Source organism: Herbiconiux sp. L3-i23, assembly GCF_023734115.1.
Lineage (GTDB): Bacteria > Actinomycetota > Actinomycetes > Actinomycetales > Microbacteriaceae > Naasia.
Genome location: NZ_AP025737.1, coordinates 339,128 through 395,921 on the forward strand (window position 1 = coordinate 339,128; position 56,794 = coordinate 395,921).

Here is a 56,794-nt window from a genome sequence, read left to right on the forward strand (position 1 = left end):
CGGGTCTCGAGCGTTTTCACGATCGCGAACGCGCCGCGGGCGCGCTCGTAGAATTCGAAACGGGGGATGACCTCGAACTCGAGGGATGCGCTGTGCGCCTTCCGCGCCAGTTCGAGCACCTCGGTGTGCGCCTCGAGCACGATGGAAGCGTCGTCCTGCGCCTCCATGCGGCCGAGGGGCTGATCCACGAACGTGTCGAGGGGGAACACCGAGAGGACAGCCTCGACGGCCCGGGTGACCGTGACCTCGCCGAGGTGCACGACGGGATTGCCGCTCTGGTAGGCCGGGAAATTGCGGTCGACGATCAGCAGGTCGTCGCCGTGTCCCATCTCGTCGAGGAGCTTCAGCAGCTCGCCGCTCAGCAGGGGGTCGATTCCGATCAGCACGCACGTCTCCTTCGATGTGGTCGTGCTCTCGATTATGGCGCGAACCGTTGCCGTCGACTGACGGGAGATGACAACGGCCGCCCCGCTCGTCGGAACGAGCTGAGGCGGCCGTCGGTGGCGAGGCCCGGAGCGGTCAGCTCACGTTCGACTCGTAGGCCGTGTCCTTCGTCTCGCGGGTGAGCAGCAGGGCGACGAGAGTGAGCACCGACATCGCGCTCAGGTAGACGCCGACCAGCCAGGTGCTGCCGCCGGCGGCCTGCCAGAGCGCCACCGCGATGAACGGCGCGACCGCGGCGCCGAGGATACTCGACACGTTGTAGCTGATCGCCGAACCGGTGTATCGGACGTTGGTCGGGAACAGCTCGGGAAGGATCGCCGCCATCGGGCCGAAGGTGAGACCCATCAGCGAGAAGCCGACGATCAGCAGCGCAATGACTCCGACGAAGCCGCCGCCGAAGAGGGGCACGAAGAGCAGGCCGAAGACGAAGATGCCGACGGTCGTCCAGATGAGGTGCTTGCGGCGGCCGAACCGCTCGGCCAGCGGACCCGACAGGAGGGTCAGGATGCCGAAGAAGACGACGCCGACGATGAGCATGATCAGGAACGCGTTGCGGGCGTAGCCGAGACCGGGCACGAACGCGTCCGGGTTGAACGCCTTGCCCGCCGCCTCCGCCGCGGCCTGCGCCGTCTCCACCGACGCCGCGGTGGTGCCGTAGGTGAGGGTGAAGGTGGTCATCAGGTAGAACAGCACGTAGGTCGCGAGCATGATGAAGGTGCCCTGGATGAGCGGCTTCCAGCTGGTCTTGAAGACGCGGAAGACGGGGACCTTCGCCACCTCGCCCTTCTCGACGACCTTCTGGAACGCGGGCGTCTCGATGAGCTTGAAGCGCACGTAGATGCCCACGAAGACGAGCACCGCGCTCGCGATGAACGGGATCCGCCACCCCCACGCGGCGAACGCCTCGGCGTCGAGCGTGGTCGAGAGGATCAGGAAGACGCCGTTGGCGAGGATGAAGCCGATCGGGGCGCCGAGCTGCGGGAACGTCCCGTAGACGGCGCGCTTGCCCGCGGGCGCGTTCTCGGTCGCGAGCAGCGCGGCGCCGCTCCACTCGCCGCCGAGGCCGAGGCCCTGGCAGAAGCGCAGCAGCACCAGGAGCGCGGGGGCGAGGAACTCCCAGCCCGGGGTGAGCGCCGTCGGCAGCACGCCGATCAGCACCGTCGCGATGCCCATCGTGAGCAGGGTCGCGACGAGGGCGCCCTTGCGACCGATGCGGTCGCCGAAGTGGCCGAACAGCACCGACCCGACCGGGCGCGCGACGAATGCGGCGCCGAAGGCGGCGAAGGAGCTGAGCAGCGAGGTCGTCGGGTCGGTGCTCGGGAAGAACAGAGCCGGGAAGACGAGGACGGCGGCGGTGGCGTAGACGTAGAAGTCGTAGAACTCGATCGACGTGCCGATGAGACTCGCGAGGATGACGCGCGAACGCGGGTTGGACTGGGTCGCCGCAGAAGCGGGCATGGCTGAGCTGGACATGGTTCCTTCGGTGGAGAGAGAAAGCGGCCGCGAGCCGGATCGGCGTCGAGCGGTCGGCGAGACTCCGCCGACAGCCGCGCTTCGTGGCGGGTTCTCCGCGCACCGAAGGGTCGGGCTACGTCGTGTGAAGGACCGGGAGGCGCCGAGGTGCGGGCGTCAGGCGGTCGTCGGCGAGACCGGTCAATGATACGCCCGGCCGGAGGGCGCCGTGACAGCGCTCTCCGGCCGGGCGGGGCTGATCAGGAACGCAGGGCCCGCAGCGCGAGGGCGGTGCGTACCGCGGCCTCCGCCGCCTCGGCGCCCTTGTCCTCCTTCGAGCCCGGCAGACCGGCGCGGTCGATGCCCTGCTGCTCGTCGTCGAGGGTGAGCACGCCGAAGCCGACGGGCTTCCCGGTGTCGAGAGCGACCCGGGTGAGACCGTCGGTCGCGGCGCTCGAGACGTACTCGAAGTGCGGGGTGCCGCCGCGGATGATGACGCCGAGCGCCACGACGGCGTCGGCTCCCGCCTCGAGCGCGGCCTTCGCGAGCACCGGCAGTTCGAAGCTGCCGGGAGCGTCGACGACGGCGACGGTGGCGCCGGTCTGCTCGAGCACCCGACGTGCGCCCGCGAGCAGGCCGTCGGCGATGGTGTCGTGCCAGCGGCCGGCGACGACAGTCACCTTCAGGCCGGTCGCATCGACCCCCTCGAGATCGGCTGCGGGAGCGCCGTGTCCGCTCATACGTCCTGTCCTTCCCTGATGTCGCCGACGGGACCGCCGACGGCGGCGTGCCGGAGCTCGTCCGCGATGATCTGGTGGCCCATGCGCGCGGCCTTGGTCTCGAGGTAACCCTCGTTGAACGGCGAGACGCCCACAACGAGCGGAACCCGCTCGGTGACCTCGATGCCGCGCTCCTCGAGCTGGCGGACCTTCTCCGGGTTGTTCGTCAGCAGACGCACCGACGTCACCCCCAGGTCGGCGAGGATCGCCGTCGCGGCGCCGTAGTCGCGCGCATCGGCGGGCAGCCCGAGCGCGAGGTTCGCGTCGAGAGTGTCGAGGCCGTCCTCCTGGAGGCGGTAGGCGCGCAGCTTGTTGATGAGCCCGATGCCCCGCCCCTCGTGTCCGCGGAGGTAGACGACCACCCCGCCGTCGCGCTTGATCGTCTCGAGCGCCGCGTCGAGCTGCGGCCCGCATTCGCACTTCAGCGAACCGAACGCTTCGCCGGTCAGGCACTCCGAGTGCACGCGGACGAGGCTTCCCGGCGCGGGGTCACCCGAGATGATGGCGATGTGGTCGGCGCCGGTCTGGCCGTCGCGGTAGGCCCGCATGCGGAACGCTCCGTGCTCGGTCGGCACGGTCGTCTCCACCTCGAAGCGGACGCGCGGCGATTCGCTGATCGTCGTCGTGTCGGTGTCGCACGGCTGCGACTCGGGGTGTTCGTTGATCCAGGCGATGAGCGCCTCGATGGTGGTGACGAGCACACCGGCGCTCGCACCGAGCTCGATGAGGCCGGGCAGACGCATCATCTCGCCGTCCTCGGCGACGACCTCGCCGATCGCGGCTACCGGGGTGAGGCCCGCCAGCCGGAGCAGGTCGACGGCGGCCTCAGTGTGTCCCGCCCGCTCAAGCACGCCGCCGGTCGCGGCGCGCAGCGGCAGGATGTGGCCCGGGCGGATGAGGCTCGACGGCACCGAGCCGGCATCGGCGAGCACGCGCAAGGTATGCGCGCGATCGGCGGCGCTGATGCCGGTCGAGAGTCGGTCCGCGGCGTCCACCGTGACGGTGTAGTTCGTGCCGCGCGCGTCCTGGTTGACCGGCACCATGACCGGCAGTTCGAGGCGGTCCGCGATCTCGTTCGTCATCGGCGCGCAGATGAAGCCCGAGGTGTTGCGGATGGTCCAGGCCATCCACTCCTGGGTCGCGAACTCGGCGGCGAGGATGACGTCGCCCTCGTTCTCGCGCGCCTCATCGTCGGCGACGATCACCGGCTTGCCGGCGCGCAGCTCGGCGAGGACGGCGGGGATGCTGGCGAGACTCATCTCGCACCTCCTTCTGCCGTGGCGGGAGTCGCCGCGGCGCTGTGGTTTTCGGGGGCGGCGGCCAGCGGGCCGCCGCCGAACGCAGCGAGTCGCTGCACGTGACGGGCGAGGACGTCGGTCTCGAGGTTGACGGCGCCGCCGACCTCGAGCGCTCCCAGCGTGGTGGCCGCGAGCGTCTCGGGGATGAGGCTCACCTCGAACCACTGCTCCGGCTCGGTCGGCGCGCTCACGGCCGACACGGTGAGCGAGACGCCGGCCACCGCGATGGAGCCCTTGTCGACGACGAGGGGGGCGAGATCGCGGGGGAGGCTGAAGCGCAGCACGTGCCACGAGCCCTGATCGGAGCGCGACAGCAGCGCTGCGCTGCCGTCGACGTGACCCTGGACGATGTGGCCGCCGAGCCGGGCGCCCGCCTGCATGGCGCGCTCGACGTTGACGCGGTCGCCGACGGCGAGCGAGCCGAGGGAGGAGACCGCCAGCGTCTGGCCCATCACGTCGGCGGCGAACCAGTCGGGTCCCTGGTCGACGACGGTCAGGCAGACGCCGCCGATCGAGATGGAGTCGCCGTGGCCCGCGTCGCTGACGGCGAGCGGGGCCTGCACGACGAGACGGGCGGAGCCGTCAGAGCCGGGAACGAGTTCGGTGACCGTGCCCTGCTCTTCGATGATTCCGGTGAACACTGCTCACTGCTCCGTTTCTGCGGCGATCGGCCGCGCGATGATCCGCAGGTCGGCACCCAGACGGTCGACCGAGAGGAAGTTCAGGCGGCGGGCGTCGCCGATGCTCGCGACGCCGAGGTCGCCGAGGGCGACGGCCGGCCCGCCGAGGACGGCCGGGGCGAGGTAGGCCAGGTACTCGTCGGCGAGCCCCTCGCGCACGATGGCGCTCGCCACGGTCGGGCCGCCTTCGACGAAGACGCTACGGATGCCCCGGGCGTAGAGGTCGTCGAGGTGTCCCGGGAGGTCGCCGCCGTCGAACTGCACGAACCCGCCGGGATGCTCGCGGATCGCGGCGGCCTCGGGGACGGCTCGGCGACCGAGTACGACGGCGAGCGGCTGGGCGTCGGCGAGCGCACCGTCGGGGGCGCGTGCGGTGAGTCGGGGGTCATCGGCGAGGACGGTGCCGGTGCCGGCGATGATCGCGCCGGCCCGAGCGCGCCGGACATGCACGTCGGCGCGGGCCTCGGGCCCGGTGATCCACTGGCTCGAGCCGTCGGCGGCGGCCGCGCGGCCGTCGAGGGTCGACGCCCATTTCACGGTCACGTACGGCCTGCCGCGGCGCACCGCGGTGAGCCAGCCGTGCAGCTCGACCTCGGCCTGGTCTCGGAGCACCCCGGCCACGACCTCAACACCCGCGGCGCGCAGTCGCTCGGCGCCTCCCGAGGCCTGAGGATTCGGGTCGTCGAGCGCGTAGGCGACACGGGCGACGCCCGCCTCGAGCAGCGCGACGCTGCAGGGGCCGGTGCGTCCGGTGTGGTTGCAGGGCTCGAGGGTGACCACCGCGGTGGCGCCGCGCGCCTCACCGGGCGCCAGCTTCGACAGCGCATCCACCTCGGCATGAGCGGTGCCCGCCCCGCGATGCCAGCCCTCGGCGAGCACTGCGCCGTCGGGGGCGAGCAGGACGCAGCCGACCTGCGGGTTCTCCGCCCACGCGGGTCCGCGCAGAGCCAGTTCGAGGGAGCGGCGCATCGCCTGCTCGAGCACGGCGTCGCTCGGCCGCTGCTCGGTAGGTCCGCTCATCGATTCTTCCTCGTGTCCAGACGGACTCCGGGGTCGACGGCGTGGTCGCGACGACGGACTCGTCCGTCGTCGACGTGCTGCCTCTCATCCAGACTGTGACTGTCGGTTCCGGAATTCCACCGGATCGGCCGGCCCGTCACCTCGAGGAGTTCGAGGATCGGATGCCGGTTCGCGGACTTTGACCGCCGGTTCGGACTTACACCGACCCCGGAGCACGTGTTTCTTGGTTCTGTTATAGCCCAACCGTGCTGATGACGGCGATTATTCCCCGGGGCTCAGCGGTCCCGTGCTCAGCGTTCCCGCGTCTCCAGCGTCTCGCCCAGCTGGGTGAGGGAGCCGATCACCCGCACGCGTGCCAGCTCGTCGGGCGCCGCGTGGTCGCGCTCGCCGCGGCGGTCGAGCCACACTCCGGTGAGTCCCGCGGCCGCCGCGCCGAGGGCATCGGTGCGCAGCCGGTCGCCGACGTAGACGCAGTCGTCCGGGTCGGCCGCGAAGAGCGAGCAGGCGTGCAGGAAGATCGCCGGATCCGGCTTCACGGCACCGAACTCGCCCGAGGCCACGACGTGGTCCATGCGGTTCGCGAGGGCGACGGCGTCGACCTTCGCGGTCTGGAACGCGAGCTCGCCGTTCGTGATCAACCCGAACCGCACCGCGGGGAAGCGACGCCCCAGGTCGTCCAGGCAGGGGAGTGCGTCATCGTGCAGGCGCCAGGCGGAGCGATACCGCTCCATGTAGTCCGCCCACCACGTGCTCGCCGAGACATCATCGACGAGGTCGATCCCGTAGGCGGCGGCGAAGTCTCGTGCGCGGGCGCGGCGCTGGTCCTCGAAACCGATCTCACCGCCGAGATAGCGGTGGTAATGATGCTCCTCCAGGTCGCGCCAGCGCACCAGCTCAGCCGCGATGACCTCGTCGGAGGCCGCGTCGTCGAGCAACCGCACCGTTGCCGTCGCCGCATCGTCGACCGCTTCGCGGTGCCGGAACAGGGTGTCGTCGAGGTCGAAGAGGACGACCGCCGGCCTCACCGCTCGACCTCTGCACGCCCGGTCACCGCAGGGCCCGCCACCTCGGCCGGCCAAGGGAGGGTCTCGGCGGCGGGGACGCCGTGCTCGCCGTGCCAGGACAGCGGCCTCGACCCGTCGTGGAAGACGACGGTGCTCGGCGCGGTGCCGGTGAACAGGTAGCCGGCTGCTCGGGCGGCGCGCGCCGACGCCACGTTGCCGACCACGCATTCCCAATGCACCCGAGACGTGCCGTGCGCGCGCAGCCAGGTCGTCACCGTGCGCAGCGCCTCGGTCATGTAGCCACGGCGGCGGAACGGCTCACCCATCCAGTAGCCCACATCCTGCAGGCGGACACGCGAGCCGATCGCACCGATCAGGGGCCCGCCCTCGTGCTCCCGGATGGCCCAACTGAACTCGGAGCCGTTCTCCCAGCCCGTCGGCACACTCGTCGTCACCCAGTGCTCCGCGTCGTCCCGTCGGTACGGGTTCGGCAGGGCCATGAACCGGTCGAACAGCGGATCGCTGCAGTAGAGGGCGATGTCGTCGACGTCCCGGCTCGTCGGCTGGTCGAGGACCAGCCGAGCACTGCGCAGGAGCGTCGGCCGCATCAGCGGCGTCGGCGGGGGAGCAGGCCGATGCGGTCGTAGACGGTCGCGAGCTTGGCCTCGGCGATCTCGTTCGCGCGGTCCGCCGCGCCGGCGAGCACACGGTCGAGCTCGGCGGGGTCGTCGAGCAGCTCGAGAGCGCGGGCGCGGACCGGTTCGAACACGGCGACGACCGCGTCCGCGACGTCCTTCTTCAGGTCGCCGTACCCCTTGCCCTCGTACCGCTCCTGCAGTTCGGGCACCGAGGTGCCGTCGAAGGCGGAGAGGATCGTCAGCAGGTTCGAGACGCCCGGCTTGTTCTCGCGGTCGAAGACGATCTCGCGACCCGTGTCGGTGACGGCCGAGCGGATCTTCTTCGCGGTCTTCGACGGCTCGTCGAGCAGCCAGACGACGCCGGCGTCGGACGCCGCCGACTTGCTCATCTTCGCGGTGGGATTCTGCAGGTCGTAGATGCGCGCCGACTCCGCCTGGATCATCGCGTCCGGGATCTGGAACGTGTGGCCGAACCGGCTGTTGAAGCGGGCGGCGAGGTCACGGGTGAGCTCGATGTGCTGACGCTGGTCGTCGCCGACCGGAACGTCTTTGGTGTCGTAGAGCAGGATGTCGGCCGCCATCAAGATGGGGTAGGCGAAGAGTCCGACCGAGGCGGCGTCGGTGCCCTGCTTGGCCGACTTGTCCTTGAACTGCGTCATCCGGCTCGCCTCGCCGAAACCGGTGACGGTGTTGAGGGTCCAGGCGAGCTCGGTGTGCGCCGGCACGTGCGACTGCACGAACAGCGTCGACTTCTCGGGGTCGATCCCCGCGGCGATGTACTGCGCGGCCGTGCGGCGGATCTGCTCGCGCAGCTCCGCGGGCTCCTGGGCGACGGTGAGGGCGTGCAGGTCGACGACGCAGAAGATCGCGTCGTGGCTCTCCTGCATCTTCTGCCACTGCTGCAGCGCCCCGATGTAGTTGCCGATCTGCAACGAGTCGGCGCTCGGCTGCATGCCGGAGAACAGGCGGGGCTTGGCGGGAGAACTCACCCGTCGATTCTAGGGACCGCCCCTGCGCGATCCTCCGCCGTCGCTCGCCGAGATGCCCAGTTCTGCGGGTGTTCGCGCCTTGCGACCCGCAGAAGTGGGCACCTCGCCGGGCTAGGGGAGCTGGTAGTCCGCGACGACCGGGGTGTGATCCGAGAAGCGGGCGTCGTAGGTGGCCGCGCGATCGACGGCGTAGTCGACGACGGTGTCGGCGAGTGCCTTCGTCGCCAGCTGGTAGTCGATGCGCCATCCGCTGTCGTTGTCGAACGCCTTTCCACGCCACGACCACCACGTGTAGGGGCCGTCGGCCTCGCCCGCCCACTTGCGGCCGACGTCGACCCAACCGAGGCCGCCGCCGGCGTTGTAGTCATCGGCGTCCTCTGCCCCGACGAACCGGTCGAAGTACGCGCGCTCGTCGGGCAGGAAGCCGGCGCGCTTCACGTTGCCCTTCCAGTTCTTGATGTCGAGGGTGCGGTGGCCGACGTTGAGGTCGCCGAGCACGACGGCGAACTCGCTGTGCGCCGCAATCTCGGGGAGTCTGCGCTCCATGGCGTCGAGGAACGCGTACTTCTCGACCTGCTTGGGGGTGTCGGCCTCACCGGAATGAACGTAGGCGCTGACCACGGTGATGACGCGGCCACCGATCTCGTAGTCGGCCTCGAGCCAGCGCCCCGCCGTGTCGAAGTCGTCCTCTCCGATCGCGACGCGGTGGATGTGCGCCTTGTCGCGGCTGGCGATCGCGACCCCGGCGCGCCCCTTGGCGCTCGCCGCGTCGTGGAGGATGTTCCACTCGGGACCGAGCAGCTCTTCGAGGTCTTCCGTCGAGGCGCGCACCTCTTGGATGGCGAGGATGTCGACATCCCGGCTGCCGAGCCAGTCGGCCATGCCGCGTCGGTAGGCCGCGCGGATGCCGTTGGCGTTGATGGTGGCGATGCGGAGTCTCTGAGGTGTCGGCACCCGTCAACCCTACGGAAGGCCTCCGACACTCCCTCGGTCGTTGAGTAAGCGACGAAGGAGCGCACCGAAACGGGTCGAGTAAGCGAAGCGCATCGAGACCATGGCGCGGAAGTCGACGCGTGTGCTCTCGGGGCGCTCCTGCGTCGCTGCTCGACGGCCGGGCGGTCAGCCCTTCGGGGGAGCGATCTTGTCCTTGTCGGCCTTGCTGTACTCGCTCGTCGTCGGGACGGCTTCCCGTCGTTGCGCCTCGATGCGGGCGTCGCGCTTGATCTGACGGGCGAGCCGCCACTTGGCGACGCCGCGCGCCGAACGGTACTGCTCCTTCGCGGTCTCGAGGTTCGTCTTCGCCACGAGCCGGCGGGCCTCCTCGAGCTTCTCCGCGTGCTCGAGCTCGAGTTCCTCGACCGACAGCGACCGGGGGTCGATTCCGGCGTCCTTCATGCCGACCGCGATCCACGCCGCCGCGATGAGCAGCGCCTGACAGACGAAGTTGAGGAAGATCATGAGGCCGAGGATCGCGAACCCGGCCAGCAGCGGATTGCTGCCCGTCCCGCCGATGAGGCCCAGAGTCACGGCCGCCTTGAGCACGCCGAGCGCGGCGGCTCCGATCGCGGCACCGGCGAAGAGGCGTTTCGGCGGGATCTTGATCGCCGAGAGGATCCGGTACGCGGCGGCGAGGGTGGCCAGGTCGATCGCGAAGACGATCGCGTAACCGATCACCCGGGCGACGATGACGGCGAAGAGCGACTCGTCGTCGATGCCGAAGAGCGAGAAGACGGCGCCGAGCGCGGCCGTGCTCACGACCGACATGATCGCGGAGATCAGGATCACCGCCCCGAAGCCGAGTGCGAGCCCGAGGTCTTTCGCCTTCTGGACCGCGAACGGCTGGGTCGAGGGCGGCAGGTCGAAGATGCGTCGGATCGCGTCGCGCATGGAGGCGAGGAAGCCGACGGCGGTGAGGAGCAGACCGATGAGGGCGATCGCGCCGGTCCAGGTGAGGCCGGAGGTCTGGAGCAGGGTTTCGGGATCCACGAGTCCGCCGTCGCCGACGACACCGGGCACCGCGTTGTCGATGGCGCTGAAGATCGCCTGCTGCAGCGTGGGATCGGCGGCGATCACGAAGCCGAGCACTGAGAAGGCCACCCACAGCGCCGCGAAGAGCGCGAACACCGCTTGGTAGGTCATGCCCGCGGCGAGCAGGGCTCCGCCCTCGCTGCCGTAGTGCTGGAACACGCGCACCGGGCGAAGCGCCAGGATCTTCGCGATCAGCGCCGCGAAGCCCGTCTTCGGAGCCTCGGGGGTCGGCTTGGCGCCAACCGCGGTCTCGGTCGCGTCTTCGTCCTTGACCGCCTGGGCGTTCGCGTCCCTCGCCATGTCGAAAGCCTAGCGAGCAGCTTGAACGTCTTCTGGGCGTCGGCTGGGCGCAGGGTGACGGTGGCGGGCTCGGGCGCAATGGAGGGTGTCCCGGTCATTCGTGGACCAACGACGGACTCCGGTTGCGATCGTGTAAATTCCGGCAATCAATCGTCGGAATCGTTTGACCACAAACGGAAACCTCTCTAGCGTCATCCTCACTTTCTGCTCCATCCTTCTCTCACAACGGACGTGATCATGACCTCTCAACAGCGCAAGACGATCGGCGCAGCCGCGCTGATCGGCTCCGTCCTCATCGCCGTCGCCGGCTGTGCGCCGGCCCCCGCCGAGACCGGTGGAACCGGCGACGCCGCATCCGACTTCAAGCCGTGCATCGTGGCACAGGTGGGCGGATTCGACGACCGTGCGTTCAACGAGCTCAACCTCGAGGGCCTCATGGAGGCGGCCGACGAGCTCGGAGTCGAGACCGGCCAGGCCGAGTCCGACGGTTCCGACCAGTACGCCGGCAACATCACCGCGATGCTCGACAACGGCTGCACCCTGATCGAGACCATCGGGTTCGACATGGCCGACGCCACACGCGAGGCGGCCGAAGCGAACCCCGACACCGAGTTCGTCCTCGTCGACTCGACACTGAGCGACGCCGACGGCGAGCCGCTCGAGCTCGACAACGTCAAGCCGGTGCTGTTCAACACGGCCGAGGCGTCGTACCTCGCCGGATACGTCGCCGCCGCCGCCTCGAAGACGGGCACCGTCGGCACCTTCGGCGGCCTGCAGATCCCGCCGGTCACCGCGTTCATGGACGGCTTCGCTCAGGGCGTCGAGAAGTACAACGAGGCGCACGGCACCGACGTCGGCGTCGTCGGCTGGGATTACGCCGCCCAGAACGGCCTCTTCATCGGCGACTTCGTCGACACCACGAAGGCGGCGAACTTCACCCAGTCGCTCATCGACCAGGGCGCCGACGTGATCATGCCGGTCGCCGGCACCCTCGTCGGCTCGGCGGCGTCGGCCGCGCGCGACTCGGGCGCCGCGGTCTTCCTCATCGGCGTCGACTCCGACCAGTACGTGCTCTACCCCGACTACGAGGACCTCTTCCTCACCTCGGTGCTGAAGAACATGCAGATCTCGACGAAGGACGTGGTGCTCGCCGCGGCCGACGACGACTTCGACTCGTCGATCTACACCGGCACGATCGCCAACGGCGGTGTCGGCATCGCCGACCTCTACACGAACGCGGACGCGGTGGCCGCCGAGGTGCTCGACGAGGTCGCGGAGTTGCAGGACCAGATCGCCGACGGCACGCTCGTCATCGCGACCGGCGGACAGTGACGCCGGCGCGCGGCGCAGGAGGATCCGACGCGATGGACGCGAGCGAGTACCGTCTCGACACCAACCTCGGCTTCCTCCTGCGCCGCGCGCAGCAGATCAATTCGGCCCTGTTCACCGGGCTCAACGCCTCGGCGCTCTCGAACGTGCAGTTCGCGGCCCTCGCCCGCCTCGTGGCGGAAGGTCCGACATCGCAGAACGCGCTCGGCCGCCGCATCAACGCCGACGCGGCCACCATCAAGGGCGTCGTCGGACGGTTGGAGCAGCGCGGCGCCGTCACGACGGAACGCGACGGAAGCGACCGGCGACAGCTCCTCGTCCGCGTCACCGATGTCGGCGTCGCGCTCTTCGACGACGCGATCGCCGGCTCCGAGCGCACCACGGAACGGATGCTCGAATGCCTTTCACCCGGTGAGCGTCTGATGCTCGTCGAGCTGCTGTCGAAGATCGCGGCCGACGCCGAGACCGCCCGCGACTGACGCGCGCGACGGCCCCGACGGCCGCTACCTTCTTACGGGCGTCCGCGGAGGACGGCCTGCTTGACCTCGGCGATGGCCTTCGTGACCTCGATGCCGCGGGGGCACGCCTCGGAGCAGTTGAAGGTCGTGCGGCAGCGCCACACGCCCTCCTTGTCGTTGAGGATGTCGAGGCGCACCTGAGCGGCCTCATCGCGGTCGTCGAAGATGAAGCGGTGCGCGTTCACGATCGCGGCCGGGCCGAAGTACTGGCCGTCGGTCCAGAACACCGGGCACGACGAGGTGCAGGCGGCGCAGAGGATGCACTTCGTGGTGTCGTCGAAGCGGGCGCGGGCGGCGACGCTCTGCGTGCGCTCGCGCACCGGGTTGCCGGACGCCTGGAGGAACGGCTGGATCTGGCGGTACGACTCGAAGAACGGCTCCATGTCGACGACGAGGTCCTTCTCGAGCGGCAGGCCCTTGATCGCCTCGACGTAGATGGGCTGCGACGGGTCGAGATCCTTGATCAGGGTCTTGCAGGCGAGGCGGTTGCGGCCGTTGATGCGCATCGCGTCGGAGCCGCAGATGCCGTGCGCACAGGAGCGGCGGAAGGTCAGCGACCCGTCCTGCTCCCACTTGATCTTGTGCAGCGCGTCGAGGATGCGGTCGGTGGGCAGCACGCGGACGTCGAAGTCCTGCCAGCGCGGCTCCTCGTCCATCTCGGGAATGAAGCGGCGGATGATGAGCGTCACCACGAACGATCCGGGAGGAGCGTCCTCGACATCGGCCTCGCGCACCCGGGTGGGGGCCTGGACTTCGTCGGCGATGAGTACCGTCATCAGTACTTCCTCTCCATCGGCTGGTAATTCGTGATCACGACCGGCTTCCAGTCGAGATCGATGTGGTCGTCGGCGTGCGAGGAGTGCGGGTCGCCCGTCAGGTACGCCATGGTGTGCTGCATGTAGCCCTCGTCGTCGCGCTTCGGGTAGTCGTCGCGCATGTGGCCGCCGCGGCTCTCGTGCCGGTTGCGGGCCGAGTAGACGACGACCTCGGCGAGGTCGAGAAGGAAGCCCAGCTCGATGGCCTCGAGCAGGTCGGTGTTGAAACGCTTGCCCTTGTCCTGCACGGCGATGTTCTTGTACCGCTCGCGGAGGCCGACGATGATCTCCATCATCTCGCCGAGCGACTCCTCGGTGCGGAACACCTGGGCCTTCTTGTCCATCTCGTCCTGCAGCTCCTTGCGGATCGCGGCGATCCGCTCGGTGCCGGTGGAGGCCTGCAGCTGCTCGATGAGCTCGCGGATCTCCTTCGCCGGGTCGGCGGGAAGCGGCACGAAGTCGGCGGTGCGGGCGTACTCGACCGCGTTGTTGCCGGCGCGCTTGCCGAACACGTTGATGTCGAGAAGCGAGTTGGTGCCGAGACGGTTCGATCCGTGCACCGAGACGCACGCGCACTCGCCGGCGGCGTAGAGGCCGGGGACGACGGTGTCGTTGTCGGAGAGGACCTCGGCCTTGACGTTGGTCGGGATGCCGCCCATCGCGTAGTGCGCGGTCGGCATGACCGGCACCGGCTCGACGACCGGGTCGACACCGAGGTAGGTGCGCGCGAACTCCGTGATGTCGGGCAGCTTTGTCTCCAGCACCTCGGCACCCAGGTGGGTGCAGTCGAGCAGCACGTAGTCCTTCAACGGACCGGCGCCACGACCCTCTGCGACCTCTTGCACCATGCAGCGCGAAACGATGTCGCGGGGCGCCAGGTCCTTGATGGTCGGCGCGTAACGCTCCATGAACCGCTCGCCGTCGGCGTTGCGCAGGATCGCGCCCTCGCCGCGGGCACCCTCGGTGAGGAGGATGCCGAGCCCCGCGAGGCCGGTCGGGTGGAACTGGAAGAACTCCATGTCCTCGAGCGGCAGACCCTTGCGCCAGATGATGCCGACGCCGTCACCGGTGAGGGTGTGGGCATTGGAGGTGGTCTTGTAGATCTTGCCGAATCCGCCGGTGGCGAAGACGATCGACTTGGCCTGGAAGACGTGCAGCTCACCGGTCGCGAGCTCGTAGGCCACGACACCGGAGGGGCGCTTGACCGTCTTGCCGCCCTCCTTCACCTCGGTCATGACGAGGTCGAGCACGTAGAACTCGTTGAAGAAGTTGATGCCGTGCTTGACGCAGTTCTGATACAGCGTCTGCAGGATCATGTGACCCGTGCGGTCGGCCGCGTAGCAGGCGCGACGCACCGGCGCCTTGCCGTGCTCGGAGGTGTGACCGCCGAAGCGACGCTGGTCGATCTTGCCGTCGGGCGTGCGGTTGAAGGGCAGACCCATGTTCTCGAGGTCGATGACCGCGTCGATCGCCTCTTTGGCGAGGATCTCGGCCGCGTCCTGGTCGACGAGGTAGTCGCCGCCCTTGACGGTGTCGAAGGTGTGCCACTCCCAGCTGTCTTCCTCGACGTTCGCGAGCGCCGCCGCCATGCCGCCCTGCGCCGCACCCGTGTGCGACCGGGTGGGGTAGAGCTTCGAGATGACCGCGGTCTTCGCCTTCGGGCCCGCCTCGATCGCCGCGCGCATCCCAGCCCCGCCGGCGCCCACGATCACGACGTCGAACTGGTGGTGGTGCACGCCGTCGGTCGTCTCACCGGTGCCCTGGGTGGCCCACGACGAGGTGCTCTCGGCGTTGCGCTCCGCTTCGCCGGGCTGCGCACCTCGATCCGAGACGAGCTTGGGGAACAGGCCTGTCCGCTTTGCCGCGCTCACGGGAGAGTCGAGCAGAAGCTCGGCAGGAGGTCGGCGCTTTCAGGGCCGACGGGCGGGCAGGGGTCGAAGGTGAAGATCACAAGCGTTCCGAGGATGAGGAGGATGACGGTCGATCCGAGCAGCGCCCACTTGAGCAGGGGCTGCACGATGCGACCGGTGGAGTAGTCGTTGATGAGGGTGCGGACGCCGTTGGCGCCGTGGATCAGCGCGAGCCACAGCAGAGCGAGGTCGTACCACTGCCAGAACGGCGATGCCCACTTGCCGGCGACGAATCCGAAGTCGATGGCGCTGACGCCCTCGCCGGCGTAGAGGTTGACGAAGAGGTGGCCGAAGACGAGGACGACGAGGAGCACGCCCGAGGCGCGCATGTAGACCCAGCCCCACTTCTCCCAGTTGACCCCGCGCTTACGGACGACCTTGGTGCGCGGCGCTTCGAGACCGACCGACATCAGGCACCTCCGAACACGTTCATGAGGTGGCGCGGCGCGAAGCCGATCATGAGGACGGCCCAGAGGGCGATGACGATCCAGAACATCAAACGCTGGTGGCGCGTTCCGACGCTCCAGAAGTCGATGAGGATGATGCGCAGGCCGTTGAGCGCGTGGAAGCCGATCGCGGCGACGAGCGCCAGCTCGCCGAGCCCCATGATCGGGTTCTTGTAGGTCGACATGACCGCGTTGTACGCCTCGGGGCTGACGCGGACCAGTGCCGTGTCGAGGATGTGCACGAGGAGGAAGAAGTAGATCGCCACACCGGTGACACGGTGCAGCACCCACGACCACATGCCCTCGCGTCCGCGGTACACCGTGCCGGCGGGGCGCCTCGGCAATGAGAAGCGCTTACCGGCGGTACGGGTGGGACGGAGTTTCGACGGCGTGGGTGCGGGGAGATCGGTGCTTTTCAGCGACACGAGCGGATTCCCACCTTTGGACTGGCCGAACAGATTGGGGCAAGTCTAGTCCGCCTTTTCGACACCGAGGGCCGGGCGCAGGCGGCGGTCAGCGTGCGGCAGCCGCGGCGAGGGCGGTGCGCTCCCGCACGACCTGCTCGTAGTGCTCGAGCAGTTCGGCGCACACCGCGTCCCACGACCGGTCGAGCACGCGCCGCCGCCCGGCCTCGCCCATGCGGGCGCGCTGCTCGGCGTCGCCGACGAGGGCCTCGACCGCACCCCGGAAGCCGCTGCGCTCCCCGGGCTCGAACAGCGCGCCGTCGACGCCGCTGTCGACGAGATCGATGGGGCCGCCCGAGCGGGGGGCGACGACCGGCAGTCCGCTGGCGTGCGCCTCCTGCAGGGTCTGCCCGAACGTCTCCTCGCAGCCGGTGTGCACGAACACGTCGAACGCGGCGTACGCGTCGGCGAGGTCGTCGCCCGATCGTCGTCCGAGGAAGGTCACCGGCATGCCGCGCAGCGCCTTCGTCACCGCGGGGGTCGCCGGGCCGTCGCCGACGATCGCGAACCGCGTGTTCGGCAGTCCCTTGAGGTCGCGGATGCGTTCGACCTGCTTCTCGGGGGCGATGCGTCCGACGTAGCCGACGACGGTCTCGCCGCCCGGCGACAGTCGGGCCCGCAGCTCGCGGGCGCCCGCCCGATCGCGGTTGCGCGGGTGGTATCGGTCGATGTCCACACCGCGACCCCAGCGTGCCAGGCGCGGGATGCCCGCGGCGAGGCAGTCGGCCAGCGCGGCCGAACTCGGCACCAGGGTGCGGTCGGCCTGTTCGTGCATGCGACGCACCAGCTGCCAGGCGAGCGGAGCGGTGAGGCCCAGCCGGTTGCGCTTCGCGAACCCCGCGATGTCGGTCTGATAGATCGCGACCGCGGGCAGTCCGCGCCGCCTCGCCGCCGACAGGGCGCGGGCGCCCAGCAGGAACGGGCTCGCGACGTGCAGCACGTCGGGGGCGAATTCGTCGAGCACACGATCGACCTGCAGGCTCGGCAGCCCAACCGGGAACTGGCGGTAGGCCACCGCCGGGACCTGGAAGACGGGGAATCCCCGGTAGTGCGACGGTGATCCGGCGTGCGGACTGATGACCACTGCGTCGTGTCCGTTGTCCGCGAGGTGATCGAGTACCCGGCAGACACTCGTGGTCACCCCGTTCACGGTGGGGAGGAAGCTCTCGCTGACGACCGCGACCCTCATGTCCCGCACGCTACGGCGGCCGTCCCCACGGTTCGGCGACCGGCCGTCGACGTGCAGGTGAAGGACTGGGGTCGATCAGGTGCGCGGCTAGGCTCGCTGGCATGAGCGAGAGCACCATCCACTGGCACGGTCGAGGCACGGAGCCCGAGGCGATCGAGCGCTTCTACTCGGTGATCCCCGCCGGTGGGATCGGGTCCCGCCTCTGGCCGCTCTCGCGTGCGGCGACGCCGAAGTTCCTGCACGACCTCACCGGCTCGGGGCAGACGCTGCTGCGCGACACCTGGAACCGGCTCGCCCCGATCTCGGGCTCCGAGCGCATCATGGTCGTCACCGGACGCGCCCACCGCGCGGCCGTCGAGAAGCAGCTGCCCGAGCTCGAAGACCTGAACGTCGTCCTCGAAAGCGAGGGCAAGGACTCCTCCGCCGCGATCGGGCTCGCCGCCGCAATCCTCGAGAAGCGCGAGCCGGGCGTCATCATCGGCTCCTTCGCGGCCGACCACGTCATCGGCGACACCCGCCGGTTCCGTCAGGCGGTCGTCGAAGCCGTCGCGCTCGCCGACGCCGGCTACATCGCCACCATCGGCATCCAGCCGACCGAGCCCGCGATCGGCTTCGGCTACATTCGCTGCGGCGAGCCGATCGGATCGAAGAGCGCCCCGAGCGCCATGGCGGTCAAGGGCTTCGTCGAGAAGCCGTCGCTCGAGACGGCGAAGAAGTACCTGAAGTCGGGCGACTACCTGTGGAACGCCGGCATGTTCATCGCCCGCGCCGACCGGCTGCTCGAGCAGCTCGGCAAGACCCAGCCCGCGCTGCTCGAAGGACTGCGGACGCTCGCCGACGCGTGGGACACCCCCGAGCGCGGCGCCGTCGTCGACCAGGTGTGGCCGACGCTCACCAAGATCGCCATCGACTACTCGGTCGCCGAGCCGTCGGCGAAGGAGGGGCTCCTCGCGGTCGTGCCGGGCGACTTCGACTGGGACGACGTGGGCGACTTCGCGTCGCTCGCGAAGCTGCAGTCCGGCGGTCGCAAGAGCGACCTCGCGATCCTCGGCGAGCACGCGCGGGTCCTCGCCGACTCGTCGAGCGGCATCGTCGTGAGTGAGAGCCAGCGCCTCATCACCCTCATCGGCGTCGAGGACATCGTCGTCGTCGACACCCCCGACGCGCTCCTCGTCACCACGTCCGAGCATGCGCAGCGGGTCAAGTCGGTCGTCGACGCGTTGAAACTGTCGGGGCGCACCGACGTCCTCTGAGCTCGCTCCGCGTGAGAGCGACCCGATCGTTACCTTCGCAGGCTGAGCGTCGCGCTAGCGTTTTCTGCATGTCGCGTCGTATCGCCTCCTCCGTGACCGCCCTCGCGGTCGTGCTCGCCCTCGCCGCCTGCGCGCCCGCCCCCGAACAGACGGAAGGGGCCGGATCGAGCGACTACTGCGCCCGCATGGTCACCAACTCCGGCGGGCTCGAGGACCGGTCGTTCAACCAGACCAGCTGGGCCGGCATGGAGAAGGCCTCCGAAGAGTTCGGAGTCGACGCCGAGGTGCTCGTCTCGACCGGCGAAACCGACCTCGCCCCCAACGTCGCGCAGGCGGTCGAATCGGGTTGCGGATTCGTGCTCACCGTCGGATACGAGCTCGCCGCGGCGACCACGGACGCCGCCGCCGACAACCCCGACGTGCACTTCGCGATCGTCGACGAGGTCGCAGAAGGCGACAACGTCAAGCCGATCATCTTCGACACCGCGCAGGCCTCCTACCTCGCGGGCTACCTCGCCGCCGGCGTCAGCAAGACCGGCGTCGTCGGCACCTTCGGCGGCGGCAACCAGCCCCCCGTCACCCTGTTCATGGACGGCTTCGTCGACGGCGTCGCGAAGTACAACGAGGTGCACGGCACCGCGGTGCGGGTGCTCGGCTGGGACAAAGCCGCCCAGGACGGCACCTTCACCGGCGACTTCGAAGACGTCAACAAGGGCAAGACCGTCACCCAGGGGCTCATCGACCAGGGAGCGGACGTCATCCTCCCGGTCGCCGGCCAGGTCGGCGAAGGCGCGGCGGCCGCGGCCCTCGAGGCGGGCGGCGTCTCGCTGATCTGGGTCGACAACGACGGCTACGACACCCTCCCCGAGCAGTATCGGCCCATCCTGCTGACGAGTGTCCTGAAGGACACCGAGCAGGCCGTCGTCGACATCGTCGGGGCCGACATCGACGGCGACTTCTCATCCGACCCGTTCATCGGCACCCTCGAGAACGGCGGCGTCGGCATCGCCGACTACCACGACCTCGCCGGAGCGGTGAGCGCCGAACTGCAGGCCGAGATCGACCAGCTCCGCGCCGACATCGTCAGCGGCACGATCGTGGTCGAGTCGCCCTCGACCCCCTGACCGTCCACCCTCCACCACGAACGCCCCGCGAGCCCCTCGCGGGGCGTCCTCGTTTCGGCGCGGTTACGGCGGAGTCGCATCTTCATAACGGATGCGTCTCGCGTCGCTTTCCAGCCCGGACGCGGGCCGTAACCGTGTGTAACGTGAAAGCACGGACGGTCGGCCCGCGATCGCGCGAGCAGTCCGCCGACTTCTCTCCGGCGCACCCCGCCGGCAGCAATTTCTGGAGGACATCACAGTGAAGATCAGCTCCCGCAGAGGGATCGCCGGCATCACCGCCGTCGGCGTCGCCGCCCTCGTTCTCGCCGGTTGTGCGCCCGCACCCGAAGAGACGGAAGGCGCGGCCGAGGCCAGCGACTTCCTGCCCTGCATGGTTTCGGACTTCGGTGGATTCGACGACAAGTCGTTCAACCAGGCCGGCCTCGAGGGCCTCACCAACGCGGCGTCCGAGCTCGGTGTCGAGCCCATCACCGTGCAGTCCGACGCCGAGACCGACTACGGCCCCAACATCGAGAGCATGGTCGCTCAGGGCTGCAACCTGATCGTCACCGTCGGCTTCGCGCTCTCCGCTGCGACGCTCGAGGCGGCCGAAGCCAACTCCGACGTCGAATTCGCCCTCATCGACGACGCGGCCGACGCCGACTTCGACGGCACCCCCGACTTCGACAACACGAAGCCGATCATCTTCGACACCGCCCAGTCGGCGTTCCTCGCCGGCTACGCGGCCGCGAGCTACACCAAGTCCGGCACCGTCGCGACCTGGGGTGGCCAGAACTTCCCGACCGTCACCATCTTCATGGACGGTTTCGCTCAGGGAGTCGCGTACTACAACGAGCAGAAGGGCGCGGCGGTCAAGGTCCTCGGCTACGACCCGGCGACCCCCGACACCGCGACCTTCACCGGTGGGTTCGAGGCGAACGACGTCGCCAAGAGCACGGCGCAGAACTTCATCGATCAGGGCGCTGACATCCTGCTCCCCGTCGGTGGACCGATCTACCAGAGCGCCGTCGCGGCGATCGAGGACTCCGGCAAGGAGATCGCCCTCGTCGGCGTCGACTCCGACTTCTACGAGTCCGACCCCACCACCCAGCCCTACGTGCTGACCTCGATCCTCAAGGGCATCGCGTCGGCGACCGAGTCGGTCGTCCTCGCCGCCGCCGAGGGTGACTTCAGCAACGAGGCCTACGTCGGAACTCTCGAGAACGACGGAGTCGGGCTCGCCCCGTTCCACGACTTCGAGTCGCTCGTCTCGCCCGACCTGCAGGGTGAGCTCGACGCCCTGCGCGAGCAGATCATCAGCGGCGACATCACGGTCAACTCCTACCTGGGCTGACCCGCAGCACCGCACGGGAACGGGGAGGACGGCGACAGCCGGCCTCCCCGTTCTCTCGTGCGTCGAGCGTCGATTAGGTTGTTACGAAGCCCATCATGAAAGGCAAGCGGACCCCGTGAAACTCGAACTCCGCGGCATCACCAAGCGCTTCGGCTCGCTGACCGCCAATGACGCCATCTCGCTCACCGTCGAGCCGGGAGAGATCCACGCCCTGTTGGGTGAGAACGGCGCCGGCAAGTCGACCCTGATGAACGTCCTCTACGGGCTGTACCAGGCCGACGAGGGCGAGATCCTGCTCGACGACGTCGCGCAAGCCTTCGCGGGACCCGGCGACGCGATGAACGCCGGCATCGGCATGGTCCACCAGCACTTCATGCTCATCCCCGTCTTCACCGTCGCCGAAAACGTCTCGCTCGGTCACGAGCAGACGAAGGCCGGCGGACGCCTCGACCTGGCCGCGGCCCGCGCGAAGGTGCGCGAGATCTCGGCCCGCTTCGGCTTCGACATCGACCCCGACGCCCTCATCGAGGACCTGCCCGTCGGTGTGCAGCAGCGGGTCGAGATCATCAAGGCGCTGTCCCGCGACGCGAAGGTGCTCGTCTTCGACGAGCCGACCGCGGTGCTGACCCCGCAGGAGACCGACGAGCTGATCGCGATCATGCGCCAGCTGAAGGCGGCGGGCACCTCGATCGTGTTCATCTCGCACAAGCTGCGCGAGGTGCGCGAGATCGCGGACCGGGTCACGGTCATCCGCCTCGGCAAGGTGGTGGGGGAGGCGTCTCCGTCGTCGACGAACGCGGAACTCGCTTCGCTGATGGTCGGCCGCAACGTCGAGCTCACCGTGCACAAGGACCCGGCGACGCCGGGGGACGCCGCCCTCGTCGTCGACGACCTGTCGGTCATCGACCCGCGCGGGCAGATCGTCGTGAAGGGCGTCAGCTTCGAGGTGCGGCGCGGCGAGATCCTCGCCATCGCAGGCGTCCAGGGCAACGGCCAGACCGAGCTCACCGAAGCCCTGCTCGGGCTGCAGCCGAAGGTGACCGGCACCATCAGCCTCGACGGGATCCCGATCACCGGGCTCTCGGTGCGCAAGGTGCTCGACGCCGGCGTCGGCTTCGTGCCCGAGGATCGCAAGGAAGACGGCCTCGTCGCCGAGTTCAGCATCGCCGAGAACCTCATGCTCGACCGCTCGGAGGGGCAGCCGTTCGTCAAGGCGGGGGCCCTGCAGCTCGGATACCTGAACCAGTTCGCCCAGGAGAAGAAGGGCGAGTTCGACATCCGCGCGCAGAGCGTCGAGACCCATGTCGGCCGCCTCTCCGGCGGCAACCAGCAGAAGGTCGTCCTCGCGCGCGAGCTCAGCCGCGAACTCCGCCTCTTCGTGGCCGCGCAGCCCACTCGAGGGCTCGACGTGGGCTCCATCGAATTCGTACACACCCGGATCGTCGAGACCCGTGACGCCGGCACCCCGGTCATCGTGGTCTCGACCGAGCTCGACGAGGTCGTCGCGCTCGCGGACAGGATCGCCGTCATGTACCGCGGAACCATCGTCGGCATCGTGCCCGGCGACACCCCGCGCGACGTGCTCGGCCTCATGATGGCGGGCGAGAACCCGCTGGAGGGAACCGCAGCGTGAGCGACGACAAGTCTCCCCGTCCCGGGTCGACCGAACGCGTGACGACCGGCCAGGAGCAGCTGCCCCCGGTCACGAGCGAGGCGAAGCTCGCCGACGCCGCCGACGACAAGCGCGAACCGTTCTGGAACCGGATCCTGCGCGAGATCACCACCGGCAGCGTCGCGATCTCGGTGCTCGCCGTCGTGCTCGCACTGCTGATCGGCGGCATCCTCATCGCGGTGACCGACGAGGACGTGCAGAGCGCCGCCGGGTACTTCTTCTCGCGGCCGACCGACATGCTCTCCGCCATCTGGGATGCCGTCGCGGGCGCATACTCGGCGCTGTTCCAGGGGTCGATCTACAACTTCCGTCGCCCCGGCTTCGCCGACGGCATCCGTCCGTTCACCGAGACGCTGACCTTCGCGACGCCGCTCATCGTTGCGGGCCTCGGCGTCGCGATGGCGTTCCGCGTGGGTCTGTTCAACATCGGTGGTCGCGGTCAGATGCTCGTCGCGGCGGCCGCCGCCGGATACGTCGCGTTCGCGTTCGACCTGCCCTACGGCATCCACCTGATCGTCGCGATCGGCGCCGGTCTGCTCGCCGGTGCGATCTGGGGCGGACTCGCGGGTCTGCTGAAGGCCCGCACCGGTGCGCACGAGGTGATCGTCACGATCATGCTCAACTACGTCGCGTTCTATCTGATCTCGTTCCTGCTGCGCACGCCGGGTGCGCTTCAGGCGCCGGGCAGCAACAACCCCAAGACGCCGCCGATGAAGGACACGGCGATCTTCCCCGACCTGTTCGCGGGCTACAACCTGCACGCCGGGTTCATCTTCGCGATCGCGGCGACGGTGTTCGTCTGGTACCTTCTCGACCGGTCGAGCCTCGGCTTCAAGTTCCGCGCCGTCGGTGAGAACCCGAACGCGGCGCGCGTCGCCGGCATCAACGTCAAGAACGTTTACGTATGGGCGATGGCGATCTCCGGCGCCCTCATCGGCCTCGCCGGTGTCGCCCAGGTGCTCGGCACCGTGACCACCGGCTTCAGCGCCGGCATCGACGCCGGCATCGGCTTCGACGCCATCACCGTGGCGCTCCTCGGCCGCTCCCGTCCGGTCGGCGTCTTCATCGCCGGGATCCTGTTCGGCGCCTTCAAGGCCGGCGGATTCTCGATGCAGGCGGCCGAGGGCGTCCCCATCGACATCGTGCTCGTCGTCCAGTCGCTCATCGTGCTCTTCATCGCCGCGCCGCCGCTCGTGCGCTCGGTGTTCCGCCTGCCCGACCCCGCGAAGCGTCGACGACCGACGACCCAGAAGAAGGCGGTGGCCTCATGACCGCGACCGAGATCAGCCAGGTGCCCGACTCGTCGCCGATCGTGCTCGAGAAGGCGCGCGTGCGCAGCTGGAAGTCGCCCGTCGCGCTGGGCGTCTTCACCCTGCTCGGCGCGATCCTCTTCATCGGGTTCTCCCGCGACGGTGTGAGCGGGTTCCGGCTGTCGACCGACTCCGACTTCATCCAGCTGCCCGACCTGTCGCTGCCGACTTTCGCCACCTGCCTCGTGCTCGTGCTCGTGGCCGCCGCGATCACGGGAGTGAGCGTCGGCTACACGCTGCGCTCGGCGAAGACGCCGCTCTGGCTCATCGCCGTGTTCGCGTTCCTGCTGCTCGTCGCCTTCCTCACCTGGGCGGCGGCGGGGGCCACCATCCCGGTGCCGGGCCTGCTCGTCGGCGCCCTGGGCCTCAGCGTCCCGCTCATCTTCGGAGCGCTCGGCGGCGTCATCTCCGAGCGGGTCGGCGTCGTCAACGTCGCCATCGAGGGCCAGCTGCTCGCCGGCGCGTTCACCTCCGCCGTCGTCGCGTCGATCACCCGCCAGCCGCTGCTCGGGCTCGTCGCCGCGATGGTCGCGGGCGTGCTCGTCTCGTTCGTGCTCGCCGCGTTCTCGATCAAGTACCTCGTCGACCAGGTCATCGTCGGTGTCGTGCTCAACGTGCTGGTCACCGGCCTCACGAGCTTCCTGTTCTCGCAGGTGCTCACGGCCGACCCGACGCTGCTCAACCAGCCGCCGCGCTTCGAGCGCATCGAGATCCCGTTGCTCAGTCAGATCCCGATCATCGGGCCGGCGCTGTTCCGGCAGACGATCATCGTCTACTTCGTCTACGTGGCGATCTTCGCCGTCTGGTACGCCCTGTTCCGCACCAAGTGGGGTCTGCGACTGCGCGCCGTCGGCGAGCACCCGCAGGCCGCCGACACCGTCGGCATCAAGGTCGCGGCGACCCGGTTCTGGAACGTGTCCCTCGCCGGTGCGATCGCCGGCTTCGGCGGCGCCTACTTCACGCTCGGTTCGGTCGGCTCGTTCAACAAGGAGATGACCGCGGGTGCGGGCTTCATCGCCCTCGCGGCGGTGATCTTCGGACGCTGGGATCCGATCCGCGCCACTCTCGCCGCCCTGCTGTTCGGGTTCGCGAGCAATCTGCAGAACGTGCTCAGCATCATCGGCTCGCCGGTCCCGAGCGAGTTCATGCTGATGCTGCCGTACATCGTGACCATCTTCGCGGTCGCGGGTCTCGTGGGACAGTCGCGAGGTCCGGCGGCGTCCGGCAAGCCGTACATCAAGTCGTAGGGGGCAGGTCCGTGGCAGACGAGATCGATTGGTCCGCGCTCCGCGAGGTCGCGGTCGAGGCGATGAAGAAGGCCTACGTGCCCTATTCGCACTTCCCGGTGGGAGTCGCCGCGATCGTCGACGACGGGCGGGTGATCAGCGGCGCGAACGTCGAGAACGCCTCGTACGGCGTCACGCTGTGCGCGGAATGCTCGCTCGTGTCGGCGCTGATCATGTCGGGCGGCGGCAAGCTGGTGGCGTTCACCTGCGTCGACGGCGACGGCGGCGCCCTGATGCCGTGCGGTCGCTGCCGCCAGCTGCTGTACGAGCACTCGGCCGACGGCATGCTGCTCGAGACGGTGAGCGGCATCCGCACGATCGACGAGGTGCTCCCCGACGCCTTCGGCCCCCGCACCCTCGCCGCCTACCAGTCCAGCCACTAACCCCCTCTACCCCCGCGAGCGCGGTGTGTTGCTGCGACCGCGGGTGTTTATACAGGCGCGCTCGCAGCAACACACCGCGCTCGCAGGGGTATCGAGCGGCGAACGGTTCGTCACTAGGGTGACGGCATGAGTCGTCGTCGTCTTCTCGTCCTCGTGAGCGCAGTCGGAGTTCTCGCTCTCGTCGGATGTTCGCCGTCCCCAGCGCCGGAGCCGACTGCCACCGTCACCGAAACGGCCACACCGTCGCCCTCGCCGACGCCGACGGCGAGCGCGTCGGTCGACCCGAACGCGCCGGCGAACCAGTGCCCGAACGACTCGCTCGAGGTCGCAGTCGTCGAGAGCGACGCGGGCGCCGGCAACCTCTTCTACCAGGTGACCTTCACCAACACCGGCTCGGCGCCGTGCGATCTGCGCGGCTTCCCGGGCGTCTCGGTCGTCGGGGACGGGAACGGCACTCAGCTCGGCGCAGCGGCGGCGGAGGCGACCGGCGGGCCGGAGGTCGAGACCTACACGATCGCGCCGGACGACAGCGTCGGTGCGGCACTGCAGGCCGTCAACATCGCGAGCGGCGGCGGGCCGCTGGGAGACGCCTGCGACGTCGTCACCGGTGATGGCTGGCGGATCTACCCGCCGCACTCCTTCGACGCCGTCTTCGTCGAGTCGGCGGGCCTGCCGGCCTGCGCGAACGTGGCGACCCCCTGGCTCACTGTCGGTCCGGTGTCGTCGCAGTAGCGCTCACTCGCCCACTTCGCCCTGTGTCCGGGCGCTCGGACGGGGCGAAGCGGGCGAGTCGGCATCAGGCGCGGTCGTGGAGGGTGACCTGGTAGCCGTCGGGATCCGCGAAGGTGAAGGTGCGTCCGAAGGGGCCGTCGATCGGGGCGGAGACGATCCGGTGGCCGTCCGCGGCGAGGGCGTCGTGGATGTCCTGCACGTCGGTCGCGTGCAGCCACACCGCGACACCGATGCCGGGTTGCGCGACGGAGGCCAGGTCGGTGCCGGGAATCAGGTCGCGGAGCGCGAAGGCGATCGGCGACGTCTCGAACACGACGGCGTGCGGCGGGCCCGCGGGGGAGCGGACGAGACCGAGGTACTTCTCGTAGAACGCCTGCGACGCAGCGAGGTCGCTCGCCTGGAGTGAGATGAAATCGGGGCCGGTAGCGGGCATGATCGCTTCTTCCTGTCGATGTCAGGTATCTGACACCCTCCACCATATGTCAGACTTCTGACATGCAGCAAGACGGTATCGACCTCGACACCTCGCTCGGCTACTTGCTGAAGGAGGCGTCGAGCGCCCTCCGCGCTGCGATGGAGGCGGTGCTGCGTCCTCTCGGCATGACCATCACGCACTACTCCTGCCTCGAGCTGCTCGCTCAGCGGCCCGGGCTGTCGAACTCCGAACTCGCCCGCGGCGCCTTCGTGACGCGGCAGTCGATGAACGTCCTGCTGCAGACGCTGGAGCAGGAGGGGCAGGTGGTCCGCCCCGCCGAGCAGCGCATGGGCAAGGTGCTTCCGACGCAGCTGACCGCGAGCGGTCGGCGCAGTCTGGAGAAGGCGACCGTCGCGGTCCGGTCGGTCGAGACCAGGATGCTGCGCGGGATGACGGCGGACGAGCAGGCGCATGCGCTAACAGCGCTCCGCAGCATGGTCCGCTCGCTGCGGGACGAGACGGGCGACGGTAGTCGGCAGTCCTAGGGTGGAGGGGTGACCGAAGCCTTCGACGCCGTCGACATCATCATCGCCAAGCGCGACAAGCGCGAGCTGACCACCGCCGAGATCGAGTGGCTGATCGACGCCTTCACTCGCGGCTTCGTCGTCGACGAGCAGATGTCGGCCTTCGCCATGGCCGTGCTGCTGAACGGGATGACGCGCTCCGAGATCCGCGACATGACGCTCGCGATGATCGCCAGCGGCGAGCGGATGAGCTTCGAGGGTCTCGGCAAGGTCACCACCGACAAGCACTCGACCGGCGGCGTCGGGGACAAGATCACCCTTCCGCTCGCGCCCCTCGTCGCCTCCTTCGGGGTCGCGGTACCGCAGCTCTCCGGCCGCGGTCTCGGCCACACCGGCGGCACTCTGGACAAGCTCGAATCGATCCCGGGATGGCGCGCCGACGTGTCGCCCTCCGACATGCGCCGCCAGCTCGCCGACATCGGCGCCGTGATCTGCGCGGCGGGGGCGGGTCTCGCTCCCGCCGACAAGAAGCTCTACGCGCTGCGCGACACGACAGGGACGGTCGAGGCGATTCCGCTCATCGCCTCGTCGATCATGTCCAAGAAGATCGCCGAGGGTACCGCCGCCCTGGTGCTCGACGTCAAGTTCGGCGAGGGGGCGTTCATGAAGGACCTCGACCGCGCCCGCGAGCTCGCCCGCACCATGGTCGACCTCGGCAACGACGCCGGCGTCGCGACGACCGCGCTGCTCACCGACATGAGCGTGCCGCTCGGACTCACGATCGGCAATGCGCTCGAGGTGCGGGAGTCGGTCGAGGTGCTCGCCGGCGGGGGGCCTGCCGACGTGGTCGAGCTGACCGTCGCCCTCGCGCGCGAGATGCTCGCCTCCGCGGGATTGCCCGACGCGGATCCAGCCGCGGCGCTCGCGGACGGGCGCGCGATGGACGTGTGGCGCCGGATGATCGCCGCGCAGGGCGGCGATCCGGAGGCCGAGCTGCCCGTCGCCGCGCATCAGCACACCGTGACCGCCGAGTCGGATGGAATCCTCACCCGTCAGCAGGCGCTGCCCTTCGGTATCGCAGCGTGGCGCCTCGGCGCGGGGCGCGCCCGCCAGGGCGACGCAGTGTCGGCCGGAGCCGGAGTCGAGCTGCACGCGAAGCCCGGCGACGCCGTCACCGCGGGGCAGCCGCTGTTCACCCTCCACGCCGACGACGAGAGCCGCATCGCGCGCGCACTCGACGCCGTGTCGGGAGCGTGGGAGATCGGCTCGGTCGCGCCGTCGCCGACACCGCTCATCGCCGAGACCATCCGCTGACCCTCTTCCGCCGGTGACCGGTTCGCCTAGATTGGGGACATGAGCGCGCACGAGCGGTATCTGATCGCCGGGGGTCGAGTGGACATCGCCGAGCTGCCGAAGGTGAGCCTCCACGATCACCTCGACGGCGGGCTGCGACCGCAGACGATCGTGGAGCTCGCCGACGAGGCGGGCATCGCCATCCCGGCACCGGACGCGGAGAGCCTCGAGGACTGGTTCGTCGAGTCCGCCGACTCGGGGTCGCTCGAGACGTATCTCGAGACCTTCGCCGTGACGACCGCGGTCATGCAGACCAAGCACAGCCTCTCGCGCGTGGCCCGCGAGTTCGTGACCGATCTCGCCGCCGACGGCGTCGTGTACGGCGAGATCCGGTGGGCGCCCGAGCAGCACCTCGAGCGGGGGCTCAGCCTCGACGAGGCGGTCGAAGCCGTGCAGGAGGGTATCGAGCACGGCATCGAGGACGCCCGCCGCGCGACGGGGCACGACATCCGCATCGGGCAGTTGATCTCGGCCATGCGTCAGGCCGACCGCGCCGTCGAGATCGCCGAGCTGGCGGTACGTCACCGCACGCGCGGGGTCGTCGGGTTCGACATCGCAGGGCCCGAAGACGGCTTCCCGCCGAGCCGTCTCGTCGACGCGTTCGACTTCCTCGCCGAGGAGTGGATGCCGGTCACGGTCCACGCCGGTGAGGCTGCCGGGCTCGACAGCATCCGCAGCGCCCTGCTCGACGGCCGGGCACTGCGCCTCGGCCACGGTGTGCGCATCGCCCTCGACGTGGACGTGGACGGCGCCGACGACGAGACCACGTTCGTGAGCCTCGGTCCGCTCGCGCAGTGGGTCAAGGACCGCGAGATCGCCCTCGAGCTCGCGCCGTCCTCGAACCTCCAGACCGGCGGCATCGAGGCGTGGGGCGACGACCTCGTCGACCACCCGTTCGACCTGCTCTACCAGCTCGGCTTCCGGGTGACGGTCAACACCGACAACCGACTGATGAGTCAGACGACGATCACCCGCGAGCTCTCGCTCCTCGTCGACGCCTTCGGCTACGACCTGTCGGACCTCGAGGTCTTCCAGCTCAACGCAGCCGCCGCGTCGTTCCTCCCCGTCGAAGACCGTGAGGACCTCGCCGACCGCATCAGCGACGGCTTCGATCAGGCGGGCCGGTAGCGCCGGCCGAGGGTCGGACTACCATCGATAGCGATGAAGATCGTCGCCATCTGCGGAGCCGGCATCGGCACGTCCGCCATCCTCAAGGTCAGCGCCGAGCGCGCCCTTGCGCGTCTCGGTTACGAGGCCGAGGTGTCCGCGAGCGACGTCGCGGGCATCCGGGATGCCGGAGATGACGCCCAGATCATCCTGACCTCCGCCGAGCACGTCGACGCGATCGGGCGCACCTTCGCCGACGTGATCGTCATCGACAACATCCTCGATCAGGAGGAGCTGACGAGGAAGCTCGAGGCCAGCCTCGGCTGAGCTCCCTGTCGTCGTCCTCGGCTGACGCTCACTGCTTCAGAGCAGCGCGCGCATGCCGTCGGTGAGGCGGGTCAGCAGCGCGGCGCCCCGCGTGGCGCGGCCTTCGGCAGGGCCGTCGGTCACAGCCACGTCCAGGTACACCTTGAGCTTCGGCTCGGTGCCGCTCGGACGCACGATCACCCTCGCGCCGTCGCCGAGCTGGAGTCGCAGCACGTCGCTCGGGGGCAACTCCGCCGATCCCGTGCGCAGGTCGTCGACGCGGACGACCGAGATCCCGCCGATCGAGGCGGGCGTCTCCGCGCGCAGCCGCTCCATGACCGCGCCGATCTCGGAGAGGTCCGTCACCCGGATCGAGATCTGGTCGGAACCGAACCACCCGAAGCGCTCGACGAACGAGGCGCGGTAGCGGTCGAAGCCGACGCCGCGCACCCGCTGCTCGAGCACGATCTGCAGTGCGGCGAGCGCCGCCGAGATGCCGTCCTTGTCTCGGACCTTCTCGGGGTCGACGAGGTAGCCGAGCGCCTCCTCGAAGCCGAAGATCAGGCCCGGGACGCGGGAGATCCACTTGAAGCCGGTAAGGGTCTCGGTGTAGCCGAGACCGTAGGCGCGGGCGATGACGCCGAGACCCGGCGTCGACACGATCGACGAGGCCAGGGTGCCGGTGCGGCCCTCGCGAGCGGCCCGCTCGGCGGCCGACCACGCGAGCATCAGTCCGATCTCGTTGCCGCGCAGCTGCTCCCACTCGCCCGGCGCGCGTCGGACGGCGACGGCGAGCCGGTCGGCGTCGGGGTCGTTCGCGATGATCAGTTCCGCGCCCGTCTCGCGGGCGGTGGCGAGAGCGAGGTCGAGCGCGCCCTCCTCCTCGGGGTTCGGGAAGGCGACGGTCGGGAACTCGGGGTCGGGCTCGACCTGCTCGGTGACGAGGGCCGGTACGGGCGCGTCGGCGGCGGTGAGCACGCGTGAGAACGTCTCCCATCCGACGCCGTGCATCGGCGTGTAGACCCACGGGAGGTCGATGTCGGGCAGAGCGAAGGCGGCTGCGGTCTCGGCGATGTACGCCTCGATCAGCGACTCGTCGGCCGTCGCGTAGTCGGCCGAGCGGGGGATCTCGGCATCCTCGTCGACGACCGCCGTGATCGCCTCGAAGACGCGGGCGTCGGCGGGAGGAACGATCTGCGAGCCCGCGCTGTCGCCGCCGAGGTACAGCTTGTAACCGTTGTCGCGAGCGGGATTGTGGGATGCGGTGATCATGATGCCCGCGCTCGCCGCGAGGTGGCGCACCGCGAACGCGAGCACCGGGGTCGGCAGGAGGCGGGGGAGCAGCGTCACCCGGGCGCCCGCTCCCGCGAGGACCTTTGCAGCGTCGATGGCGAACACCGACGAGTTCTTGCGGCCGTCGTAGCCGATGACCACGTGGGGTTCGTCCTCGCGGCCGAGGAGGAAGCGAGCGAGTCCGGCGCTCGTCTGCGCGACGACCAGCCGGTTCATCCGATTGGGACCGGCACCGAGCACCCCGCGCAGGCCGGCGGTGCCGAATTCGAGACGCGCGTCGAAGCGGTCGTGCAGGTCGGCCGAGGCGTCGGCGTCACCGTCGGCCGCGCGATCGAGGATCGCGGTCAACTCGTCGCGGGTCTCCGCGTCGGGATCGGCGGCGATCCACGCGCGAGCCGCAGCGAGGACGGTCTCGTCGGCCATGGTCACAGCCGCCCGACGATCGAGGACAGCAGCGCGGCGAGGGGCTCCTCGGCGGCCTTGCCCGCAGCGATGACCTCGGCGTGGCTGAGCGGCTCGTCGGAGATGCCGGCGGCGAGGTTGGTGATGAGCGAGAGCCCGAGTACCTCCATGCCGGCCTCCCGCGCCGCGATCGCCTCGAGGGCGGTCGACATGCCGACGATGTGGCCGCCGATCGTCTCGGCGAAGCGCACCTCCGCCGGCGTCTCGTAGTGGGGCCCGCGGAACTGCACGTAGACGCCCTCTTCGAGTTCGGGGGAGACCTCGCGGGCGACGGCGCGCAGACGCGACGAGTACAGGTCGGTCAGGTCGACGAAGGTGGCGCCCTCGAGCGGTGACGCCGCCGTCAGGTTGATGTGGTCGGTGATGAGGGCGGGCGTGCCGGGGGTCCAGTGGCGCCTGATGCCGCCCGCCCCGTTCGTCAGGACCATGACCTTGGCGCCGGTCGCGGCGGCCGTTCGCACGCTGTGCACCACGCGGCGCACGCCCTTGTCCTCGTAGAAGTGGGTCCGGGCGCCGATCACGAGCGCGTGCCCGCCGTTCGGCAGCAGGATGGACCGCAGGGTGCCCGAGTGGCCGGGGACGCCCGAGGCGCTGAACCCATCGATCTCGGCGGCGGGCACCTCGGCGACGGTCTGGCCGAGGCGGTCGGCGGCCTTGCCCCATCCGCTGCCGAGCGTGAGGGCGACGTCGTGACGGTCGACGCCGGTCGCCTCGGCGATCTGCGCGGCGGCGGCGCGAGCGACGTCGAAGGGCGAAGTGGTCGGGTCGTCGAGGGAGCCCGCGGCGGGATGCGTCATGCCGTCAGCCTAAATCGACGCGGCCGCCGCCGCCCAGTCGCGTGCGCGACCTCTCGCGGACACCTTCATAGGGGAGAATGTCTGGAATGGCCTATGCATTCGAACGCAAACAGCGCATCGGTGTACTCGGCGGCGGCCCCGGCGGCTACGAGGCCGCCCTCGCCGGCGCGCAGCTCGGCGCCGAGGTGACCCTCGTCGAACGGGTCGGCATCGGCGGATCCGCCGTTCTCACCGACGTGGTCCCGTCGAAGACGCTCATCGCGACCGCCGAAGCGACGACCGCCATCGGCGAGTCCGGCGACCTCGGGGTGCAGTACTTCACCCGCAACGACTCAGGCCGTTCGGTCCGCCCCGAACTCGCTGTCAACCTCTCCGCGGTGAACAAGCGCCTCACCGGACTGGCGCGTCAGCAGTCCGAGGATATGAAGGCGAACCTGAAGCGGGCCGGCGTGCGTATCGTCACCGGTGAGGGGCGGCTCGAGGGACCGAACAAGATCGTCGTCTCGACCGCTCGTGGCAAGGCGGGACGCGACTTCGACGAGGTCGAGGTCGACACCGTCGTCGTCTCGGTCGGGGCGAGCCCGCGGATGCTCCCGTCGGCGATGCCGGACGGCAAGCGCATCTTCACCTGGACCCAGCTCTACGCGCTCGACGAGGTCCCCGAGCAACTCATCGTCGTCGGGTCCGGTGTCACCGGTGCCGAGTTCGCCTCCGCCTACTCGGCGCTCGGTGCCGACGTCACGCTCATCTCGAGCCGCGACCAGGTGCTGCCCGGCGAGGATGCCGACGCCGCGGCCGTCATCGAAGAGGTCTTCACCCGCGGCGGTATGACCGTGCTGTCGAAGAGCCGCGCCGAGAAGGTCGAAGTGAGAGGCGACGGCGTCGTCGCGACGCTCTCCGACGGGCGGGAGGTCAGTGGCAGCCACTGCCTGATGGCCGTCGGCAGCATCCCGAACACCGACGGCATCGGCCTCGAGGAGGCGGGAGTCCAGCTCACCGCGTCCGGCCACATCCGGGTCAACCGTGTGGCGCGCACCTCGGTGCCCTCGATCTACGCCGCCGGTGACTGCACGACGTTCCTTCCACTGGCGTCGGTGGCTTCGATGCAGGGACGCTCGGCCGTGTTCCACGCGATGGGCGACGCGGTCACCCCGACCGAGCTGCGCAACGTCGCGAGCAACGTCTTCACCCAGCCGGAGATCGCGACCGTCGGCTGGTCGCAGAAGCAGATCGAAGAGGGCATCGCGCAGGGCGAGATCTACAAGCTGCCGCTCGCGAGCAACCCGCGGGCGAAGATGCAGGGCGTGCGCGACGGTTTCGTGAAGCTGTTCGCACGCACCGGATCGGGCACGGTCATCGGCGGGGTCATCGTCGCCCCGCGCGCGTCCGAACTCATCCTGCCGATCGCGATGGCGGTCGAGCACCGCCTCACCGTCGACCAGTTGGCACGCGCCTTCAGCGTCTACCCGAGCCTCTCGGGCAGCATCACCGAGGCGGCGAGAGCCATGCACATCGTCGAAGACTGACCCCCCGTTCCCCCGCGAGCGCGGTGTGTCGCTGCGAGCGCGGGTGTTCAAACAGCAGCGCTCGCAGCAACACACCGCGCTCGCATTGGTGAGGGCGGTTCCTCCCCAGAGAGGCCGCAGCTCCTGAGGTCCACGGGAAGCGAGGCCGGCGGACGCTGAAGCGTGCAGGCGTGTCAGGTTGGCGCGATGACGCTTGCCCTCGTATCCAACTGGCGCGACGAGTTCGTTCTGGCCCGCGATGCACGGAACATTCACTCGCCGCGTGACCTCGCGCGCATGGTGCGTAGCGGCGACCTCGTGCGCATCGCGCGGGGTGTGTATCGGCGGCGGGCGGCGATGCCCGACGTCATCGACGATGACGACCGGTACCTCGCCCTCCTGCGCGCGACCCAGCTCGTCGCCGACGGGCCGCTCGTGCTGTCGCACCTCTCGGCAGCTCGCCTCTGGGGATTGCCGGTCCCCAGCCGGTGGCCCGAATCGGTGCACGCCATCCAGCCGCCGGAGGCCGGCGGGCGTTTCGGCAGCCTGGTGGTGCGACACGGGGTCCCACTGCCGACTCCGCCGGTCCACCGCGACGGACTCTGGTGCACCGACCTCGCTCGGACGGTTGTCGATGTGCTGCGGGTGTCGCCGCCGCACGTTGGCATCGTGGTCGCCGACGCCGCGATGAGGGGCGACGCCGACATCGGCCGCGATCCGCTCGATCGTGACGAGGCGGAGCGTATCCTCCGCGCAGTGACCGGAGGGCGAGGCACGAGGCGGGCGGCCAACGTCCTCGCGGCCGCCGACGGACGGGCGGAGTCTCCGGGCGAATCACTCAGCCGGTGGGCGATCAAGGCCGCTGGGCTGCCGACCCCCGAACTGCAGAAGGTCTTCTCGGATTCGCGTGGCCAGATGATCGTCGACTTCTGGTGGCCGCAGTTCAACCTGATCGGTGAGTTCGACGGCGCCATCAAGTATCAGAAGGACGACCTGCTCAAAGGCAGGACCGCATCGGAGGCCGTGATCGCCGAGAAGAACCGCGAAGACCGGCTGCGTGCCCTCGGCCCGCGCGTCGCCCGCTGGGACTGGTCGACGACCAACACCCCGGGCGCCCTCGTGGCCCTGCTCAGATCTTTCGGCGTCCACTGACAGGGCATCTCTTACCCCGGCGAGCGCGGTGTGTTGCTGCGAGCGCGCTTGTACAAACACCCGCGGTGGGAGCAACACACCGCGCTCGCGGGGGTGGGGAGGGTCAGCCGATGATGTCGAGGAGGACCGTGCCCGAGGAGACGGTTGCGCCGACCGGGGCGCCGATGTTCGCCACACGGCCGTCGCGGTGCGCGGTGAGCGGCTGCTCCATCTTCATCGCCTCGAGGACGACGACCAGGTCGCCCTTCACCACGGTGTCGCCCTCGCCGACCGCGAGCTTCACGATCGTCGCCTGCATCGGAGCCTTCACCGAGTCACCGGTCGCGGTCACGACACCGGCCGGCGCGTGGCCGCGACGTCGCGGGGCCGACGGGCGGGTCGCGGCGGCGGGTCCTGCGAACAGGCGGCCGGGCAGGCTCACCTCGAGGCGCTTGCCGCCGACCTCGACGACCACCTCCTGGCGTGCGGGCTCGGCGGGAGTGTCCTCGTCGGCGACGATCGATCCGCTCCATGGCTCGATCCCGCCGGCGAACTCCGTCTCGATCCAGCGCGTGTACACCGAGAACGCGTCGCCGTTCTGCGGAGCGAATGCCGGGTCGCGGACGATCGCGCGATGGAACGGCAGCACCGTCGGCAGACCCGCGACCTCGAACTCGTCGAGGGCCCGGCGCGAGCGCTCGAGCGCATCCGCCCGGTCGGAGCCGGTGACGATCAGCTTCGCGAGCAGCGAGTCGAACGCGCCGGAAATGACGTCGCCCGCACGGACGCCGGAGTCGACGCGGACGCCGGGGCCGCCGGGCGCCTGGAACACGTGCACCGGGCCGGGGGCGGGGAAGAAGTTGCGTCCCGGGTCCTCACCGTTGATGCGGAACTCGATGGAGTGGCCGCGCGGCTCGGGGTCCGGGTAGTCGATGCTGCCGCCGGCGGCGAGACGGAACTGCTCGCGCACCAGGTCGATTCCGGTCACCTCTTCGCTGACAGGGTGCTCGACCTGGAGACGCGTGTTGACCTCGAGGAACGAGATGGTGCCGTCGCGGGCGACGAGGAACTCGCAGGTGCCGGCGCCGACGTAGCCGACCTCCTTGAGGATCGCCTTCGACGCGGCGTAGAGGCCCGCGTTCTGCTCGTCGGTGAGGAACGGCGCGGGCGCCTCCTCGACGAGCTTCTGGTGGCGGCGCTGCAGCGAGCAGTCGCGGGTCGAGACGACGACGACATTGCCGTACTCGTCGGCGAGGCACTGGGTCTCGACGTGGCGCGGCTGGTCGAGGTACTTCTCGACGAAGCACTCGCCGCGACCGAAGGCGGCGATGGCCTCACGGGTGGCCGACTCGAACAGCTCGGGCACCTCGTCACGGGTGCGGGCCACCTTGAGTCCGCGTCCGCCGCCGCCGAACGCGGCCTTGATCGCGACCGGCAACCCGTACTCGTCGACGAACGCGAGCACCTCGGAGGCGTCAGCGACAGGCTCCAGCGTTCCCGGCGCGAGCGGGGCGCCGACGCGCTCGGCGACGTGACGCGCGGTCACCTTGTCGCCCAGCTGCTCGATCGCACTGGGCGGCGGGCCGATCCAGACGAGACCGGCGTCGATCACCGCGCGGGCGAAGTCGGCGTTCTCGGCGAGGAAGCCATAGCCCGGGTGCACCGCGTCGGCGCCGGAACGGCGGGCGATCGACAGCAGCTTCTCGATGGAGAGGTAGGTCTCGGCGCTCGTGGCGCCGTCGAGGGCGTACGCCTCGTCGGCGAGGGACGCGTGCAGCGCGTTCCGATCCTGGTCGGCGTAGACCGCGACGGAGAGGATCCCCGCGTCCTTCGCGGCGCGGACGACGCGCACGGCGATCTCGCCGCGATTGGCGATCAGGACCTTGGTGATCGGACGCGTGGTCGTCTTCGAGGGCGTGGTCGACGGTCCCGCGGCAGTGCTCGGCATCCTCTTAGCCTACGGACGAGCCCCCGTCGGCCGTTGGTTGCTCCGTACAAAGATCGGCTCGGGTGTCTTGGGTGCCCTACAAAACCTCAGCCGCCCGCGAGTGCTCCGCCCCGATTCCAGAGGTCGGTGACGGGCACCTCGAAGCGGCCGAGCAGCCGACGGAAGGTGGGCAGCGACAGCCCGACGACGGTCGACGGGTCGCCGTCGATGCGCTCGATGAACGGGCCGCCGAGACTGTCGATGGTGAAGGCGCCCGCGACCTCGAGCGGCTCGCCGCTCGCGAGGTAGGCCTCGAGCTCGCCGTCGGTCATGTCGTCGACGAAGGTGACGCCGGCGCGCGCGACCGCGCCCTCGCCCCGCGGCTCGCCGGAGCTGCGGCGCGCGTCGATGAGCCAGTGACCCGAGGCGAGCACCCCGGAGCGGCCGCGCTGGGCGAGCCACCTCGTGCGCGCGGTCCCGACCTCGTGCGGCTTGCCGTAGACCACCCCGTCGATCTCGAATGCGGAGTCGCCGCCGAGCACGAAGCCGTCGAGTTCGGCGCCGTGCTGGGCGAGCACCGCTTCGGCCTTCGCGCGCGCCAGCAGCAGGACCATCTCGTCGGTCGACAGCGACCGGCCTTCCGCGACCTCGGCGGCGGCGACGGCGGCAGGCTCGTCGACCGACGAGGCGAGCACGACCGGCTCGATCCCCGCGGCGCGCAGCAGCGCGAGTCGGGCGGGAGAGGTGGAGGCCAGGTACAGGGTGGGCATGAACGTACTGTGACATGCTCGAACGGATGTCCGCTTCCAGCCCGACCCCCGCCGACACCCTCGAACTCGAGGTGACGAATATCGCGCACGGCGGCGTCGCGGTCGCGAGGCACGAGGGCCGTGTGGTGTTCGTGGCGGACACCCTCCCCGGCGAGCGGGTGCTCGCCCGCGTGGCGGACACCACCCACGACCGGTTCTGGCGGGCGGAGACCGTCCGCGTCCTCGACGCATCCGCCGACCGGCAGGACCACGTCTGGTCGGCCGCCTCGGTGCAGAACGACCCCGACGAGCGTCCGGGAGGCGCAGAGTTCGGTCACATCCGGCTCGACCGCCAGCGAGCACTCAAGCGCGACGTCCTCGTCGACGGGATGCGTCGCTTCGGCGGCGTCGACGACGCCGAGACCAGCGTTCCGCCGGTCGAGCCCGTCGCGGGTCGCGCGGACGGCACCGGATGGCGCACCCGCATCCGCCTGCACGTCTCCGAGACGGGCGAGGTCGGCCCCTTCGCCGCCCGCTCCCACCGCGTCATCCCCGTCGCCGACCTGCCCCTCGCGGAGAACGCCGTCGCCGCGGCCGCTCCGACGACCGTCCCCGCCGGCACGGATACCGCGATCGAGGTCATCGCTACCTCGGCCGGCGACGTGCGCGTGCTCGGCGACGGTGGCTCCGGCGACCGGGCGCCGGTCGTCGAGAAGGTGGGTGACCGCGCGTTCCGACTCGCGGCGGGCGGGTTCTGGCAGGTGCACACCGCCGCCGCGCGCACCCTGACCGACGCGGTGGGCGACGCGCTCGACGTCACCCGGTTCGACGCCGACGCCCGCAATCTCGACCTGTACGGCGGAGTGGGCCTGCTCGCGGCCGCCGTCGCGGACCGCTTCGACGGCGCCGTGTCGATCGAGACCGTCGAGGCCGACCGGAGGGCGACCTCGTTCGCCGCCGAGAACCTCGCGGATGTCCGGGGCGCCCGTGCCACCACCGCCCGCGTCGACCGGTTCCTGAACGGGCTCGAACGGCGCTCCTCCGACCGTGACCGCGACGCGCTCCGCCGCGCGAGCGTCGTGCTCGACCCGCCGCGCTCCGGCGCCGGACGGGAGGTCATGGCGAGCCTCGGCCGCCTGGCACCCGCCCAGCTCGTGTACGTGGCCTGCGATCCCATCGCCCTCGCCCGCGACACCGGATACGCGGCGAAGGCGGGGTACCGGCTCGCGTCGCTGCGCGCCTTCGACCTGTTCCCGCACACCCATCACCTGGAGGCGGTCGCGACGTTCGTGCGCGACTGAACCGGCGGCTCCGACCGAACGGGTGACGTTTTCCGGGCGGAGGCGACAGGTCTGTCCACTCCCCGACGAGGGCGCAACCGGGGCGGAAAAACGCCACTCGCCCCGCGCGCCGCGAATTGGGGGCGTCCCGCCGGGGTACATTTCTCGCGTCGCGCCCTACCATGGTCAGCAGAACCAGGGGACGGGTTCGGGGGAGAACAGGTTCACCGTGATCGAAACGATGGAACGACGGACGGGCATGCACGCCGATGACACGACAGAGGGCGCCGAGGCGACTCCTCTGGTCGCTGTCCGGGTCGCGGCGGTCGACGACCACGAGTCGGTCCGACTCGGACTGCGCGCCGCCTGCATCGACTCCGGCTACACCTTCATCGAGGAGGCCGCCAACGTCGACGACCTGGTGAAGGCACTCGGCGGACGCGAAGTCGACGTCGTCGTGCTCGACCTCTCGCTCGGAGACGGGTCCGTCGTGACCGAGAACGTGAAGAAGATCCAGGCCACCGGCGCCGGAGTGCTGGTGCACAGCATCGCCGACCGGGTCGGCAGCGTCCGGGAGGCGCTCGCCGCCGGCGCGGCCGGCGTGATCCCGAAGTCCGCCGCCACCCAGACCGTCATGTCGGCGATCCGCTCGGTGGCGCACGGCGAAGTGCTCAACAACCTCGAATGGGCGAGCGCGATCGACGCGGACGCCGACTTCGCGAAGGCTCAGCTCGGGCGTCGCGAGCGCGACGTGCTGCACCTCTACGCTTCGGGACTGCCGCTCAAGATGGTGGCCCAGCAGCTCGGCATCGCCGCCTCGACGGCGCGCGAATACCTCGACCGCATCCGCGTGAAGTACGTCGAGGTCGGCCGTCCGGCGCCGACGAAGGTGGATCTGCTGCGTCGTGCTGTCGAGGACGGCATCCTGCCGGGGCTCGACCCCGACGCGATCGATGAGCGCTGACGAGCCTGCTCGTCCCGGGCCGGGCCTCAGACGCCCGCCCAACCCCATCACGTCCAGCCAGGTCGAGGTCCTCGCCTCGACGGCGGGAACGGTGCTCGGAGTCGTCTTCGGTCTGCAGACGCTCGGTCCGCTGATCGAGCAGTGGCCGCTCATGACCACGCCGATCGGACTCACCATCGTCGTCGGGGTGCTCGGCACGCTGGCATTGGCGGGCCTCGCCGCTCTTTTCCGGCAGTGGACGGCCCCGATCTTCGGACTCTTCGCCGGCGTGTACCTCCTTGCGCTGCTGTGCTGGCCGATCGCCGTCGGACCATTGCCCGCCTCGCAGGACGTGCCGTGGATCTACTACCTCTGCAACGTGGCCACCGGCTACGCCGTCGTCGCCTTCCCGCGGCGCTGGGTCTTCGCGCTGGCGTACACGATCGTCGCCACCGCGACGCTCGGCCTGATCCGCAGCGTCCCGAGCGGCGGGTCCGCCACGCCGCTCGCTGCCAGCCTCGATGCGATCTACTGCTTCCTCATCGGGCTCGTGATGCTCGTCATCATCGTCTCCCTGCGTCAGGCGGCCCGGGCGGTCGACCAGGCGCAGGGCTACGCGCTCGAAAGCTACGCCACCGCGGTCAGGCATCACGCCACCGAGAACGAGCGCGTCCGAGTCGACGCCCTGGTGCATGACAACGTGCTCATCACCCTGCTGTCGGCCGCCCGCGCCCGCACCGCCGAGACGAAGGCGCTCGCCGTGCGGATGGCCAAGGGTGCGATCGACCATCTGAACGAGGCGCAGAGCACCTTCCCGTCGGTGCGCACGGACGTGCGGATCGAGGAGCTCGTCGGGCGTCTGCGCCTCGCGGTGGCGGAGCAGACGAAGGCGTTCGATGTGCACATCCGCGTGCAGGACGACATCGTCATGGCGTCCGTCGTGGCCGACGCCCTCGCCGAGGCGGCGACCCAGGCCATGGTGAACAGCGTCATCCACGCCGGCAGGCCCGAGCGCCCGGTGTCGCGGTCGGTGCGGCTCACGACCCGCGGTGGTGTCGACCCGGAGATCCGCATCGAGGTGTCCGACGACGGTGCGGGCTTCGACATGGCGCGTGTGCCCGCCGAGCGTCTCGGCGTGCGCACCTCGATCATCGAGCGGGTCGTCCACGTGGGCGGGGACGCCGGGGTCGACTCCACGCCCGGCGTCGGGACGACGGTGACGCTGCGCTGGCCGGCCGAGCCCGCGATCGAGGTCGTCCCGGGGGCTCCGGTCGTCTCGGAACTCATCGCCGAGAGCCGGGGTGACCGCTCATGATGTCGGTCTCCCGGACCACGATCCTCGCCGTCGGCGCACTGTTCTCGGCGTACCACATCGTCCTCGGCAGCTTCGCCCTGCGCGGTGAGGCGAACCCGTGGGCGCCCGTGGTCGCGATGGTGCTCTACGGCGTCGCGACCCTGCTGAGCCTGTGGCCCCTCAGCCCCATCGCCATGACCACGCCGCTCGCGGCGTTCAACGTCGGCGTCGTCGCGGCGGACTGCTTCCTCGTCACCTCGCAGCTCGAGCCGGGCACCGCGACAGGGTACGAGACCTGGCATGTCGCCGCAGCCGGCACTCTGATGACGATCACGGCGGTGCGGCGCCAGTACGTCCTCGGCTGGGTGGGCATCGCCATCCTCGTCCTGCAGTCCGTCGTGTGGGGCGGACTCGGCAAGGCCGCCGACATGGGCGTGCTCGGCAGTGTGGTGTGGGTGGCCCTCGCCAACATGGTCGCCTACGCGCTCGCGAAGGCGGCGCGCGACGCCCGCCAGTTCGCGCTCGCTGAGCGGGAGGCGGTCGACTGGCAGGCGGCCCAGGAGGCGCATCTCTACGAACGCCAGTTCCGGCTCGTGCAGACGAGCAAGACCGCCGAGAGCATGCTTCAGCGCATCGTGCTGACCGGCGGCAACATCAGCGAGCAGGACCGCGCAGAGTGCTTCATCCTCGAGGGCGCCCTGCGTGACGAGATCCGCGGGCGTCGCCTGCTGAACGACGCCGTGCGCCGCGAGATCATGGCGGCGCGGCGGCGCGGCGCGAGCGTGCAGCTGCTCGACGAAGGCGGCGTGGACGACTTGGACGAGTCGGACCTGCAGCGGGTCCTCGCCGGCATCGAGGACGCGTTGCACGGTTCGAGCGCCGACCGCATCATCATCCGCACGGTGCCCTCCGACTCGGACACCGCCGTCACCATCGTCGGTCTGCGCTCGGCGGGCGACGGCGTCGGGATGTCGGACGACGACGAGGACGACGACGAGCTCGACCTGTGGCTCGAGATCCCTCGTCACGCCGAGGCGACGGCCGTGGCGGGGTGACGTCCCCATCCAAGGGGTGTACCCCTATGGACAGATCGTTCCAGATGAGCGATCCGCATGTTTCCGGGCGGAACCGGGGTAACTGTACCCCGGGTGTCCCCCCAAATGCCGACTTATGGTCGGAGATGGGGGACTGCATTATTGATGTTGCTAGGTGTCTCTTCCAAGGACACCACCGGGCACTCGCCGACTAGGGTAAGCGGGCGAGTGATCTGGGGGCGAGTCAAGGCGGTATTCGGGTTACTACCTTGACTCGGGGTTTACGAGGGCCGGTTCAGGGGTGGACCGGCCCTCATTCCTTTTCTCCCGGCCTCGCGTCTGGCATGCGCCGTCTCGGGCGGCCGACTGCGACGATCGGCGCGAGTTATCAGCGCCCGCGTCTCGATACCGGAGGCGCTACGGCGTCAGCGCCAGCGCGCGTCGGGCGACCAGCTACGCAGCGGGCGCTGAGACAGCTCCCACGCGCTCCTCGGGATGTCCACCTCGGGGGGTGCCGCGGGCTGCTCGGCCGCTGCGGCGCTGAGCACGGCGATGACGGCGGCGAGTTCGTCGTCGTCGGGATTGCCGGTGAGCACGCGGATCGACGCGTCGGCGTCGGGGAGCGGCGTCGCCCCCTCGTGGCGCTGACCGCTCACAGCGGGATGTTCCCGTGCTTCTTCGGCGGCAGGCTGGCGCGCTTCGTGCGGAGAGCGCGCAGCGCCTTGACGACGACGACGCGCGTGGCGGCGGGTTCGATGACCCCGTCGAGCTCGCCGCGCTCGGCGGCGAGGAACGGGCTCGCGACGTTGTAGGTGTACTCGCTCGCGAGCCGGTTGCGCACGGCGGCGACGTCTTCGCCGGCCTCCTCGGCGCGCTTGATCTCGCCCCGGTACAGGATGTTGACCGCGCCCTGGCCGCCCATGACGGCGATCTCGGCGGTGGGCCACGCGTAGTTGAGGTCAGCGCCCAGCTGCTTCGACCCCATCACGATGTACGCGCCGCCGTACGCCTTGCGGGTGATGACGGTGACGAGCGGGACGGTCGCCTCGGCGTAGGCGTAGAGCAGCTTGGCTCCACGGCGGATGACGCCCGTCCACTCCTGATCGGTGCCCGGCAGGTAGCCGGGGACGTCGACGAGGGTGAGGATCGGTATGGAGAACGAATCGCAGAAGCGGACGAACCGGGCCGCCTTCTCGCCGGCGTCGATGTTGAGCGTGCCCGCCATCGCGCTCGGCTGGTTGGCGATGATGCCGACACTGCGTCCCTCGACGCGGCCGAAGCCGACGACGATGTTCGGGGCGTAGAGCGGCTGGGTCTCGAGGAACTCGCCGTCGTCGACGATGTGCTCGATCACGGTGTGCACGTCGTACGGCTGGTTGGGGCTGTCGGGGATGATCGTGTTGAGGCGACGATCGGCGTCGGTGATCTCGAGCTCGGCCTCGGCCGCGTACACCGGGGCGTCGGACATGTTGTTGTCGGGGAGGAACGCGAGCAGCGCGCGGGCGTAGTCGAGTGCGTCGTCCTCGTCGTTGGCGAGGTAGTGCGCGACACCGGAGCGGGTGTTATGCGTGAGCGCACCGCCGAGCTCCTCCATGCCGACGTCCTCGCCGGTGACGGTCTTGATGACATCGGGGCCGGTCACGAACATCTGGCTGGTCTTGTCGACCATGATCACGAAGTCGGTGAGGGCGGGGGAGTAGACGGCGCCGCCCGCGGCGGGACCCATCACGATTGAGATCTGCGGGATGACACCCGACGCGGCGGTGTTGCGGCGGAAGATCTCGCCGTACTTGCCGAGCGCGACGACGCCTTCCTGAATGCGGGCGCCGCCGGAGTCGAGGATGCCGATGATGGGCACGCCGGTCTTGAGGGCGTGCTCCATGACCTTGATGATCTTCTCGCCCGCGACCTCGCCGAGCGAGCCGCCGAAGACGGTGAAGTCCTGCGAGTAGACGGCGACCTGGCGTCCGTGGATCGTGCCGAGTCCCGTGACGACGGCGTCGCCGTACGGCCGCTTGCTCTCCATGCCGAACGCGTGCGTGCGGTGACGCACGAACTCGTCGAGTTCGACGAAGGAGCCCTGGTCGAGCAGCTGCTCGATGCGCTCTCGCGCCGTTTTCTTGCCCTTCGCGTGCTGCTTCTGGGCTGCGGCACCGCTGCTCGCGGTGACGGCCTCGTGGAAGCGGTCGCGCAGATCCTGCAGTTTGCCGGCGGTCGTCGAGAGGTCGGGGCCCGAGTCGGTCACGGCTTCACCATACCTTTCCGCCCTGCGGCCGCCCCGTTGACGTTTCCGACAAAGGACCGCCCTCGGTCCTAGCGGCGTCCGGCCACCGGATGCGCCCCGGATCGGCTCCCCGCCCGCGCGGTTCCGCCTCGGAGGCGTCGCCGCAGACCCCACCAGGTGACCCTCAGCATCGCTTCGGCGACGATCGATCGGCTCATCTTCGACGTGCCCTGTTCGCGTTCGCGGAAGACGATCGGGATCTCCCGGATCGAGGCGCCGGCGTCGACCGAGCGGAGGGTCATGTCGATCTGGAAGCAGTAGCCGCGCGACTCGACGTCATCGAGCGGCAGGCGGCGCAGCAGCTCGGCGCGGTAGGCGCGGAAGCCGGAGGTGGAGTCGCGCACGGGCAGTCCGAGGACGATCCGCGCGTAGCGGTTGCCGCCGCGGCTGAGGGCCTGACGGGCCCTGGACCAGTCGACGACCCGGCCGCCCGGGACCCATCGGGACCCGACGACGAGGTCGGCTTCGGTCATCGCCGCGTGGACGAGTTCGTGCACCTGGGAAGCGGGATGGGAGCCGTCGGCGTCCATCTCGACGACGACGTCGTATCCGGCGTCGAGCGCCTGGTGGAATCCGCTGAGGTAGGCGCGCCCCAGCCCGTCCTTGCCTGCGCGGTGCAGCACCGAGATGCGCGGCTCCTGCGCCGCCAGGCGGTCGGCGAGGTCGCCGGTGCCGTCGGGGGATGCATCGTCGACGACCAGGACGTCGAAGTCGCCCGGGGCGCCGAGCAGCGCGGTGAGCATCGTGGGCAGCGATTCGACCTCGTTGTAGGTCGGCACGACGACCAGCGCCCTGCGCACGCCGTCGCCGCGCGGGGGAACAGGGGCGGCGTCGGGCACCCCGCAATAGTAGGGCGCAGGTCGGACCGCGGCCGTGCACTACCGTGGCCGGATGCAGCTGCCCCGCACCCTCGCCGCCGCGTCCCGACTCGAGTGGCTCGAGCGAGCAGGGTCGACCAACGATGTGCTCGTCGGGCGGGCGGGTTCGGAAGGGGAGTCGGCCTGGCCTTCGCTGTCGGTGGTGGCGACGGATGAGCAGACGAGCGGCCGCGGCAGGCTGGGGCGAACCTGGACCGCGCCGGCGGGCTCCGCGCTCGCCGCCTCCGTGCTCGTGCGGCCCGCTATCCCGGTCGAGGCGTTCGGGTGGCTGCCGCTCGTCGCCGGATTGGCGATGACGGGCGCGTTGGAGGAGGCCGGCGCTCGCGCCGAGCTCAAGTGGCCGAACGACGTGCTGATCGGCGGGCGGAAGGTGTGCGGCATCCTGTCCGAACTGCTGCCTGACCTGTCCGGTGCGGTGATCGGCTCCGGGGTCAACATGGGGATGACGGCGGAGCAGCTTCCGGTGCCGACGGCGACCTCCCTCGCCGTCGAGGGCGTCGAGGCGTCCGTCGACACGGTCCTCGGCGGCTACCTCGAGCGGCTGCGCGACGAACTCGACGCGCTCTCCGCGACCGGCGGCGACGCGGAGACGAGCGGCACGAGGCTCCGAGTGGAGCGGGCGTGCGGCACCGTCGGCAGAGCGGTCCGGGTGCTCCTGCCCGACGGGAGCGAGCAGGTCGGCGAGGCGACCGGCATCGACGCGTCGGGCCGGCTCGTCGTCGACCGCGGTGCTGCCGGGCCGCCGCTCGTGGTCGCCGCAGGCGATGTGACGCACCTGCGGTATTAATGAGTCATGACGGGCGAACGGGGCAGGAGCGGCGACACGCGACGCCGTGATCGTGGCGCGTCGCCGGGCGCCGACCCCGTGGCACCGGCCGCGCCGGGCAGTGCTGAGACCGTCGTCGCGCGGATGCACTCGTCGGCGCGTGTGCTGATGCTCCCCGCCGTCGCGGTCATCGCGGTGTGCGCCGCCGCCGGTTACTTCGCGGGCAACCTCCCCGAGTCGTGGGAGAACGCGGCCCTGCCCTACGCGGCCGCGTTCCTCGTGCTGGTCCTCGGCGTGCTGCCCCTGCTCCTCTGGGCGTCACGGGTGTACGTCATCAGCACGCACCGCGTCGTCGAGAGGCGGGGTCTGTTCAGTCGCCGCCGTCAGGAGCTGCTGCACAGCCGCTCGGGCGAGGTCGTCGTGCGGCGAGGTCCGCTGCAGATCCTCGCGCGCAGCGGGGATGTCGTCGTCGCGGGGCGGGGCGGCGAGGAGTTCGTGCTGCGCGACGTCCCCGATGCGGTGCTGGTGCGTCAGACCCTCGCCGACCTGATGCTCCACGGCTCGGGGATGACGGCTCCGCGCAGCAGGCAGCCCGAGGGCACGCGGCGCCCGTTCGACCCCTGAGCCGCACGCCGATTCGAACGCTCGGCGAGCACGACGAGCGACGCCCCTCGAAGGCGGGTATTCCTCAATTCTTCGAGGCCCCATAATCTTTCCGCAGGTCTGCCCCAACCTGCCCCTCTGCCGCGTCTCCTCGATGTCGGCGTCACCCGAGAGGATCCGATTCATGTCCATGTCGATAGTCACTACCGTCAGTCGCAGTTATCTTCCATTCGCACGAACGCTGATGGAATCCGTGGCGAGATTGCACCCCGATTCTCGTCGAGTGGTCCTCCTGCTTGACGGTCCTGACGACACAGTCGACGGTGCTGAGATTGCCCGCCCCGAACACTTGGTCGCGGATCCGCACGAGCTCGCCATCATGCAGAGCATCTACAAGCCGATCGAGTACGCCACCGCGTTCAAGGCGCTCCTTCTGAAAAGTGAACTCGAGAAATCGGACATCGTCTTCTTCCTCGACCCCGATATGCGGCTGTTTCAGCCCATGTCCGAGGCGATCGAATTGTTGAGAAACGGCACCGGGACGGTGCTCACTCCGCATCGGCTCACCCCTCCGGCGTACAAAGATCGTCATTTCTACGAATTCACTTTCAAGACTTACGGGATCATCAACACCGGTTTCGTGGGTGCAACGCGCGCGTCGTTGCCAGTTCTCGATTGGTGGCACAGCCGCCTCAAGCGCAACTGCATCGACGATCTCCGCGGGTCCGAGTGGGTGGACCAGCGCGTGATGGACCTCGCTCTGCAGTACTTCGACGTCGATGTCTTGAAGAGTCACGCATACAACGTCGGATGGTGGAACCTCGAGGAGCGCCCGTTGCATCGAGAAGACGGGGTCTGGTACGTGGGCGACGCGCCGCTTGTGCTGATGCACTACTCGGGTGTCAGGCCCCGAGGTGCGCGGGCATCGTCTCCGCAGCTCACTCATTCGCCCGCGAATCCGATCGCGAACGACGCCGCGCACCTCGCTGAGATCCGCTTACTCGAAGACACATACGTGGAGGACTTGCGCGCCGCAGGATACGACGACTATTCGACTGTGGAGTACGGCTTCCTCCGCACCCCCGGCGGGAGAGAGCTTTCGAACGCGGCTCGCCGCGGCTACCGCCGGCTCGTCCTGGAGGCGGAGGAACAAGGGAAGATTCCGCCGTCGCCCGATGAGATCTCCTGGTCACTACTCGCACGGATCGAGCGGCGATTGCGTTTGATGGAGTCGCCGCGAAGCCTTGTCCGCGACTACCGAGTCCTGCGGAAGCGCTAAGCGCCAGGGCTGCGGAGTAACGGGCCTATCGGGAGCGCCTCGAGCGGCGCGGGTGGTAGACCCAGTGCCGGTAGAGCGCGAAGCGCAGCAGCGAGCCGAGCAGCAACCCGACGACGTTCGACGAGATGTTGTCGGCGAGCAGCGAGGTGAGGCCGAGCACGTAGTGCGACACCCACAGGCAGAGCAGCCCGACGCCCATGCCCGCCAGGCTGACGACCACGAACTCGAGGGCCTCCACGGCGCTGTCCGACCGGCGATGCGGTCCGAAGGTCCAGTACCGGTTGCCGATCCAGTTGGCGATGATGGCGAGACTCGTCGAGACCACTTTCGCCACGATGGGGCCTTCATGTACCGCGTCCGGGCTCAGCACCGTGAGCCGCAGCAGGTTGAAGACGCCGAAGTCGAGGACGAAGCCGACACCGCCGACGAGCGCGAATTTCCACAGCTGCCCGAGCAGCACCGAGACGGAGGCTCGGAGCCGCGTCCGCGGGACCGCTTGGTCGGTGGCCATCGACTCCTCGTACTCTAGAGAGGTCGGGGACCGCCGCTCGGGGCGCCGCGATCCCGTCCAGCTCCGTCGTGCTGGAGTCTAAGCGAATCGAGTAAGGGGACGTGCCATGAGGGTCGGCGTGATCGGAGGCGGGCAGCTCGCCCGCATGATGGTGCCCGCGGCGGTCGAACTCGGCGTCGAGATCGCGGTCCTCGGTGAGGCCGAGGGCAGCTCCGCGCGCATCGCCGTGACGCAGGTCGGCGACTACACAGACCTCGACACCGTCCGCCGCTTCGCGCAGACCGTCGACGTCGTCACCTTCGATCACGAGCACGTGCCGCAGGAGATCCTCCGCGCACTGGTCTCCGACGGCGTCGCGGTGCGCCCCGGCCCCGACGCGCTGCTCTACGCCCAGGACAAGCTGCTGATGCGCGAGCGTCTCGGGGGACTCGGTCTGCCGGTGCCCGACTGGGCGCGCGTCGTCGACGCGGACGGCGTCGACGCGTTCCTCGCCGACCACGGCGGACGCGCCGTCCTCAAGACCCCGCGCGGGGGCTACGACGGCAAGGGCGTGCGCGTCATCACCACCGCGGTCGACGCCGCCGACTGGCTGGAGCAGCACGACGAACTGCTGATCGAGGAGGCCGTCGACTTCACTCGCGAGCTCGCGCAGCTCGTCGCACGCCGCCCGGCGGGGGAGATCTCGGCGTGGCCGGTGGTCGAGACAGTGCAGCGGGGCGGAGTGTGCGCCGAGGTCATCGCCCCCGCGCCGCGGTCCGCCGGCCGGATCGCCGACCGTGCGACGGACATCGCCTACGCCGTCGCCGAGGGCATCGGCGTCACCGGCGTCCTCGCGGTCGAACTCTTCGAGACCGACGACGAGCGCATCCTCATCAACGAACTCGCCATGCGACCGCACAACTCGGGGCACTGGAGCATCGACGGATCGACGACGAGCCAGTTCGAGCAGCACCTTCGCGCGGTGCTCGACCTGCCGCTCGGGGCGGCCGGGTGCCGCGACGAGTGGAGCGTGATGGTCAACATCCTCGGCGGGCCGACCGACGGCGCACTCGTCGACCGTTTCCCCGCCGCGCTCGCCGACCAGCCGACGGTGAAATTCCACACGTACGGCAAAGACCCCCGGCCGGGTCGGAAGGTCGGCCACGTGACGGCGGGAGGCGACGACCTCGACGACACCGCCTACCGCGCACGAGCGGCAGCGGCGTTCTTCGAGTGAGTCGCGGGTGACGGAGTCGACGCGACGGCGCGTGGATTGGATCGATGCCGGCCGCGGCGTCAGCATGGTGCTCGTCACCATCTATCACGTCATGTTCGTGGTCGGAGCGGTGCTCGGCGACCATTCCGGCGTGTGGCCCGTCATCGACGAGGCGCTGGCGCCGCTGCGCATGCCCTTGTTCTTCTTCATCTCGGGCATGCTGGCGGAGCGGGCGGTGCGACGGCCGCTGCGCCTGACGCGGCGCCGGACCATCGGCCTCGCCTATCTCTATGTGCTGTGGTCGGTCATCCAGCTCCTGCACCTGTTGTATTCGGTTCGAGGACGCGGCGACCCATTCCCCGAGTCGTACGACATCGTCGCGAGTTTCCTCTTCCCCACCGGGCTGTGGTTCTTCTGGGCGCTCGGCCTGTACTTCCTGCTGAGCCACTTCTTGATCAGATGGATGGGACGTTGGTCGCGCTGGGGCGTGATCCCCCTTCTCGGCGTCGCGATGCTCGCGCCGATCGTCGAAGATCTCACTCGCGGGTCCGTCAGCACGCTCTTCGGCTCGGTGTTTTTCGGGGCGGTCTGCGCCAATTTCGTCTGGTTCTACGCGGCGCTGCACTTGCGTGCCGCCGTGGTCCGTCTCGTCGAGGGGGCCTCGTGGGCGTGGACGATCCTGGCGGTGTCGACGTTCCTGCTCCTGACGCTCCTTGCGAGCGCGGCAGGGGTCACGTCGGAGATCAGGTGGCTGCTGTCCGTGTCCGCGCTGCTCGCCGCATTCCTCGTTCTCGGCAGAGGTCGTTACCAGGGCCGCGTCGCGCAATCCTTGGTGGCGGTCGGCCGGCGAACACTGCCCATCTACGCACTCCAGTGGGTCGCTCTGCATCTTCTCGCGAAGGCCATCGTCGAAACGCCATGGCTTTCGTCGCTCGGACCCGCGGATCTCGTTTCCACCGTCGCCACGCCGGCTTTCGCCCTTGTCATCGTGGCCGTCACGTGGTGGGTCGGGGGAGCGCTGCTGAGTTCGCCACTCCGATGGTTGTTCGTCGCCCCGACGTGGATGGTCGGGTCGACACCGTCCGATCGCTCGAGTGGCATCGAATCCCCTACGAAGGAACCGGGGCGACGGCGAGGCTGGGGTGACAGGGCGCGCGCCGTACGTCGCAATCGCCGGAAGCGGCTTTAGCATGGCCGTCATGTCCGACGAGAGTGCGGTCGCGATCTCGCGCGCCGAAGAAGCCCGAGATGCCGCCGAGCTGCCCGCCCCCGCGAGGTCCAGCGACGCCAAGTCGGTGCTGGTCGGCGTCGTCATGGGCTCCGACTCCGACTGGTCGGTGATGCGCGACGCCGCTCAGGTGCTGACCGAGTTCGGCGTTCCCCACGAGATCGAGGTCGTGAGCGCGCACCGCACGCCCGACAAGATGATCGACTACGGCCGGAACGCCGAGCGCCGCGGCCTCCGGGTGATCATCGCCGGCGCCGGCGGTGCTGCACACCTCCCCGGCATGCTGGCCGCGGTCACGACCCTTCCCGTCGTGGGAGTGCCCGTTCCGCTGTCGCGCCTCGATGGGCTCGACTCGCTCCTCTCGATCGTGCAGATGCCGGGCGGCGTCCCCGTTGCGACCGTCTCGATCGGCGGCGCGAAGAACGCGGGCCTCCTCGCGGTCAAGATCCTCGCCACGGCGGATTCCGGCCTCACCGGCAAGCTGGAGGCGTACATGCAGACCCTCGCGACCCAGGTCGAGCAGAAGAATGCGGCTCTGAAGGCCGGGCTCGGCGCCGCCGAGGCGCCGTGAGTAGGGCGATGACTCCGACCCGCTCGGCGGGTACGGATGCAGGGCTCGGCGCCGGCAGCACCCTGCGCACCCCGAGTCCCATGACCCAACGGGTGATGACGCGTCGCGGCTGGTTCCTCGTCGTGCTGAACCTGCTGGTGCCCGGTGCCGCTCAGACGCTCGCGGGCAACCGGCGGCTCGGCCGGTTCGCGCTCGGCACCACCCTGGCGCTCTGGGCGCTGGTGGTGCTCACCGTGGCCGTCTACTTCCTGTGGCCGAGCGTGATCTTCACCGCCGCCACCAACCCGATCGTGCTCTGGGTCGTGCAGATCCTGCTCGTCGGCTACGCGGTGGTGTGGATCGTCGTCACCCTCGACACGCTGCGACTCGTGCGCTTCGTCCGCGTCCGGCCCCCGATGCGTCCCGCGATCGCCGTGTTCTCCATCGCCGCGCTCGTGCTGCTCACCGGCACCGCCGCCTACGGCACGATGATCGCCGGAGTGACTCGGGACACCATCTCGAACGTCTTCCAGGCCGCGCCGCCGGAGCCGCCGATCAACGGCCGGTACAACATCCTGCTGCTCGGCGGCGACGCCGGCCCCGACCGCGAAGGCCTCCGCCCCGACAGCATCTCGGTCGTGAGCATCGAGGACGCGACCGGCAAGGTGAGCATGTTCGGGCTTCCGCGCGACCTCACGAACATCCCGTTCTCTCCCGAGTCGCCGATGCTCGCGAACTACCCCGACGGTTACGGCTACGACGACTACTGCGACGTCGACGTCTGCATGCTGAACTCCATCTACACCGAGGTCACGCTGAAGAGCCCCGACCTCTACCCGAACGCCCTCGCCGAGGGCAGTGAGCCCGGCATCGAGGCGATGCGCGACGCCGTCGAAGGCGCGCTCGGCATCCAGATCCAGTACTACGTGCTCATCGACATGTACGGCTTCGAGCAGTTGATCAACGCGCTCGGCGGCATCACCATCGACGTCAAGGAGCGCATTCCGATCGGCGGTAGCGAGGACCTCTCCGACGTCGAGACGTGGATCGAGCCCGGCGTGCAGCACCTCGACGGCAACTGGGCGCTATGGTACGCACGGTCGCGTCACGGCAGCGATACCGGCGACTACGCGCGTATGCAGCGTCAGCGCGAGGTGCAGCAGGCGATGATCCAGCAGATGGATCCCGCCAACGTGCTCGCCCGGTTCCAGGACGTGGCCGCCGCCGGCGCGGACGTGGTGAAGACGGACGTCCCGCAGGGCACGCTCGGCCACTTCGTCGAGCTCGCCCTGAAGGCGAAGGGGCAGCCGATCACGGACCTCGAGTTCGTGCCGCCCACCATCGATCCCGAGGCGCCCGACTACGCCCTCATCCAGCAGATGACGGCGCAGGCGATGGCGCTCACTCCCGAGGAGTGAGGCGGCGCTCAGGGGAAGCGAACCACGCGGTTAGCATTGTTGGAGTCGACCGGTTGGTTCGAGGTGAGGAGGACTTCGTGCAGCGGCATCCACCATCCTCCTCCTGGGAGTCGACTGCTCGGCACCTGGTCCGGGCGTTAGAGGCGCGGCCGTCAGGTCCCGATGCCGCTTGGGTGCGGAGTGGTTCACGTTGAAGAACGGCTCATCCGGTGATCGGCTGAAGGAGATCGACAGGAGAGCGACGGCGCTGATCGCCCCTGCCGTCCGCGCTACCCGCAGTCTGCGGTGGTCGCCTCGACCGCGGAACCGGCTGATCGTCCGGCCGGGCGGTATGGGGGACTTGATCCTGTTGCAGCTCGCGTACGAACGTCTAGGGCTGAATCCTGCTGACGCGACGTGGCTGATCGAGAAACGTGCCGCGGTGTGGGCCAAACACGGTGGGCTCGACGCCGTCTACTACGACCAGAACACCGTCGGCACCCTGCTGAAGGCGACCGGTCGATATCGGACGGTCATCAACTCGGAGCAGCGGTTCGGTCTCGCCGCCGTGGCATCCGACTGGGCAGTGCGTCGGCGCGGACAACTGGTTGGATTCGACACCAATCGCGGACGCGCCTCATTCACGTCTCGGGTCGGCTACGACTGGAAGGACGCACACGAACTGCTCGAATTCGCCCGACTGATCTCAGCAGCGGAGGGTGTGCCGGTGCCATCGGACCTGCTCGCAGTGCCGCGCCGACTCGCGTCCAACGGCCGCTCGGTGGTCGCGCTGGGTGGCACGCACAGCGAGTCGCGCAATCTAAGCGCAGAGGCATGGCTTGGCTGGGTAAGGTCGGTGGCAGGCGATGAGCCTCTCGACCTCGTGTTCGGCCCGGCCGAGGAGCGGCTTGGTCTCTCTCTTTTGCAGCTCGCGGCAGGGCAGCTAACACCTCGACCCGGCAGCTTCCGCGACGTGGTGCAGACGATCGGTGAGGCTGAGCGTCTCATCACGATCGACGGGGGCCTCGTTCACGTGGCGACTTACTACGGTGTCCCCGCCGACGTCCTGTTCACTGCCGGCCGCGACAAGAAGTGGGCACCGCTCGGCGCGGGTTCGCGGATGCATTTCCGTGCGGACTTGCCCTGTCGCCCTTGCACCGTGTTCGGTCAGGTGCCCATGTGCCCGATCGCGTTCGAGTGCTCGAAGCACCTCGATACCCGGCTGTCCGTGTTCGATGTCGACGTCGTCGGCTGACCTGTCAGGACCGCTCAGGTCGTGTCAGCATGATGAGACCGATTGTGAGGAACATCAGGCCGCCGGCCGCGATCGGCAGCACCGAGCGCAACGTCAGGTCTTGGAGCGCGAGCGCACAGCCGACCGCTACAGCGAGTGAAGCAAACCAGGAGACTGACACCGACCGGTGACGGCCTGCAGCCAGGAGTGCGTCCGATGTCACCATGGCGGTCAGCAGGATTGCGAAGGCGCCTGCGACGAGTGCGACGGTGCTCGATGGCACGACGTATCGAGTGCCGAAGAAGACCTCGATCAACAATGCGCCGCCGATGAGCAGCGCGGCGCTCCAGAACATCGCAAGGAGTGCTGCCGCGGCGACTGTCCAGCGAGCAGCTACCACGTAGGCCCTGTGTCCGCGAGCCTGTCCGAGCGCGATCAGCCTCGGCAGCAGCGCCCCCTGCACGGACTGATACCCGAAGATGGGTACTCGCGCGAGCGAGACGAGCACGAGGAGGAGCCCCGGCGTTGCGCCGGCGCCGCCTTCGAAGACGAACGCAGCAATCGGTGCGAAGTTGAGCAGTACCTGCAGGACGATCGACGACGCGACCCGGTGGCGCACACTCGTCCCAAACCCCTGCGCTGTGTCCTGGCTTCCGTCGGTCGAGTGTTCGGAGCCGGCAGGAGCGCGCCGAGCGCGAGTCAGTAGCGCCAGTCCGCACGCCGCCGAGAGAACGGCCGCGACGGGGATAACCGCGACGAAGGCCACCAGCTCACCGCCGCCCATGACGGCGAAGACGGCCGACAACGCGATTCGGAGCACGGCTTCGATCGCAGTCACGGCCGCATACTCCGAAACCCGCAGCTGTGCGGCAAGTTCACCCTTAACCACGTACTGCAGGGCGTACGCGGCCGACGTCGCCGCCAGGGCCGAGCAGAGCACGACCGTGTTCGTACCGCGCGCTACCGCGATGGTAATGGCAAGGGCGAGAGCTGCGGAGACAACCGCCACCAGAACGACCGTGGGAAGCGCGGAGCGGACAGGAACGGCACGTGCGCCGGCGATCGCACCTCGTCGAGCAATCTCTTGCTCGATCGGCAGGAACAGGCCGAGGCCGATCAGTACGACGAGGGACCAGAACCAGGAGAAATCCGAGTAATCGGCTTCCGTCAACGATCGCCCGGCGAGGATGACGACGACGTAGGTTCCGACACCGCCGAGGATGCCGGCAGCGACCAGGTAGACGAAGGGACCTGCGACAGCACTTGGGAACTTCGCTGCGGTGATGAGCGGCCTCCTACCGACCGGACAGAAGACCAAGGCGCCCCTGCACCTCGGCCTCAAGTCACCCTACTGACTCGCAGGGCAGCTCTCGTCGCTCACAGAGCGGCGCGTTCCCTCTCCCGAGCGACCAACTGGGGGAGAGGTCCGAACGGGGAGCTGATGCCATCCACCACCACGGGAGAGGTCGAGACGTCGTATCCGACAGTCTGGACACCGTAGTCGAAGAGGACCAGACGTCCCCATACGGTTCCCACTTGCGGCATCGAGGAGACGGGAGTGCTGACCGACGCGAGACGCGACGGCCCGACCAGTGTTCCACCTCGGGACTCGACCCAGATGTTGTCCGGGCTGCCGTTGCCCCACGTCGTGGCATACCGCGGGGGTTCGATGATCCCGTTCGAAATCGCGAGAGGGTTCGCGCAGGGGAGGAGGAAGCTCGACTGCCACGCGACGAGAGAAGGCGAGTCGCCGACGACGTCCCGCATGGTTTCGGCGTCGACCAGGCGGGGGGCGCTGAACCCGAACCAGCTTCCCGGGGTGGCGGCCGCGTCCACGCCGATGAGACGCAGCACCTTTCCCTTGCCAAGGTCCTCGGGACCAAGATCGGTGAGAACCGAGCGCCATCCCGGACGGTCCGCTGTGTCGGTGATCCACGACTCTCGCTGGATCTCGACCTCGTTGTCGACGATCTGCCCGACCTGAGCGATGATTCCGTTCCCGGAAGTTGGGGCGGCCGAGCCGGCCACCAACGCTGTGATCCTCTGCTCGTCGGTGATCTTGGGCGGCAAGGCGTACCACGCGGTCGCCGATGCACCGGCGGACGAGACGTCGCTGCTCGTCTCCCAAACCGAGCCCGCCCCGGGCGGTACCGGATCGGCTTCTCCGTCGAGGGGCGACGCGAAGGCTCCGTTGTCGAACAGGTCGATCGCCGGTCGCTGAGCGATAGGGACCAAGCCGTCGGCATCCCGAGCGACAGTCACAGATTCCTCTTCGAGCGAAGCTCCTCGAACCGTGTCCCAGACCTCGATCGAGCGCTCAGGAATGCATGCGGCTCCTGACGGGTCTTCCAGG

55 protein-coding genes and 1 riboswitch (2 of these 56 cut by a window edge) are annotated in these 56,794 nt (G+C 69.5%); of the genes, 28 read left to right on the forward strand and 27 right to left on the reverse strand.

Annotated elements, in window-relative coordinates:
* The 11 genes from NGH83_RS01685 to NGH83_RS01735 form a co-directional block, all read right to left on the reverse strand.
* Positions 1–386: the 5' portion of an RbsD/FucU family protein gene (locus NGH83_RS01685; RefSeq protein ID WP_251857348.1), read on the reverse strand. Its footprint begins 40 nt before the window's first position; 386 of the gene's 426 nt are visible here — the first part of the coding sequence; its start codon is at positions 384–386; its stop codon lies beyond the left edge, outside the window.
* 133 nt (positions 387–519) lie between these two features.
* On the reverse strand, positions 520–1,917 hold the full coding sequence (locus NGH83_RS01690; protein WP_251857349.1) for an MFS transporter: 1,398 nt from the start codon (positions 1,915–1,917) through the stop codon (positions 520–522).
* Between the two features lie 239 nt (positions 1,918–2,156).
* A complete protein-coding gene (gene ribH, locus NGH83_RS01695; protein WP_251857350.1) occupies positions 2,157–2,636 on the reverse strand; it encodes a 6,7-dimethyl-8-ribityllumazine synthase in 480 nt (159 codons plus the stop codon).
* Positions 2,633–3,934 (reverse strand): GTP cyclohydrolase II, encoded by a 1,302-nt coding sequence (ribA, locus tag NGH83_RS01700; RefSeq protein WP_251857351.1) that lies wholly within the window; start codon positions 3,932–3,934, stop codon positions 2,633–2,635. The genes ribH and ribA overlap by 4 nt, the downstream gene beginning before the upstream one ends.
* Positions 3,931–4,614, reverse strand: a complete 684-nt coding sequence (locus NGH83_RS01705; protein ID WP_251857352.1) for a riboflavin synthase — start codon at positions 4,612–4,614, stop codon at positions 3,931–3,933. Before NGH83_RS01705 ends, ribA begins: the two co-directional genes overlap by 4 nt.
* 3 nt (positions 4,615–4,617) lie before the next feature.
* Positions 4,618–5,673 (reverse strand): bifunctional diaminohydroxyphosphoribosylaminopyrimidine deaminase/5-amino-6-(5-phosphoribosylamino)uracil reductase RibD, encoded by a 1,056-nt coding sequence (gene ribD, locus NGH83_RS01710; RefSeq protein WP_251857353.1) that lies wholly within the window; start codon positions 5,671–5,673, stop codon positions 4,618–4,620.
* A 70-nt stretch (positions 5,674–5,743) separates the two neighbouring features.
* A riboswitch (FMN riboswitch) is annotated at positions 5,744–5,893 on the reverse strand.
* Positions 5,894–5,963: 70 nt separating this feature from the next.
* Complete coding sequence (locus NGH83_RS01715) at positions 5,964–6,698, reverse strand: HAD family hydrolase (protein WP_251857354.1); 735 nt, start codon at positions 6,696–6,698, stop codon at positions 5,964–5,966.
* Complete coding sequence (locus tag NGH83_RS01720) at positions 6,695–7,285, reverse strand: GNAT family N-acetyltransferase (protein ID WP_251857355.1); 591 nt, start codon at positions 7,283–7,285, stop codon at positions 6,695–6,697. The genes NGH83_RS01715 and NGH83_RS01720 overlap by 4 nt, the downstream gene beginning before the upstream one ends.
* Positions 7,285–8,304: a tryptophan--tRNA ligase gene (gene trpS, locus NGH83_RS01725; protein ID WP_256470112.1), complete on the reverse strand. Its 1,020-nt coding sequence runs from the start codon at positions 8,302–8,304 to the stop codon at positions 7,285–7,287. The genes NGH83_RS01720 and trpS overlap by 1 nt, the downstream gene beginning before the upstream one ends.
* A 111-nt stretch (positions 8,305–8,415) precedes the next feature.
* Complete coding sequence (locus NGH83_RS01730) at positions 8,416–9,258, reverse strand: exodeoxyribonuclease III (RefSeq protein ID WP_256470113.1); 843 nt, start codon at positions 9,256–9,258, stop codon at positions 8,416–8,418.
* A 165-nt stretch (positions 9,259–9,423) separates the two neighbouring features.
* A complete protein-coding gene (locus tag NGH83_RS01735; protein ID WP_251857356.1) occupies positions 9,424–10,632 on the reverse strand; it encodes a YihY/virulence factor BrkB family protein in 1,209 nt (402 codons plus the stop codon).
* Between the two features lie 237 nt (positions 10,633–10,869).
* Here NGH83_RS01735 and NGH83_RS01740 point away from each other — a divergent pair, with 237 nt between their 5' ends.
* Positions 10,870–11,964, forward strand: a complete 1,095-nt coding sequence (locus tag NGH83_RS01740) for a BMP family protein (protein WP_251857357.1) — start codon at positions 10,870–10,872, stop codon at positions 11,962–11,964.
* Positions 11,965–11,996: 32 nt separating this feature from the next.
* Entirely contained in the window at positions 11,997–12,440 is a 444-nt protein-coding gene (locus NGH83_RS01745; protein ID WP_251857358.1) for a MarR family winged helix-turn-helix transcriptional regulator, read from the forward strand.
* Positions 12,441–12,472: 32 nt separating this feature from the next.
* On the opposite strand, the gene NGH83_RS01750 is transcribed toward NGH83_RS01745, so the two are convergent.
* The 5 genes from NGH83_RS01750 to NGH83_RS01770 form a co-directional block, all read right to left on the reverse strand.
* Positions 12,473–13,255 carry a succinate dehydrogenase iron-sulfur subunit gene (locus tag NGH83_RS01750; protein WP_251857359.1) on the reverse strand — a complete coding sequence of 261 codons (783 nt, stop codon included), beginning with the start codon at positions 13,253–13,255 and terminating at the stop codon, positions 12,473–12,475.
* Positions 13,255–15,030 (reverse strand): succinate dehydrogenase flavoprotein subunit, encoded by a 1,776-nt coding sequence (sdhA, locus tag NGH83_RS01755; RefSeq protein ID WP_251858419.1) that lies wholly within the window; start codon positions 15,028–15,030, stop codon positions 13,255–13,257. Before sdhA ends, NGH83_RS01750 begins: the two co-directional genes overlap by 1 nt.
* 131 nt (positions 15,031–15,161) lie before the next feature.
* Positions 15,162–15,614, reverse strand: coding sequence for a succinate dehydrogenase hydrophobic membrane anchor subunit (locus tag NGH83_RS01760; RefSeq protein ID WP_251857360.1), 453 nt, complete (start codon positions 15,612–15,614; stop codon positions 15,162–15,164).
* On the reverse strand, positions 15,614–15,994 hold the full coding sequence (gene sdhC / locus NGH83_RS01765; RefSeq protein WP_256470127.1) for a succinate dehydrogenase, cytochrome b556 subunit: 381 nt from the start codon (positions 15,992–15,994) through the stop codon (positions 15,614–15,616). The genes NGH83_RS01760 and sdhC overlap by 1 nt, the downstream gene beginning before the upstream one ends.
* 169 nt (positions 15,995–16,163) lie before the next feature.
* The gene (locus NGH83_RS01770; protein WP_251857361.1) at positions 16,164–17,303 is read right to left on the reverse strand and encodes a glycosyltransferase family 1 protein; all 1,140 of its coding nucleotides are present in this window, start codon (positions 17,301–17,303) and stop codon (positions 16,164–16,166) included.
* Between the two features lie 101 nt (positions 17,304–17,404).
* On the opposite strand from NGH83_RS01770, the gene NGH83_RS01775 reads away from it, so the two are divergent.
* The 8 genes from NGH83_RS01775 to NGH83_RS01810 all read left to right on the forward strand — a co-directional run bounded on the left by NGH83_RS01775 (position 17,405) and on the right by NGH83_RS01810 (position 26,396).
* Positions 17,405–18,556, forward strand: a complete 1,152-nt coding sequence (locus NGH83_RS01775; protein WP_251857362.1) for a mannose-1-phosphate guanylyltransferase — start codon at positions 17,405–17,407, stop codon at positions 18,554–18,556.
* A 68-nt stretch (positions 18,557–18,624) separates the two neighbouring features.
* Positions 18,625–19,680, forward strand: coding sequence for a BMP family protein (locus NGH83_RS01780; protein ID WP_251857363.1), 1,056 nt, complete (start codon positions 18,625–18,627; stop codon positions 19,678–19,680).
* 238 nt (positions 19,681–19,918) lie between these two features.
* On the forward strand, positions 19,919–21,013 hold the full coding sequence (locus tag NGH83_RS01785) for a BMP family protein (RefSeq protein WP_251857364.1): 1,095 nt from the start codon (positions 19,919–19,921) through the stop codon (positions 21,011–21,013).
* A gap of 115 nt (positions 21,014–21,128) precedes the next feature.
* Positions 21,129–22,646, forward strand: coding sequence for an ABC transporter ATP-binding protein (locus NGH83_RS01790; protein ID WP_251857365.1), 1,518 nt, complete (start codon positions 21,129–21,131; stop codon positions 22,644–22,646).
* Complete coding sequence (locus tag NGH83_RS01795; RefSeq protein ID WP_251857366.1) at positions 22,643–23,956, forward strand: ABC transporter permease; 1,314 nt, start codon at positions 22,643–22,645, stop codon at positions 23,954–23,956. The genes NGH83_RS01790 and NGH83_RS01795 overlap by 4 nt, the downstream gene beginning before the upstream one ends.
* A complete protein-coding gene (locus NGH83_RS01800) occupies positions 23,953–25,242 on the forward strand; it encodes an ABC transporter permease (RefSeq protein ID WP_251857367.1) in 1,290 nt (429 codons plus the stop codon). The genes NGH83_RS01795 and NGH83_RS01800 overlap by 4 nt, the downstream gene beginning before the upstream one ends.
* Before the next feature lie 11 nt (positions 25,243–25,253).
* On the forward strand, positions 25,254–25,664 hold the full coding sequence (locus NGH83_RS01805) for a cytidine deaminase (protein ID WP_256470114.1): 411 nt from the start codon (positions 25,254–25,256) through the stop codon (positions 25,662–25,664).
* A gap of 126 nt (positions 25,665–25,790) precedes the next feature.
* Positions 25,791–26,396, forward strand: coding sequence for a DUF4232 domain-containing protein (locus tag NGH83_RS01810; RefSeq protein WP_251857368.1), 606 nt, complete (start codon positions 25,791–25,793; stop codon positions 26,394–26,396).
* A gap of 64 nt (positions 26,397–26,460) precedes the next feature.
* Here NGH83_RS01810 and NGH83_RS01815 read toward each other — a convergent pair whose 3' ends face one another.
* Positions 26,461–26,829 (reverse strand): VOC family protein, encoded by a 369-nt coding sequence (locus tag NGH83_RS01815; protein WP_251857369.1) that lies wholly within the window; start codon positions 26,827–26,829, stop codon positions 26,461–26,463.
* A gap of 62 nt (positions 26,830–26,891) precedes the next feature.
* Between NGH83_RS01815 and NGH83_RS01820 the strand changes: the two genes are divergently transcribed.
* The 4 genes from NGH83_RS01820 to NGH83_RS01835 are packed head-to-tail and all read left to right on the forward strand — an operon-like array spanning position 26,892 to position 30,122.
* Positions 26,892–27,356 carry a MarR family winged helix-turn-helix transcriptional regulator gene (locus tag NGH83_RS01820; protein WP_251857370.1) on the forward strand — a complete coding sequence of 155 codons (465 nt, stop codon included), beginning with the start codon at positions 26,892–26,894 and terminating at the stop codon, positions 27,354–27,356.
* A gap of 9 nt (positions 27,357–27,365) precedes the next feature.
* A complete protein-coding gene (locus tag NGH83_RS01825; RefSeq protein WP_251857371.1) occupies positions 27,366–28,649 on the forward strand; it encodes a thymidine phosphorylase in 1,284 nt (427 codons plus the stop codon).
* Positions 28,650–28,688: 39 nt separating this feature from the next.
* Positions 28,689–29,816: an adenosine deaminase gene (locus NGH83_RS01830; protein WP_251857372.1), complete on the forward strand. Its 1,128-nt coding sequence runs from the start codon at positions 28,689–28,691 to the stop codon at positions 29,814–29,816.
* Between the two features lie 33 nt (positions 29,817–29,849).
* Positions 29,850–30,122, forward strand: a complete 273-nt coding sequence (locus NGH83_RS01835) for a PTS sugar transporter subunit IIB (RefSeq protein WP_251857373.1) — start codon at positions 29,850–29,852, stop codon at positions 30,120–30,122.
* Between the two features lie 36 nt (positions 30,123–30,158).
* Here NGH83_RS01835 and NGH83_RS01840 read toward each other — a convergent pair whose 3' ends face one another.
* Together NGH83_RS01840 and NGH83_RS01845 are read right to left on the reverse strand one after the other, a co-directional pair.
* Positions 30,159–31,817 carry a phospho-sugar mutase gene (locus NGH83_RS01840; RefSeq protein WP_251857374.1) on the reverse strand — a complete coding sequence of 553 codons (1,659 nt, stop codon included), beginning with the start codon at positions 31,815–31,817 and terminating at the stop codon, positions 30,159–30,161.
* Between the two features lie 2 nt (positions 31,818–31,819).
* Entirely contained in the window at positions 31,820–32,653 is an 834-nt protein-coding gene (locus tag NGH83_RS01845; protein WP_251857375.1) for a purine-nucleoside phosphorylase, read from the reverse strand.
* Between the two features lie 86 nt (positions 32,654–32,739).
* Between NGH83_RS01845 and NGH83_RS01850 the strand changes: the two genes are divergently transcribed.
* Together NGH83_RS01850 and NGH83_RS01855 are read left to right on the forward strand one after the other, a co-directional pair.
* Positions 32,740–34,179, forward strand: coding sequence for an NAD(P)H-quinone dehydrogenase (locus NGH83_RS01850; protein WP_251857376.1), 1,440 nt, complete (start codon positions 32,740–32,742; stop codon positions 34,177–34,179).
* A 186-nt stretch (positions 34,180–34,365) separates the two neighbouring features.
* On the forward strand, positions 34,366–35,310 hold the full coding sequence (locus NGH83_RS01855) for a type IV toxin-antitoxin system AbiEi family antitoxin domain-containing protein (protein ID WP_251857377.1): 945 nt from the start codon (positions 34,366–34,368) through the stop codon (positions 35,308–35,310).
* 103 nt (positions 35,311–35,413) lie between these two features.
* On the opposite strand, the gene NGH83_RS01860 is transcribed toward NGH83_RS01855, so the two are convergent.
* Positions 35,414–37,237, reverse strand: a complete 1,824-nt coding sequence (locus tag NGH83_RS01860; RefSeq protein WP_251857378.1) for a biotin carboxylase N-terminal domain-containing protein — start codon at positions 37,235–37,237, stop codon at positions 35,414–35,416.
* Positions 37,238–37,323: 86 nt separating this feature from the next.
* Complete coding sequence (locus NGH83_RS01865; protein WP_251857379.1) at positions 37,324–37,986, reverse strand: nucleoside triphosphate pyrophosphatase; 663 nt, start codon at positions 37,984–37,986, stop codon at positions 37,324–37,326.
* A 26-nt stretch (positions 37,987–38,012) separates the two neighbouring features.
* Here NGH83_RS01865 and NGH83_RS01870 point away from each other — a divergent pair, with 26 nt between their 5' ends.
* The 4 genes from NGH83_RS01870 (at position 38,013) to NGH83_RS01885 (ending at position 42,537) form a co-directional block, all read left to right on the forward strand.
* Positions 38,013–39,266, forward strand: coding sequence for a class I SAM-dependent RNA methyltransferase (locus NGH83_RS01870; RefSeq protein WP_251857380.1), 1,254 nt, complete (start codon positions 38,013–38,015; stop codon positions 39,264–39,266).
* Between the two features lie 238 nt (positions 39,267–39,504).
* Positions 39,505–40,209, forward strand: coding sequence for a response regulator transcription factor (locus tag NGH83_RS01875; RefSeq protein ID WP_251858422.1), 705 nt, complete (start codon positions 39,505–39,507; stop codon positions 40,207–40,209).
* On the forward strand, positions 40,199–41,503 hold the full coding sequence (locus tag NGH83_RS01880; RefSeq protein ID WP_251857381.1) for a sensor histidine kinase: 1,305 nt from the start codon (positions 40,199–40,201) through the stop codon (positions 41,501–41,503). Before NGH83_RS01875 ends, NGH83_RS01880 begins: the two co-directional genes overlap by 11 nt.
* Positions 41,500–42,537, forward strand: coding sequence for a hypothetical protein (locus NGH83_RS01885; protein WP_251857382.1), 1,038 nt, complete (start codon positions 41,500–41,502; stop codon positions 42,535–42,537). The genes NGH83_RS01880 and NGH83_RS01885 overlap by 4 nt, the downstream gene beginning before the upstream one ends.
* Before the next feature lie 404 nt (positions 42,538–42,941).
* Here NGH83_RS01885 and NGH83_RS01890 read toward each other — a convergent pair whose 3' ends face one another.
* The 3 genes from NGH83_RS01890 to NGH83_RS01900 form a co-directional block, all read right to left on the reverse strand.
* Positions 42,942–43,172, reverse strand: coding sequence for an acyl-CoA carboxylase subunit epsilon (locus NGH83_RS01890; protein WP_251857383.1), 231 nt, complete (start codon positions 43,170–43,172; stop codon positions 42,942–42,944).
* Entirely contained in the window at positions 43,169–44,761 is a 1,593-nt protein-coding gene (locus NGH83_RS01895; protein WP_251857384.1) for an acyl-CoA carboxylase subunit beta, read from the reverse strand. Before NGH83_RS01895 ends, NGH83_RS01890 begins: the two co-directional genes overlap by 4 nt.
* A 68-nt stretch (positions 44,762–44,829) precedes the next feature.
* A complete protein-coding gene (locus NGH83_RS01900; protein ID WP_251857385.1) occupies positions 44,830–45,639 on the reverse strand; it encodes a polyprenol monophosphomannose synthase in 810 nt (269 codons plus the stop codon).
* A gap of 52 nt (positions 45,640–45,691) precedes the next feature.
* Here NGH83_RS01900 and NGH83_RS01905 point away from each other — a divergent pair, with 52 nt between their 5' ends.
* The 3 genes from NGH83_RS01905 (at position 45,692) to NGH83_RS01915 (ending at position 48,326) form a co-directional block, all read left to right on the forward strand.
* Positions 45,692–46,465: a biotin--[acetyl-CoA-carboxylase] ligase gene (locus tag NGH83_RS01905; protein ID WP_251857386.1), complete on the forward strand. Its 774-nt coding sequence runs from the start codon at positions 45,692–45,694 to the stop codon at positions 46,463–46,465.
* Between the two features lie 6 nt (positions 46,466–46,471).
* Positions 46,472–47,068 (forward strand): PH domain-containing protein, encoded by a 597-nt coding sequence (locus tag NGH83_RS01910; RefSeq protein WP_251857387.1) that lies wholly within the window; start codon positions 46,472–46,474, stop codon positions 47,066–47,068.
* Positions 47,069–47,330: 262 nt separating this feature from the next.
* Positions 47,331–48,326, forward strand: coding sequence for a hypothetical protein (locus NGH83_RS01915; protein ID WP_251857388.1), 996 nt, complete (start codon positions 47,331–47,333; stop codon positions 48,324–48,326).
* A 25-nt stretch (positions 48,327–48,351) separates the two neighbouring features.
* Here NGH83_RS01915 and NGH83_RS01920 read toward each other — a convergent pair whose 3' ends face one another.
* Positions 48,352–48,837, reverse strand: a complete 486-nt coding sequence (locus NGH83_RS01920) for a GtrA family protein (RefSeq protein ID WP_251857389.1) — start codon at positions 48,835–48,837, stop codon at positions 48,352–48,354.
* Positions 48,838–48,943: 106 nt separating this feature from the next.
* Here NGH83_RS01920 and NGH83_RS01925 point away from each other — a divergent pair, with 106 nt between their 5' ends.
* The 5 genes from NGH83_RS01925 (at position 48,944) to NGH83_RS01945 (ending at position 54,462) form a co-directional block, all read left to right on the forward strand.
* Positions 48,944–50,053: a 5-(carboxyamino)imidazole ribonucleotide synthase gene (locus NGH83_RS01925; protein ID WP_251857390.1), complete on the forward strand. Its 1,110-nt coding sequence runs from the start codon at positions 48,944–48,946 to the stop codon at positions 50,051–50,053.
* A 31-nt stretch (positions 50,054–50,084) separates the two neighbouring features.
* Complete coding sequence (locus tag NGH83_RS01930) at positions 50,085–51,221, forward strand: acyltransferase (protein ID WP_251857391.1); 1,137 nt, start codon at positions 50,085–50,087, stop codon at positions 51,219–51,221.
* A gap of 124 nt (positions 51,222–51,345) precedes the next feature.
* The gene (gene purE / locus NGH83_RS01935; RefSeq protein ID WP_251858423.1) at positions 51,346–51,831 is read left to right on the forward strand and encodes a 5-(carboxyamino)imidazole ribonucleotide mutase; all 486 of its coding nucleotides are present in this window, start codon (positions 51,346–51,348) and stop codon (positions 51,829–51,831) included.
* An 8-nt stretch (positions 51,832–51,839) separates the two neighbouring features.
* The gene (locus NGH83_RS01940) at positions 51,840–53,228 is read left to right on the forward strand and encodes an LCP family protein (RefSeq protein ID WP_251857392.1); all 1,389 of its coding nucleotides are present in this window, start codon (positions 51,840–51,842) and stop codon (positions 53,226–53,228) included.
* A gap of 421 nt (positions 53,229–53,649) precedes the next feature.
* A complete protein-coding gene (locus tag NGH83_RS01945; RefSeq protein WP_251857393.1) occupies positions 53,650–54,462 on the forward strand; it encodes a glycosyltransferase family 9 protein in 813 nt (270 codons plus the stop codon).
* A 4-nt stretch (positions 54,463–54,466) separates the two neighbouring features.
* On the opposite strand, the gene NGH83_RS01950 is transcribed toward NGH83_RS01945, so the two are convergent.
* Together NGH83_RS01950 and NGH83_RS01955 are read right to left on the reverse strand one after the other, a co-directional pair.
* Positions 54,467–55,612: a hypothetical protein gene (locus NGH83_RS01950; protein WP_251857394.1), complete on the reverse strand. Its 1,146-nt coding sequence runs from the start codon at positions 55,610–55,612 to the stop codon at positions 54,467–54,469.
* Positions 55,613–55,818: 206 nt separating this feature from the next.
* A protein-coding gene (locus tag NGH83_RS01955) for an arabinosyltransferase domain-containing protein (protein ID WP_251858424.1) crosses the window boundary here: on the reverse strand, positions 55,819–56,794 show its final stretch. Its footprint extends 1,997 nt past the window's final position; the window shows 976 of its 2,973 coding nt (coding positions 1,998–2,973); its start codon lies off the right edge, out of view — the gene reads right to left on this strand; it ends in the stop codon at positions 55,819–55,821.

Bases quoted from the DNA above. Each gene is read 5' to 3' on its own strand.
- NGH83_RS01860 (WP_251857378.1), bottom strand. From the start codon at position 37,237: ATGCCGAGCACTGCCGCGGGACCGTCGACCACGCCCTCGAAGACGACC.
- NGH83_RS01760 (WP_251857360.1), bottom strand. From the start codon at position 15,614: ATGTCGGTCGGTCTCGAAGCGCCGCGCACCAAGGTCGTCCGTAAGCGC.
- NGH83_RS01880 (WP_251857381.1), top strand. From the start codon at position 40,199: ATGAGCGCTGACGAGCCTGCTCGTCCCGGGCCGGGCCTCAGACGCCCG.
- NGH83_RS01745 (WP_251857358.1), top strand. From the start codon at position 11,997: ATGGACGCGAGCGAGTACCGTCTCGACACCAACCTCGGCTTCCTCCTG.
- NGH83_RS01775 (WP_251857362.1), top strand. From the start codon at position 17,405: ATGAGCGAGAGCACCATCCACTGGCACGGTCGAGGCACGGAGCCCGAG.
- NGH83_RS01820 (WP_251857370.1), top strand. From the start codon at position 26,892: ATGCAGCAAGACGGTATCGACCTCGACACCTCGCTCGGCTACTTGCTG.
- NGH83_RS01735 (WP_251857356.1), bottom strand. From the start codon at position 10,632: ATGGCGAGGGACGCGAACGCCCAGGCGGTCAAGGACGAAGACGCGACC.
- NGH83_RS01885 (WP_251857382.1), top strand. From the start codon at position 41,500: ATGATGTCGGTCTCCCGGACCACGATCCTCGCCGTCGGCGCACTGTTC.
- NGH83_RS01800 (WP_251857367.1), top strand. From the start codon at position 23,953: ATGACCGCGACCGAGATCAGCCAGGTGCCCGACTCGTCGCCGATCGTG.
- NGH83_RS01830 (WP_251857372.1), top strand. From the start codon at position 28,689: ATGAGCGCGCACGAGCGGTATCTGATCGCCGGGGGTCGAGTGGACATC.
- NGH83_RS01925 (WP_251857390.1), top strand. From the start codon at position 48,944: ATGAGGGTCGGCGTGATCGGAGGCGGGCAGCTCGCCCGCATGATGGTG.
- ribA (WP_251857351.1), bottom strand. From the start codon at position 3,934: ATGAGTCTCGCCAGCATCCCCGCCGTCCTCGCCGAGCTGCGCGCCGGC.
- NGH83_RS01865 (WP_251857379.1), bottom strand. From the start codon at position 37,986: ATGCCCACCCTGTACCTGGCCTCCACCTCTCCCGCCCGACTCGCGCTG.
- NGH83_RS01750 (WP_251857359.1), bottom strand. From the start codon at position 13,255: ATGACGGTACTCATCGCCGACGAAGTCCAGGCCCCCACCCGGGTGCGC.
- NGH83_RS01910 (WP_251857387.1), top strand. From the start codon at position 46,472: ATGACGGGCGAACGGGGCAGGAGCGGCGACACGCGACGCCGTGATCGT.
- NGH83_RS01940 (WP_251857392.1), top strand. From the start codon at position 51,840: ATGACTCCGACCCGCTCGGCGGGTACGGATGCAGGGCTCGGCGCCGGC.
- NGH83_RS01855 (WP_251857377.1), top strand. From the start codon at position 34,366: ATGACGCTTGCCCTCGTATCCAACTGGCGCGACGAGTTCGTTCTGGCC.
- NGH83_RS01720 (WP_251857355.1), bottom strand. From the start codon at position 7,285: ATGCGGCCGACGCTCCTGCGCAGTGCTCGGCTGGTCCTCGACCAGCCG.
- NGH83_RS01770 (WP_251857361.1), bottom strand. From the start codon at position 17,303: ATGAGGGTCGCGGTCGTCAGCGAGAGCTTCCTCCCCACCGTGAACGGG.
- NGH83_RS01690 (WP_251857349.1), bottom strand. From the start codon at position 1,917: ATGTCCAGCTCAGCCATGCCCGCTTCTGCGGCGACCCAGTCCAACCCG.
- NGH83_RS01905 (WP_251857386.1), top strand. From the start codon at position 45,692: ATGCAGCTGCCCCGCACCCTCGCCGCCGCGTCCCGACTCGAGTGGCTC.
- purE (WP_251858423.1), top strand. From the start codon at position 51,346: ATGGGCTCCGACTCCGACTGGTCGGTGATGCGCGACGCCGCTCAGGTG.
- NGH83_RS01815 (WP_251857369.1), bottom strand. From the start codon at position 26,829: ATGCCCGCTACCGGCCCCGATTTCATCTCACTCCAGGCGAGCGACCTC.
- ribH (WP_251857350.1), bottom strand. From the start codon at position 2,636: ATGAGCGGACACGGCGCTCCCGCAGCCGATCTCGAGGGGGTCGATGCG.
- NGH83_RS01835 (WP_251857373.1), top strand. From the start codon at position 29,850: ATGAAGATCGTCGCCATCTGCGGAGCCGGCATCGGCACGTCCGCCATC.
- NGH83_RS01875 (WP_251858422.1), top strand. From the start codon at position 39,505: ATGCACGCCGATGACACGACAGAGGGCGCCGAGGCGACTCCTCTGGTC.
- NGH83_RS01920 (WP_251857389.1), bottom strand. From the start codon at position 48,837: ATGGCCACCGACCAAGCGGTCCCGCGGACGCGGCTCCGAGCCTCCGTC.
- NGH83_RS01850 (WP_251857376.1), top strand. From the start codon at position 32,740: ATGGCCTATGCATTCGAACGCAAACAGCGCATCGGTGTACTCGGCGGC.
- NGH83_RS01845 (WP_251857375.1), bottom strand. From the start codon at position 32,653: ATGACGCATCCCGCCGCGGGCTCCCTCGACGACCCGACCACTTCGCCC.
- NGH83_RS01780 (WP_251857363.1), top strand. From the start codon at position 18,625: ATGTCGCGTCGTATCGCCTCCTCCGTGACCGCCCTCGCGGTCGTGCTC.
- NGH83_RS01840 (WP_251857374.1), bottom strand. From the start codon at position 31,817: ATGGCCGACGAGACCGTCCTCGCTGCGGCTCGCGCGTGGATCGCCGCC.
- ribD (WP_251857353.1), bottom strand. From the start codon at position 5,673: ATGAGCGGACCTACCGAGCAGCGGCCGAGCGACGCCGTGCTCGAGCAG.
- NGH83_RS01810 (WP_251857368.1), top strand. From the start codon at position 25,791: ATGAGTCGTCGTCGTCTTCTCGTCCTCGTGAGCGCAGTCGGAGTTCTC.
- NGH83_RS01740 (WP_251857357.1), top strand. From the start codon at position 10,870: ATGACCTCTCAACAGCGCAAGACGATCGGCGCAGCCGCGCTGATCGGC.
- NGH83_RS01870 (WP_251857380.1), top strand. From the start codon at position 38,013: ATGTCCGCTTCCAGCCCGACCCCCGCCGACACCCTCGAACTCGAGGTG.